This is a genomic window from Hymenobacter sp. H14-R3 (assembly GCF_030063445.1).
Taxonomy (GTDB): Bacteria; Bacteroidota; Bacteroidia; order Cytophagales; family Hymenobacteraceae; genus Hymenobacter.
Genome location: NZ_JASITD010000008.1, coordinates 57,672 through 115,342, shown reverse-complemented (window position 1 = coordinate 115,342; position 57,671 = coordinate 57,672). Strand labels below are relative to the sequence as shown.

Below are 57,671 nucleotides of genomic sequence, written 5' to 3'. Positions count from 1 at the left end.
CCTGGGCCAGCAGCTGCCGGGCGGCCGGCGCGTAGTGCCCTGGGTAACCCCCAATGTGCGTCATGAGCACCGGCAAGCCCTCCACGCTGAAGGTTTGCACCAGCGGCTCGGTGCAGCGAATATCGGTGCCGTCGATGTTGCCATACACGCCCCGAAAAACCGGGGCCAGGGCCGCCAGCCGCAGTACCAGCTCCGAGGAGCCAAAGTCGCCCGCGTGCCAAATCTCGTCGGCGCCGCGCAGGTGGTGCGCGATGCGGGCATCAAAATAACTGTGGGTATCGGAGAGGAGAGCAATGCGCGTCATAGGTAGCAAAGATGCAGCTTAAGCGCGGCGCGCGCCAAAAAACTGGCTAGCCCGTATCTTGTGGCGCGCTCCACCGTATGGGGCATCCTATTGGTTTGGGCAGTTGCCCAGTTGCGCCGCTTCTTTTTTGACTTACTTCCGATGAACGTCTTCATCAACGATGTGCCGCTGATTATTAAAAAGGTCAGTGACAAGGTGTACAAGCACAAATACGACCTCGTGCTCGGGGCCGATGACGAGTTTACGAGCAAAGACCTCGTGGGCGATGTGCTGGTACGCGACGCTACGGCTGCTTTTCTCGACCGCCTGCTCCGCCTGATGGAGGTGAAAAAGCTGAAGAAGCTGAAAACACTCACCATGATGGCCCGCAAAAAGAAAAATCTTATTCTGCACCTAAAAGACCAGTTTAAGATTGCGAAAGCGGCCGGCGGCCTGGTAGTAAAGGATGGCCAAGTGCTCATGATTTACCGCCTTGGCAAGTGGGACCTGCCCAAGGGCAAGCTCAAGAGCGACGAAGATGTGGCCCTCGGAGCCATTCGGGAGGTCGAGGAAGAGTGCAATATCAAGGTGGTGCTGGGCGAGGAGCTGCCCAGCACGTGGCACTCCTACGCCTACAAAGGCAACAAGATGCTGAAGAAAACCAGCTGGTACGTAATGCAGTGCCTCGACGACTCCGTTATGCGCCCGCAAACCGAAGAATACATCGAAGAAGTGCGCTGGATGTCGCCCCAGGATGCCTTGGCTCGTTTGGAAGAATCCTACGCATCCATTACCTTAGTGGTGCGCCATTACCTGAGTGAAATGGCTGGCAAGCCGGCTAAGGCTACCACCGATTAATGCAAAACAGGCCCTCGTCTCCTACGCTGGTTAACTACCTGGCCGGGCTGCTCCTGGCGGGTAGCAGCTGGCTGATTGGCTGTTCGGGCACCCACGAGTCGGGGCAGGCCATTGCTACGCCCGCGCCGCACTTGGTGAACATTGCGCCAGTTGCCAACGTGCCTGCCCTGCTGGGGGTATCTATTGATGGGCTGTCCAGGCGCCTGGGTCCCGCCCGGTCCCTCCCACCTGGTTTCGCCAACCCCCTGCAAGTGCTGGCGGGTACGCCTGGTTCGGACCGGCAGGATTCCCTGACGTCCTTTCGCACGGGTGGCCTCACCGTATTGGCTAGCTACGATGCGCGCACCCGGCGGGTAAGCGACTTGCTGCTGCTCGGCCACCGCGAGGACAGCCTCATGGCCCAGGGTACCCTCCGGACCAATGCCCGCAATTACCTCGTGATGCCAGTTTTTCGGGCTAATAAGCCGGGCCACCTCATTGGCCTGCGCATTGTGGCAGTGAACTAACGTAGTAAAGCACAATACATTGATTATCAACACGTTGTGAAAAAGCCTCTTTCATTGCCATCAAGGCAATGAAAGAGGCTTTTTCAGTCTGGGTGCTACCGGCGTCGCGGTAGGCTTAGGCTTCTACCGCCACCGTGGGGGCTCCGGCCATTATTTCGGCGCTGGCCGAGTTGGCGTACTTCTCAAAGTTGCGTACGAACTTTTCGGCTAGCTCGGTGGCCGTTTGGTCGTAGGCGGCTTTGTCGGCCCAGGTGTTGCGCGGGTCCAGGATTTCGCTGGGCACGCCCGGTACGGCCCCCGGTACGGCCACGCCAAAAACGGGGTGCTGCTTGAAATTCACCTCGTTGAGCACGCCTGAGAGGGCAGCCGTAATCATGGTGCGGGTGTAGGCGAGCTTCATGCGCGAGCCAGTGCCATAGGCGCCACCCGTCCAGCCCGTGTTGATGAGCCACACGTTGATGTCGGGGTTTTCGTCCATCTTCTGGCCCAGCATCTCGGCGTAGCGGGTGGGGTGCAACGGCAGGAAAACCTGCCCGAAGCACGCCGAAAACGTGGTTTGCGGCTCCGTAATGCCCATTTCGGTACCCGCTACCTTCGCCGTGTAGCCCGACATGAAGTGGTACATGGCGCGGCTCTTATCGAGCCGGCTGATGGGTGGCAGTACCCCAAAGGCATCGGCGGTGAGGAAGAAAATATTCTTCGGCGTGCCGGCCACTGAGGGCTCTATCGCATTGGGGATGTAGTTGATAGGGTAGGCGGTGCGCGTGTTTTCGGTTACGCTCTTGTTGGCGTAGTCCACGGTGTGGGTGCCGGGCACGAAGCGCGTATTCTCCACGATAGACCCAAAGCGAATGGCATCCCAGATTTCGGGCTCCTTCTGCTGACTCAGGTCGATAACCTTGGCGTAGCAGCCGCCCTCAAAGTTGAAGATGTTGCCCTCGGGCGTCCAGCCGTGTTCGTCGTCGCCCACGAGGCCGCGGTTGGGGTCGGTCGAGAGCGTGGTTTTGCCCGTGCCCGAAAGGCCGAAGAAAATGGCAGTGTCGCCGTCCGCGCCCACGTTGGCCGAGCAGTGCATGGGCAGCGTGTGGTGCTGGTGGGGCAGCAGGTAGTTGAGCACGCCAAAGATGCCCTTCTTCATCTCGCCCGCGTAGCCCGTGCCGCCAATCAGAATCAGCTTGCGGGTGAAGTCGATGATGGCGAAGTTCTTCTGGCGGGTGCCGTCTACGGCTGGGTCGGCCTCAAAGCCGGGTGCGCAAATGATGCTGAAATCGGGTGCCCAGGACGTGTCGGCCCCGGCCGCCGGGCGCAGGAACATGTTGTAGCAGAACAAGTTGTGCCACGCCAGCTCATTCACCATGCGCAGCTTAAGCTGGTACTCGGGGTTGGCCCCGGCGTAGCCTTCGCGCACAAATACTTCTTTATCAGCCAGGTAGGCCACCATCTTCTGGTGCAGCTGCTCAAACTTGGCCGGCTCGAAGGGAATGTTGATATCACCCCACCACACACTCTCGGCCGTGCCAGCATCTTTCACCAGGAAGCGGTCCTTGGGCGAGCGGCCCGTGAACTGGCCGGTGTCGGCCATAAGCGCGCCCGTGTCGGTGAGGGTGCCTTCCTGGCGGCGCAAAGCGTGCTCAACCAGCGCGGCGGGCGTGAGATTGAGGTGGGCCCGAGCTGGGGCCTGCGCAAAGCCCAAGGGTGCTAAACGAACGGCGAGAGCTTGTAGGTCAGCCATATAAAGAAGCAAAAAGGAATGAAAAGCGAGTAGAAAAGTAGCTGAAAATCGGGCGGACTGCGGGTGTAGCTAGCCGGTTTTGGCGGTGCCAACAAGCTGCGGGCCCCGCGCAGTACAATGGGCTTTGTGACCTTGCTTGACCATTGCCTGCGCAAGGTACGGATGGAAATTTAATTCTAGCGAAAATTCGCTGGAATATACTATTCGCTGGTGGATAAGTGCTTCCATTTAGTTAGCTGGAAAGCGCGTTAGCCCGGCATTACCCCAAAGTTTTCTTAGCTTTACCCACCCCCAGCCCGTCGCGGCGGGGGGCATTTCCTTTTCTTTTCCCTTTACTCCTTCGTTTACTGCATGCAACCTGCTACCGCCAGCCTGCACCCGCATCCGCCTACGCCGGCCTCGGGCAGCCACCCGCGCGGCCTCTACCTCCTGTTTGCCACCGAAATGTGGGAGCGCTTCAGTTACTACGGCATGCGCGCCGTGCTGGTGCTGTTTCTCATCGACGCAATGCGGATGGACAAGGCCTTCGCATCAAAGTTTTACGGTGGTTACACTAGCCTCATCTACTTAACGCCCCTTATTGGGGCATACATCTCGGACCGGTACTGGGGCAACCGGCGCTCTATCCTCACCGGTGGCTTGCTCATGGCTCTGGGGCAACTCACGCTCTTTGCAGCAGCCAGCAGCTACGGCGGTGTTCAGGACCACCCCCTTAGCCACTGGCTGCTGTACCTGGGCCTGGGGGCTATGATTGTAGGCAACGGGTTTTTCAAACCCAATATTTCCTCGATGGTGGGCTCGCTCTATGCGCCGGGCGACAAGCGCAAGGATGCGGCCTACACCATCTTCTACATGGGTATCAACCTGGGCTCACTCATCGGTAACACCATTACCAGCCTCTTGGGCGATACCGGCCGCTCCCAGGATTTTCGCTGGGCTTTCCTGGCCTGCGGCATTGCCATGACGTTCGGCACACTTGTTTTCAATTGGGGTAAAGGCAAATACCTGCATACCCCGGAGGGCCAGCAGGTAGGCCTCACGCCCACTCATTCTACCACGGTTAAAGGTATTTTTGCCCTTTTGCCGGTGTTGCTGGTGTTGGTACTGGGTATCCTGTACCTCGACTCGGCCAAGTTCCCCACCATTGCCCCGCTGCTGCTCGTTGCGGTGATAGGCATCGCCATTATGATTTTCAGCGACAAGTCGTTGTCAAAAGCGGATATTCAAGGGGTAATCGTCATTTTCGTAGTATCGTTCTTCGTGGTGTTTTTCTGGGCTGCCTTCGAGCAGGCTCCGGCCTCGCTCACCTTCTTCGCCAAAGAGAATATGGACCGCACGCTGTTTGGCATTACCCTGCCACCCAGCATCTTCCAAAACCTGAATGCCTTTTTCGTTATTGCCGGAGCCCCCGTCATGGCCTTGCTTTGGACGGCCCTTGGCCGGCGTGGCAACGAGCCCCCTTCCCCCGTAAAAATGGCTATTGGCTTGGTGCTACTAGCCTTGGGCTATCTGGTTATGTGCTTCGGAGTGAAGGACTTGCAGCCGGGTGTTAAGGTCAGCATGTTCTTCTTGGTAGCACTTTATTTCTTTCACTCCATTGGCGAGCTCTGCCTGTCGCCCATTGGCTTGTCGTTGGTTAATAAGCTTGCCCCGGTCAAGTTCGCCTCGCTGCTAATGGGCGTGTGGTTTTTGGCCAATGCCGCTGCCAACTACCTGGCGGGCTACATGAGCAGCCTCTATCCCGACCCCCAGTCGAAAGCTCCGGCCCCGGTGTTGTTCGGCTACCAAATCAGCAACCTTTACGACTTCTTCATGGTCTTCGTCGTGTCGGCCTCAGTAGCCGCCGCTATCTTACTCGTTATCAGCCCAAAACTGGTAAATATCATGAAGGCCCGCGAAGCCGAAGCCGTCGTCTAACGCCAGCCATCACCCCACAAAAAAGCCCCGTAGCGCAACGCGCTGCGGGGCTTTTCTTAATTATTCAATCCAACCAAACCTAAACAAAAGTCGCTAATCAGCCGTGTGAGCGGCGTATCTGCGAAATCAGTTAAATCCGTTTGAATCTGCGGTCTACATCATGCCGCCCATGCCACCCATACCGCCCATGCCACCATCACCGTGGCCGGCACCGCCGTCCTTAGGCTCAGGCTCATCCGAAATAACGGCTTCGGTCGTCAGCAGCAAGCCAGCGATAGAAGCAGCGTTCTCCAGGGCCAAACGGGTTACTTTGGTCGGGTCGATGATACCAGCGGCCGTCAGGTTCTCGTAGCGGTCCTCGCGGGCGTTGTAGCCAAAGTCGCCTTTGCCATCGCGCACCTTCTGCACTACTACCGAGCCTTCGCCACCAGCGTTCTGCACGATGGTGCGCAGGGGAGCCTCCAAGGCCGTACGGATGATGTTCACACCGGTCCGCTCGTCGCCGTTTAGGGTAGTAACAGCATCGAGAGCTTCAATAGCGCGCACCAGGGCTACGCCACCGCCGGGTACCACGCCTTCCTCAACGGCGGCGCGGGTAGCGTGCAGGGCATCGTCAACGCGGTCTTTTTTCTCCTTCATTTCTACCTCGGTGCTGGCACCAATGTAGAGGATGGCTACGCCACCGCTCAGCTTAGCCAAGCGCTCCTGTAGCTTCTCCTTGTCGTAGTCGGAGGTAGTGGTTTCCATCTGCGCCTTAATCTGGTTAATGCGCGAGGTAATGTCCTCTTTCTGGCCCTTGCCATTGACAATCGTGGTGTTGTCTTTGTCAATGATGATTTTCTCAGCCGTGCCGAGGTAATCCAAGGTAGCGTTCTCCAACTTGTAGCCGCGCTCTTCCGAAATCACCGTACCGCCCGTGAGGGTGGCAATGTCTTCCAGCATGGCCTTGCGACGGTCGCCGAAGCCAGGAGCCTTTACAGCCGCAATTTTCAGCGAGCCGCGCAGCTTGTTTACTACCAGGGTAGCAAGTGCCTCGCCATCAACATCTTCCGAGATAATAAGTAGGGGCTTGCCAGTCTGAAGCACTTGCTCCAACACGGGCAGCAGCTCCTTCATGGTGCTTACTTTCTTGTCGTAGATGAGGATATAAGGGTTCTCGAACTCCGTCTCCATCTTCTCGGGGTTGGTCACGAAGTAGGGCGACAGGTAGCCGCGGTCAAACTGCATGCCTTCTACCGTTTTCACTTCGGTTTCGGTGCCACGAGCTTCTTCCACCGTGATAACACCTTCTTTACCAACTTTATCCATGGCATCGGCAATCATTTTTCCGATTTCCGCGTCGTTGTTGGCCGAGATGGTGCCAACCTGCGCAATCTCCGCGCTGTTGGCAATCGGCTTCGACTGGGCCTTCAGGTTGGCCACCACGGCGATTACCGCCTTGTCGATGCCGCGCTTCAAATCCATCGGGTTAGCGCCAGCGGCTACGTTCTTCGAGCCAGCGGTGTAGATGGCCTGGGCCAATACCGTAGCCGTAGTAGTGCCGTCGCCAGCCTGGTCGGCTGTTTTCGAAGCTACTTCTTTCACTAGCTGAGCACCCATGTTCTCGATGGGGTCGCGCAGCTCGATTTCTTTGGCAACCGTTACGCCGTCCTTCGTGATAGAAGGAGCACCGAACTTCTTGTCAATGATGACGTTACGGCCTTTAGGTCCGAGGGTTACTTTAACGGCATTCGCCAGTTTATCCACGCCGCGCTTCAAGCGGTCGCGGCCTTCGGTATCAAATTGAATGTTCTTAGCCATTGTGGTGGGCAAGTTATAATAGTAGGAAGATGGGGCGCCGGGAGGGCGGTAGGCTAAAGAACGGCCAGAATGTCTTTCTCCTGCATGATGAGGTAGTCCTCGCCGTCCAGGGTGATTTCGGTGCCAGTCCACTTGCCGTACAACACTTGGTCGCCGGTCTTTACCTGGGGTTTGATGAGGCTGCCGCTATCAGCGGTGCGGCCTTCGCCTACGGCTACTACTTCGCCACGCTGGGGCTTCTCCTTGGCAGTGTCGGGGATGATAATGCCAGACTTGGTGGTGGCTTCGGCGGCGGCGGCTTTGATGACCACGCGGTCGGCCAGCGGTTTAATGCTCAGTGCCATTGGTTGAAATGGGAAAATGGATGTTTTGGGTAATACGAAGTAAGGAACTCCTGCCGCGGCGATGGACACGAAATGTGCCAACCCCCTAAACCTGACAGAATGTGCGCCCGCACTAGCCGGATTGGCAGACGAGGTTACTGGTCGCTGTCGAATAAGGGCAGGCTAGCTACAAAGCAAAAAAGCCAGTGGCCCCGCTCAAAGAGGAGGCAACTGGCTTTAGATCTAGCTTGAACGGACGCTAAATTACTTGGCAGGCTGGGGAGCCGGAGCTGGCACAGCAGAAGGCTGCGTAGCCGGGGCAGCCGGGGCCGTGCTGGCACCAGCTTTCTGCGCGGCTTGCTGGTTGACGCTGCGCACGGGGCCGTTGCTGCCGCCGCCAATCATGTGGGTAGCTAGGGTCAAAACAATGACACCCACGGCAAGGCCCCAGGTGAGCTTTTCGAGCAGGTCGCCGGTGCGCTTTACGCCCATGAGGTTGGCAGCGCCACCCGCGCCAAACTGGCTGCTGAGGCCGCCCCCCTTGGGGTTTTGGGCGAGCACAACAATGGCCAGGAAGAAACAAACAACCAGGATGATGGCAACTAAGGCGATGTACATGTAAAAAAGTAAAAGCTACGCCGACGGGCGCAAAGATTCAATTTGGGCTGCAAAGTACGCCATTTTTTCTGGGTGTTTCACCATAAGACGCTCATAAACTGCGATGGCGCGGTCAGTTTTGCCCTGGCGGACCAATATTTTGGCCAGGCTCTCGGAGGCCAAGTCGGATTCGGCGCGGGTACTGCGTACCGAAAGGTCGGCCTGGGCCTCGGGCTCGGGGGCGGTAAGTGAGGGTGGCTGGCGGCGGCGGGTAGTGGCCGGGGCGCGTTGCAAAAAACTGTCAATCAGACTGATAGTGTTGGGCTTGGGCTCACTGGCTCGCTGGTGCGTGGCTAGGTGGGCCAGCAATAGTGCATCGGGCGCAAAAAACTCGCCGGCCGGGGGCAGGCTGGTGCCGGGCAGCAGCTCGGCACCAGCGGTGGCTACCAGGCAAAAACCCAGGCGGCTACCTTCTTCGGGCGCGTAGCTCACCTCCTTTAGCCCCCGAAAAACGGGCAACTGGGGGGTAACGGGCGCGGCCGTCTTATCAGTAGGCGCAATAATTTCCGCCAGTTCCGGCAGGCGGTAGGCCGTGATTTCGGCGGGTTCCTGCTCGGCCAGGCCAAACTCGAAGCGGGCCGCCGCCGCCCCGGCCGGCGGCCGGATCGGCGGGGCCTGCACGGGCAGCTCTTCTTCTGGCTCTGGCGCTTCTTTGGCCGCCGCAACTTTCTCGGCGGGCACTTCGGCCGCGAGCAGTGGAGGCAGCTCGGGCTGCTCGGCTGCGGTAGGCAACTCGGCCTCTGGGAGAGAAGTTGACGCGGGCAACTCGGTTGCAGTGGCTACTTCGGGCTGGGGCTCGGGCAAAGAATCGGGCTCGGGCAGCGCAGTGGCGGCTGGTAGCTCAACCTGATGACCGGTTACTGACTCGGATAGCTCGGCTGCGGTAAGTAGCTCAGCCTCAAGAGCAGCAACGGGTTCGGTTAGCTTGGGTGCGGCTGGTGATTCAACCTCAAGGGCAGCAACGGGCCCGGGCAGCTCCGTTGCAGCTGAAGCCTCGGCCTCGGGAAGAACGGCGGTGGGCTCTACCTGGCCCATAACCTGGCCGGGTTTGTCTTCTAGAGGAGCTACTGTTTGCCGCTCAGCTTTATATGTCTCAGCTAATGCAGCGGGCCCTACTTCATCGGCTACGAAAGCCGGCGTGGGGAAGGGAGCCGGAACCGCCACGTTGGTCTCGGCGGCTACCAGTGCAACGGGCGCGGCAGCCAGCACAGGCAGCTCGATGAGCTGGCGCAGCTGCGACCGGTCGGCGGCGTAGGTGGCGGCGCGGCGCAGGCGCTGGCCGGCCAGCATGGAGCCCTGGTCGTGGGCCGCTTTGGCCAGCAGCAAGTGGGCGGTTTGGCAGTAGGGGAAGGCCTCGGCCAGCTGCTCCAGCGCGCGCACGTCGGCCCCATTGAGGGCCGTGGGGTGGGCTAAGAGTTGCAGGAGGGTGGCACGCGTCACGGTGGGGCGGTAGGAGGTAAGCGGGAAGAAGTAGGAGCCGGGCAAGTTACACAGGATAGCGAAAGCGCCGAAAGGCAAGCTAACCAGCAAAAAGCCGGCGCACGCTGAGTAAGGTGTAAATCAGGCGTTTCCCTTCTCCATAATTTAGTGTGCGGCTTGCCGGCTAGCTGCGTTACCAGTTAGCAACCGATTTGTTGAACATGTCGCTGATGATGTTGCGCGTGATTTCGCGCACCGAAGCGAGGTCGTTGTTCACGGCCGCAATGTCCTGGGTCGAGGCAAAATCCTTCTGGCTCTGGAAGGTTTGCTCAAAATCCTGCTTGTTATCCTTGGTGTTGGTGAAGCGCAGTTGCACCTGAATGGTGAGGCGGTTGGCCCCGGCCGATGGCACGCCGCCGGCCTGCTGAATGGCGGCCGGTGCAAAATCGTAGGCCACAATGGTGCCGTCAAATTGCAGGTCGCCATCGCGCGGCACCAGCTTGAGGGTGGTATTGCGCTGGAAATAGTCCTTGATATCCTCCGTAAAGCGCTGCGCCAGGTAGGCGGGGGCGTTGGGCGCGGTGTTCTGGAAGGTTTGGATGGAAATTGTCTTGACCGTGGGGTCGATGTTGGTGCCGTTGAACGAGTAGATGCCGCAGCTGCCCAGCAGCAGCACGGGGAGCGCCAGCAGTGCCAGCGCCCGGCGGCGCGGCACCTTAAGCCGATTCGAGGTCATATTGCTTGAGCTTGCGGTAGAGGGTGCGCTCCGAGATGCCCAGGTCCTGGGCGGCGTACTTGCGCTTGTTGTGGTGTTTCTTCAACGCCTTGAGAATCATCTCTTTCTCCACGGCATCGAGCGAAAGCGTTTCCTCCTCCGTTTCATGCGAGATGTCCTCCGTCTGGTCAACGTCCTCTTCGTCGGCATAATTGCCTGGGCCCATATCTACGCGCAGCGGCGCAGTGGGGCTGGCGGGCAGGTAGTAGCCATTGGGGGCTTCGGGCGCGCCGTCGGGGTTGGGGTAGGGCGCCGACTCGCTTAAGTTATTGAACAAGTGGCTGTTCTGGCGCAGCAGCTCCTGGGTGTCGGCGGCGGCGGCGGGGCGGTTGCCGGTGGCCAGCTCCAGCACCACCTTCTTGAGGTCGGTCATGTCGCGGCGCATGTCGAATAGCAGCCGGTATAGGATGTCGCGCTCCGAGTACGAGCCGAAATCGCCGCCCGCGCCGTGGCCGGGTACCAGCGCCGGCAGCAGCGAGGTTTGGGCGGCGGGCAGGTAGGTGGTAAGGCGCGCGGCATCAACCTCGCGCTCCATCTCCAACACCGAAATTTGCTCGGCTAAGTTCTTGAGCTGGCGGATGTTACCCGGGAAGCGAAACCGCGTGAGCAGCCGTACCGCATCGGGCGTAAGGCTGATGGGCTTCACGCGGTGCTTCTCCGAAAAATCGGCTGTGAACTTTCTGAACAGCAAGTAGATATCGTCGCCCCGGTCGCGCAGCGGCGGCACCGTAATGGGCACCGTGTTGAGGCGGTAATACAGGTCCTCCCGAAACTTGCCAGCCTGCACGCGGTCGAGCAGGTTCACGTTGGTGGCGGCCACTACGCGCACGTCGGTTTTCTGCACCTTGCTGCTGCCCACGCGAATAAACTCGCCGTTTTCGAGCACGCGCAGCAGGCGGGCCTGGGTGCCAAGCGGCATTTCGGCAATCTCATCCAGGAAGATGGTGCCGCCATCGGTGACCTCAAAGTAGCCTTTGCGCGCCTCGTTGGCCCCCGTGAAAGCGCCTTTTTCGTGGCCGAACAGCTCCGAATCAATGGTGCCCTCCGGGATGGCGCCGCAGTTGATGGCAATGAACTGCCCATGCTTGCGAGGCGAAAGGGCGTGGATAATCTTGGAAAAAGACTCCTTGCCCGACCCGCTTTCGCCGGTGATGAGCACAGTCATGTCCGTAGGCGCAACCTGCGTGGCCACCTGAATGGCGTAGTTCAGCGCTGGCGCATTGCCAATAATGGCAAAACGCTGCTTGATGGATTGGATTTCTTGGTTTGTCATTGGTTAGACCAAGCCTAATTGGCTCGGTCCGAAGAGGTTATTTTTTAGGAAAGTTCATGCGCCACAACAAGCAAACAACCAGAAACGCGACGAAACCACCCCCCAGCAGCAGGAGGAATTATCAGATAAGCAGACCAGATTCAGGAGCCATCTTGATGATTTGTGTTTAACTGATTTATACGGCGTTGCCAATCAAGGAGCCACCCGTATTGGTATGTACCAATACGTTAACGTAATCGCCCTTCTGGAAATTACCCTTTGGAAAAATGACCACCTGGCTCTGACTGTTGCGGCCGCTGAGGTCGTCTTTCGAGCGCTTTGAGAAGTTCTCGACCAGCACTTGGTGCACGCGGCCCACGCCGCGCTCAAGGCGGGCGCGGCTGTGCGCCTGTTGGCGGTCGATTATTTCCTGGAGGCGGCGCTTCTTAGTTTCCAGCGGGATATCGTCTTCGAGCTTGCGGGCGGCCAGGGTGCCGGGGCGCTCCGAGTAGAAGAACATGTAGGCCATGTCGTACTGCACGTGGTCGATGAGGCTGAGCGTGTCCTGGTGTTCCTCCTCGGTTTCGGAGCAGAAGCCGGCAATCATGTCGGTCGAGATGGCGCAATCGTCGCCGAGGATACGGCGTACGGCAGCCACGCGGTCCTCGTACCAGGCGCGGTCGTAGGTGCGGTTCATAAGCTCCAGCACGCGCGAATTGCCGCTTTGGGCGGGCAGGTGCAGATACTTGCAGATGTTGTCGTAGCGCGCCATGGTGTGCAGCACTTCGTCGGTAATATCCTTGGGGTGCGAGGTAGAGAAGCGCACCCGCAACGCGGGGCTGATGAGCGCCACGCGCTCCAGCAGCTGGGCAAAGTTGACGCGCTCAGTGCCGTCTTCGCTGGCCCATTTGTAGCTGTCCACGTTCTGGCCGAGGAGAGTAACTTCCTTGTAGCCAGCGGCTATTAGGTCGCGGGCTTCCTGCACAATGCTCATAGCATCGCGGCTGCGCTCGCGGCCGCGGGTGAAGGGTACCACGCAGAATGAGCACATGTTGTCGCAGCCGCGCATGATGCTGATGAAGGCCGACACGCCGTTGGAGTTCAGGCGCACGGGCGTGATGTCGGCGTAGGTTTCCTCGCGGCTCAGCAGCACGTTCACCGCCTTTTGGCCACTATCGACCTGGGCGATGAGCTGCGGCAGGTCGCGGTAGGCGTCGGGGCCGACCACGAGGTCCACGATTTTTTCTTCTTCTAAGAATTTGCTTTTCAGGCGCTCGGCCATGCAGCCGAGCACGCCCACCAGCATGCCAGGGCGGCGCTTTTTGTGCGAGTTGATTTGCCGCAGGCGCATGCGCACCGTCTGCTCGGCCTTCTCGCGGATGGAGCAGGTGTTGAGCAGTACGAGGTCGGCGGTGGCCAAGTCCTCGGTGGTGTCGAAGCCCTCACCGGCCAGAATACTGGATACGATTTCGGAGTCCGAGAAATTCATTTGGCAGCCGTAGCTCTCGATGTAAAGCTTGCGCGCGCCGCCGGTGCCGGTGGCGGCACTCACGCGCACATCAAAGGGCAGGGCGGCCGCTTCGGTGGCGGGCGCTTTATCGAGAAAATCTAACGTAATGAGCGGTTGGGACATAGCAGGCAAGGAGCCGCGGCTTACCACCGGGCAGGTAACAAATATACTGATGGAGTCCGGAAAATGACAGAATGGCAGTTTTCAATAAGTAATTTGAATATTACGCAAAAACGTCCGTCATTGCGAGCGTAACGAAGTGGAGCGTGGCAATCGCACCTGCACGACGACGTTGTAGTGCGATTGCTTCGCGCTGCTCGCAATGACGGACGTTTCTATAATTGTTTACTGCTCCTTGATAACTGTAGCAAGCGCCTCCAGCATGCCTTGGGCTTTGAGCAGGCACTCGGCGTACTCCTGCTCGGGCACCGAGTCATAGGTGATGGCCGAGCCGACTTGCAGGCTGAGGTAGCCGGTATCGGCGCGATATTGGAGGCTGCGAATCACGACGTTAAACTCGAACTCACCGCCCGGCTCGGGCCACACGAAGCCAAAGCTGCCGCTGTAAAGGCCGCGCCGGCTAACCTCGTACTGCTCAATAAGTTGCATAGCCCTGATTTTGGGCGCGCCCGTCATGGAGCCCATTGGGAAGGTGGCGCGCAGGATATCGGCCAGGTTTACATTGGGCCGCAGTTCGGCTTCTACAGTCGAAATTAATTGCCAGACGTGCTTAAAGCCGTAGGTGCCGAATAGCTCAGGTACTGCTACCGTGCCGGGTAACGCAATGCGGGCCAGGTCGTTGCGCACGAGGTCCACTATCATCAGGTTTTCGGCGCGCTCCTTTTCGTCGTACAGCAGGGCCAGGCGCTGGGCTTCGTCCTCGGCCGGCGTAGCGCCGCGCCGCCGGGTGCCTTTAATAGGCTGCGACATGATAACTGGCTCGTAATGCTCCAAGAACAGCTCGGGCGAGGCGCACAGCAAATAGTGGTCGTGGTAGCGCAAGAAACCCGCATAAGGTGCGGGCGAGGCCTCATTGAGCCGCCAAAACGTGGCTACGGGGTCCAGCGCGACACCTTCGGCGTAAAACTCCTGGCAGAGGTTCAGTTCATACACCTCGCCGTTGAGAATGTCCTCGCGCACATCGGCCACGGCTTGCAAATAGTCAGCGCGGGGCATACGAGCGCGCAGCGGCGGCACGGCAGGCGGCGGCAGCGCGGGTACTTCGGTTGCCAGGATGGCGGCCAGCACGTCGGTTACGGCCCCCTGAATTACCACCGCGTCGTGCTGCCAGTATAGGCACGTTTCGGGCAGGAAGAAATGCAGAGCGGGCCAGGCCAGCCCCGAGAAGTTGGCGCTGCTTAGTACTTCTATCTCATTCTTAACATCATACGTGATGAAGCCGCAGCGCGGGGGCTGGTGGGGTGGGCCGTTCAGGTAGGCCGGCAGCGCGGCCAGCGTGCCGGGCGCATCCAGCGCGGCCGAGGCCACGGCCAGTAGCCGCGAAAAGGTGCCGGCGGCCGACTGCTGCAAGTCGTTCGGCTCAAAATAGGCGCAGTGCACAAAGCCGGCGGCCCACTGCAAGGCGCGGGCGCGGAAGTTGGCGGGGAGGTCGGCGAGCGGGATGGTCAGCATAAAAGTGCTGCTACAACCCGCGCAGGGCCAACTTGGCTTTTTGGTCGGTGCTGTTTTTGTATTCGTGCTCCGGAAAGGCCATGGCTTGCTCAAAATAGGCTTTGGCCGCCGGGCGCTGGCCAGCAGCTAGCGCTAGGTAGCCCAGCTGCAAGGCAGCCTGCGGGGCAAAGTAGTAGGCCGGCTGGCCCAGCGCCGCCGCGCGCCGCAGCGTGCGCAGGTAGTCGGCGCGGGCCGAGTCGGGGCGGGCGAGGCCTTGCCACACGCGGGCGCGGCGGTAGGGAGCTTCAAGCTGGTCGCGCACGGGCATGGCGGTGGTGAGCCGAAATTGCTGCAACGTGCTCAGTGCCTGTACATAATAGCCGCCATCGGTGAGCAGGCGGGCGCGGGTGAGGGTAGCATTAAGCGGCTGCGCGTCGTGGTAAAAGCGTTGGGCGTACTTATCCTCCTCGATGGTGAGCGGGCCGGCCCAGTTGATTTGCTGGCGGCAGGCCTCGGTGGTGGCGACCGGCGCGCCGCCCAGCCAGGCGGCCAGGTAGAGCTTAAAGGCGGCATCCTTGCGGTAGTATTCGCCCTGAAAATCGCGTAGGAACTGCTGGTTTTCGGCGGTAGAACCAGCATAGTCACCGCGGTAGAGTAATAAGTCGGCCACCAGGTGGTGCAGGTAGGCCAGGGGCAGGTAGGCCGGGCCAGTGGGCCGGGCGCGGTAGGCGGCCAGGGCCTCGTCGCCGTGGTGCTGGCGCTTATACAGGCTGATAACCAGGTAGCTAAAGAGCAGGTTGTCGGGCTGCTCGCGGGCCAGCTGGCTGGCTACGGCTAGGCTTTCCTCCCCCTTCTTATAATACGCCTCCCGGATGAGGGCCAGCAGAATCCGGCTTTCGGGCTGAAAGTCGTGGGCCTGGGCGGCGGCCAAACTCAGGTTGCGCAGGCCTTCTTCCACGCTGCCGCGCAGGCCCAGTAGCCGCAAAAACCAGTGGTAGCCCTCGGGCAGCGAGCCAATGCCGAACTGACACAGCCCCAGCGTTTTACGAATAGGTAAATACGCTGGGTAGCGCTGGGCGGCGGCTTGCGCCAGCAGGACCGTTTGGCGCAGGTTCCAGGCCCCACGCACCTCGTGGTGAAATACGAGTTGCGCCAGCGCTTGGTGCAGGCGGATTTCCACCAGAGTGTAGTCGCGCAGCGCGCCGGGCGGGGCGGCATCCAGGGCGGCCAGCCGCGCACTCTGGGCGGCTACGGTGGGCTCGTAGCGGCGGGCATCCTGGCTAATGAGCAGTTCCACAAAATCGGCACAGTCGGCCACCAGCAGGGTGCTGGGGGCGCGGGCGGGCTCGGCGGCCAGCAGCTGGCGGCAGGTTCCCACTTTGAGCTTCAGCAGCTCGGCGTAGGCGCGGCTGGCGGCGGCGGAGAGGGCAGGCGTGGCGTCGGGAAGCTCCCGCTGAGGTGCACTCAGGGAAGCGCCGCGTGCCGCTGCCGTGGCCAGCAGCCCCACTACCGCGCTCAGCGTACCTCGGCGAATTCTTCTGCGCACCTCTGCGGTAACTTCCAGCACGACCTAAAAAGCTATAAAAAAAAGGAACGACCGCAGCCGTTCCTTTCTCTCAAATTCAAAACTAACGGGATTAAACGTTCACCGCGGCGCGGCCTTCCACATCGGCCAAAATACGGCCGCAGTGCTCGCACACGATGATTTTCTTGTGCGAAATAATGTCGGCCTGGCGTTGCGGGGGCACCGTGTTGAAGCAGCCACCGCAGGCGTCGCGGCGCACCAGCACTACCGCCAGGCGGTTGCGCATGTTGCCCCGAATGCGGTCGTAGGCCGTCAGCAGGCGGGCTTCCACCGGCTGCACGGCGCTCTCGCGCTCCGTTACGAGCTGCTTTTCCTCGGCTTCATTCTCGGCCACGATGGTGTCGAGCTCGCTTTTCTTGGTGTCGAGGTCTTTGCGACGCTCGTCGAGGCGCAGGCGCGTTACGTTGGCTTCGGTGTTGCGCTGGTCGATGAGGTACTGGGCCTCCTTGATTTTCTTGTCCGAAATCTGAATTTCGAGGCGTTGCAGCTCCACTTCCTTGGCAATTGCCTCGTACTCGCGGTTGTTGCGCACGTTGGTTTGCTGCTCTTCGTAGCGCTTGATGAGGCCTTCGGCCTCTTTGGTAGCGGCTTTGCGCTGCTTGATTTGGTCTTGCAGGCCGCCGATTTCCTCGTCAAAACGCTTCACGCGGGCTTCGTAGCCAGCGATTTCATCTTCGAGGTCGCGCACTTCCTCTGGCAGGTCACCGCGCACGCGGCGAATTTCATCTAGTTGTGAATCAATGCGTTGCAGGTTGAGCAAAGCCTCAAGCTTGGCGGAAATGGGCGCGTCGGCCGGATTTGCCACGGCGGCAGAATTAGCAGTCATACTGAACGGGATTCGTGGGGGTTTCAGCGAATAAGACCGCAAAAGTACGACCGAACGCCGCCAGCAGCAAATCTCGGAAAATCTCACCCGTAAATTGCTCGCTCTCAAAGTGGCCCACATCGCAGAGTAGCAGCCGGCCCTCGGGCGCAAAAAACTCGTGGTACTTCACGTCGCCCGTCACGTAGGCGTCGGCCCCGGCGGCCACGGCCGCGCCGGTGAGGAAGCTGCCCGCGCCGCCGCACAGCGCCACCTTTTTAATATCCTGCTCGAAGGCCGTGTGGCGCACCACGGGCACGCCCAGCGCCGTTTTGAGCAGTTGGCGAAAGGCGGCCGGACTGAGGGCCTCGGGCAACTCGCCCACCATGCCCGCGCCCACGTCCTGGTGCTGGTTTTGGAGGGTAACCAGCTCATAGGCAACTTCTTCGTAAGGGTGCGCCTGACGCAGCGCCGCCAGCACGGCGGCCTGCCGGTGCAGTGGCAGCAGTACGTCAAGGCGGGTTTCGGCCACGGTTTCGGGCTGGTGAGCCGCGCCGATGGCGGGCCGGGTGCCCGCGCCCGGCGTGAAGGTGCCCAGGCCATCTTGGCGGAAGCTGCACTCCTTATAGTCGCCCACCTGGCCCGCGCCAGCGGCGTACAAGGCTTGCAACACCTTGTCGGTAAGCTGGTTAGCCTGGTCCTCGGGCCGGTTAGGCACGTAGGTGGTGAGGCGGGCCAGGGTGCCGGTTTTGGGAGCCAGAATGCGCGTGTTCACGAGGCCCAGCTTCTCGGCCAGCTTGGCGTTCACGCCCTGGCGCACGTTGTCGAGGTTGGTGTGGGCGGCGTAGATGGCCACGTCGGCCTTGAGGGCCGCCATGATGGTTTGCTCTACCAAACCCTTGCCCGTGAGGCGCTTGAGGGGCTTGAAAATAACCGGGTGGTGGCACAGCACCACGTTGCAGCCGCGCCGGGCGGCCTCGGCCACCACGGCGGGCGTGCAGTCGAGGGCGATGAGCACGCCGGTTATTGCGGCTTCGGGCAGGCCGCATTGCAGGCCGGCATTGTCATAGCTTTCCTGGTAGGCGAGGGGCGCGGCGGCTTCGATGAGCTGGGCCAGGTCTTTTACAGTTATCATTTATCGGTTAGCAATTATCAATTGGGAGGGGGTAAGTTGTTGAAAAACAGCGTGGTATGTCATGATGAATGTAGGGAAGCATCTCGCGTAGCATGGTAGCCTACTCGTTCAGCAATGCGAGCGAGATGCTTCCCTGCGTTCAGTATGACGTTCAGATAATGCTGACTGTTAAGTACTAACTGATAAGCCCGCCCAGCACCTCCACGTACTTCGCTACGTTCTCAGCCAGCGCCTTGCGGCGGTATTGCATGAGGTAGCGCGGGTGGTCGAGGATTTCGAGGTGGTCGAAAAGGCCCAGCTCGTCGTTGAGCTTGCGCAGGAATTCGCCGTTGCGGCGGCCCAGGCTCACGGCTACGTCGCGGCGCAGGTCGAGCTGCGTTACCTGCTCGGTGAGCGACAGGCGCATGTCGGCCCACAGGGATTTGGTGAGGGCTGGCGCGTCGTAGTAATTGTAGTTTTTGCCGGCGTGCGTGAGTTCCAGCGGATAAACCGAGCTGAGGAAAAAATGCTGGTAAAACTCGGCGGGGCCGCCCAGCGCCGTAATAAATTCATAGACGAACTCGCTCGACAGCTCGCGGCGCTGCTTGGGCAGGCTGTGGGCGATGCCGCAGATGCTGGTGAGCGCCACCGGGTCAGTGAAGGCCACGCCGGTGCGGCCCCCGCCAAAGCGGCCGGGATTGATGCCGAAGATGCCCACCCGCTGGTTACTACCTGAATAATAGCGGTTTGCAAATTCGCTGAGGATGGTGCGCACGGCTGGGTCGTGGAACGCGTTGCGCACTTCGACCGCGCCCGGCAGCGGCGCGGTGGGCACTGGAAACGTGGAAAGTACTTGAAGCAGGCGGGTAGGAAAGTGGGGCATGGCGCAAAGGTGGGGGCCGCGGCCGACCTTTGCCGGATGCTTCCTCCCTGGCCGGCCTGGCTGCTGCTCCCGTTTTCGTGGCTCTACGCCGCCGTGCTGGCGGTGCGCAACTGGCTCTACGACCGCGGCTGGAAGCAGTCGGCCGCTGGCTGGGTGCCCCTACTCAACGTGGGCAACCTGCGGGTGGGTGGCACCGGCAAAACGCCCCATGTGGCCTGGCTCGTGGAAGAGCTGTTGCGCCAGGGCCAACGCCCGGCCATCCTGAGCCGCGGCTACGGCCGCCAAACTACCGGCCCGCGCCTAGCCACGCGTACCGACTCGGCGGCCACCGTGGGCGACGAGTCGTGGCAGTATTTTGGGCAGTTTGGCCCGCTGGGCGTGCCGGTGGCCGTGGCCGAAAACCGCCAGCTGGGCCTCGATTTACTGCGTCGGCAGCACCCCGCCCTCACGTGCGTGGTCCTCGACGATGCCTACCAGCACCGGCGTGTGCGCCCCGCGCTCAACATCCTGCTCACCGAGCTGGCCCGGCCGTTTTACCACGACTTTGTGCTGCCCGCCGGCCGCCTGCGCGAAGCCCGCGCCGGGGCCGCCCGCGCCGACGTGATTATCGTGACTAAGTGCCCGCCCGACCTATCGGCCGCGGCGCAGGCCGCCGCCGCCGCGCAGGTGCGGCGCTACGCCCGGGCCGGGGTGCCGGTGCTGTTTTCGGCCTATGCGTATGGGGAGGCAGAAAACTTGAAAATAAATAACTTATTGACTGATAATAGGTTAGAAAGTAAGCCGATGCTGCGGCCCGGGCCAGGGCCGGCGCTGCTGCTCACGGGCATTGCGCAGCCTGGCCCGCTGCGCGAGTACCTGGAGGGCCTGGGCTACCGCATCCGGCACCACGCGGCGCTGCCCGACCACCACGCCTTTCGGCCCGCCGACCTGGCGGCGCTGGCGGCGCACTGGCAGCCGGGCTGGCCTATTTTTACGACTGAAAAGGATGCTACCCGCCTGGCCGACCCGGCGCTGTGGGCCGGGCAGGCCGGCTTGGCCCGACATAGCTATACCATTCCGGTGCGCGTGGCGTTGCTGGGGAGTGGGGCGGCGCGGCTGGCCGCGGCGGTGGCGGCCGCTACCGGCCCGGCCGGGCGCTAGTACCTTTAAGGGATGAAAAGGGCGCCCCCTTTTCAAAATGAGCGTTTTTATCCTGCATGGTTTCTCCTACACACGCGGCGGCCCGCCGGCTTCTTTTCCTGCTGACGCTGCTGCTGGGCGGCACCCTGGCCAGCCACGCGCAGATTGTCGATGACTCGACCAAGGTGCTTTACGGCCCCAAAACTACCCGCGTTATTTACGAGGCCGAGATACTGCGCGACTCGGTGAGCGGCACGCCCATCGACACGGCGCTCACGCACTGGCCGCAGGCGCGGTTTTGGGCCCACGACACCACGTTTCAGCAAGACCTGGGCATTATGGCCTCGGCCTCGCGCCCGCTGCTTTATCAGCCTAATTACCAGCTGGGTACGCGTTTCGGGCGCAATGCCTTCGACCGCAACACCCGCGAGGGCAGCGAGGTGCCATACTACGACAGCCGCTCGCCGTACTCGTTTTTTCGCTACATACAGGGCTCTTCGGGCGAGCAGGTGTTTGAAATCAGCTATTCGCGCTCGCTGAAGAAAAATTTCAGCATTGGTATTGATTATGAGCGCATTGCCGGCAACCAGGTGCTGGCCGTGAACACCACCCAGTGGCAGACGGAGCACAACAACTTTACGGTGTATGGCCGCTATCAGAATGACGATGGCCGCTACCACCTGCTGGCCAACTACACCGCCAGCCGGCAGCGCACCCGCGAGCTGGGCGGCATCTGGCCCACCAGCACCGAGAGTCTAAGTGAGTTAAAAGGGGATAATAGCTTTTTCAAATACGACCGCGAGCGGGTGTACCTCTCGCCGGGCGTCAACATCGACGACCGCGACCAGTTTCACCTGTTGCAGACCTACCGGCTGCTGCAAAAGGGCTTCACGGCTTACCACGTGCTCGATGTTCGGCGGCAGTATAACGGCTACACTGACAATGCGTTACCTCGCGAAGCCAACACGGGCCTGCTACTGTTCTACCCCCGCGCCAGCTCCTTCCCCAACACGGGTACGCTGCGCAATACCGTGGCCACCGACGACCGCGCGCTGTACCGGCAAATCGAGAATACCTTCGGCCTGCTGGGGCGCACCGCCCGCATCGAGTACAATGTGTATGCGCGCTACCGCAACGCCTGGTTTTCGCAGCTTACCACGCCGCTCGGGCTCTCGGGCGCGGGGCTGCGGCTGGTGTCGGTGGGCAGCGCCCCGGCCGATACGACGGTGGAAGCGCATTACTTTGGGCAGCTCTTTGTGGGCGGCACGGCCTCGTTTAATTACCGCAGCATCTACGCCGTGGAGGTGGCCGGCGAGTATTTGCCTTATGACAATGGCACGGTGAAAGTGCTGGGCGTGAGCGCCGAATACTGGCTGCGCGGCCGCATTCGCACCGGCCCGCTTTCGGCCGAACTGCTGCTGAACTCGTATTCGCCCACGCTCACGCAGCGCGTATTCAACGGCAACAACTACGCTTGGAGCAACCTCGCTGACCGCAACCAGAAGGAGTGGAAGAGTAGCTTCGGCAATACTACTACCCAGCAGCTTACCGTGCGCCTCAAGCAGCGCCTGCCGCTGCTCGCCGACCACTCCATTGAGCTAAGCGGCGCGGGCACGCGCATTGCGGGGCTCGTGTTCTACAACCAGCAAGGCGTGCCGGAACAGCTTTCTGGCGCTACTACCAAGCTGCTGCTCATTGGCTTTGCCCGCCACCGCTTCCGGGTGGGCAGCGTATATTTTGACAACCAGGGCACCTATACGCAGGGCGGCAACGACGCGGGCCTGCGCATTCCGGCGCTCGTAACCGAGTCGCGGGTGTATTACCAGCGGCGGGTTTTTGGCCGCGCGCTGTTTGCGCAGGTGGGGGCTGAGCTCTACTACCAGTCGAAGTTCCGGGCCTACGACTACGCCCCCAGCACCCAGCAGTTTTACGTGCAGGACGGCTTTACCATCGGCAACTATGCAGTGGCCAACGCCTTCGTGGCGGCCGATATCAGCTCGGCCTCCATCTTCCTGAAAGTGGCCTACCTCAACCAGGGCCTGGGCCGCGACGGCTACTTCACCACGCCCTACTACACCGGCTACGCCCGCCGCTTCCAGTTTGGCGTGCGCTGGCGCTTCTTCAGCTAGTAGCACCGCAGATTTAACGGATTTCGCAGATACGCCGCTAAAGCGCCTGACTACGCTAGATTAACCCAATGCCCGTAAGAAGGGTTAATTATATGATTACCATAACCTAACTAGTAGAAGTAGGTTGCTCTAAAAAACAGGGCCAACCAGTACCCACAAGCGCAATCAGCCGCTTTAGCGGCGTATCTGCGAAATCCGTTAAATCTGTTTGAATCTGCGGTGAAAACTATATTGAAACTCAAGCTTAATTCCGACCCGCGCTGGGCGGACCTGGCCAGCAAGAACCTCGAAGAAATCCTGGTAGACCATGCTTACTGTGAGCAAAAAGCCGCCAGTACCGGCATCTCGCTCATCGTGCACTACCCCGAAAAAGACCGCCTGGTAGATGAGCTCACCGCCCTGGTGGCCGAGGAATGGGAGCACTTCGACCGCGTGGTAAAAGAGCTGCGCAAGCGAGGGTTGGCCCTGGGCCGCCCGCGGCGCGACGAGTACGTGGTGCAGCTTATGGCGCACGTGCGCAAGGGCGGCCCCCGCGAGCGCCAGCTCATGGACCAGCTCTTGGTGTCGTCGCTGATAGAGGCGCGCTCCTGCGAGCGCTTCAAGCTGCTGTGGCTGCATTTGCAGGACCGCGACCCCGAGCTCAGCCAGTTTTACTACGAGCTGATGGCCAGCGAGGCCGGCCACTTCGTGAGCTACGTGGACCTGGCCAAGGAATACTGCAACCACGCCGAGGTCGACGCCCGCCTGCAGGAGCTGCTGCTGCTGGAAGGCGAAATTGTGGTGAACCTGCCCGTGCGCAACGACCGCATGCACTAGTAGGGGCGCGTCGCACGCGCCCGTCGTTGAACGGCCGCCCGCATCGCCCACGCCCACCGCCAAACGGCCGCCGGCATCGCCCGCGCCCTTCAGTAAAACGATAACTTACGTAACCGGGGAACTCCCGAAGCCGGGCGCGTGCGACGCGCCCCTACGACATGACAATCTTTGAAATACCTGGCCTGGCGGCCCTGCCCACCGTGGCGCAGCAGCTCGCCACGGCCCTTGCCGAGTCGGGCCAAACGGTGGTGGCTTTTGAGGGCGAGATGGGGGCCGGCAAAACCACGTTTATTCGGGCCCTGTGCGCCGAATTGGGGGTGGAGGACGACGTGAGCAGCCCCACGTTCGCCCTGGTCAATGAGTACCGCGACGGCCGGGGGCAGCCCATTTACCACTTCGATTTTTACCGCATCGATTCGGAAGACGAAGCGGCCCGCATGGGGGTAGCTGAGTACTTCGATTCGGGGTATCTTTGCTTAGTCGAGTGGCCGGGCCGCGTGGCCGGCCTGCTACCCTCGCAGCGACTGCTGGTGGAGCTGACCGTAACCGGCTCAGAATCAAGAGAAATTCAATTATCAATTATCAATTAACAAGTATCAGATGGTTAGTGAGCAAGTAGTCAGTGGGGGAGTATTATTCTGTAATGCGCTCACCAGCTGATAGTTGTTTATTAATAACTGATAATTGAAAAAATTATGGCTGAACAGCTACCCTCCGGCTTTGGTGCGCTGGCCACGAGCCGCGCCTACTTCACCCAGGAGTCGATGCTGGCCGTGGAAACGCGCAAGCGCAAACTTTTCATCGGCCTGCCCAAGGAAACGTCGCTTCAGGAAAACCGGCTGGGCCTCACGCCCGAGGCCGTGCTGCACCTCGTAAACGAGGGCCACGAAGTGATGCTGGAAAGTGGGGCCGGCGAGCCCAGCAAGTACTCCGACCACGACTATTCGGAGGCCGGCGCCACCATCGCCTACTCCACGGAGGAGGTGTACAAAGCCGATATCATCCTGAAAGTGGCCCCGCCCACGCTGGACGAAATTGAGCTGATGCGCCCCGGCCAAACGCTCATCTCGGCCCTGCAAATGGGCACCATGACGCCCGAGTTTCTCAACGCCCTTGCTCGCAAGAAGGTGAATGCCATTGGCTTCGAGCTGATAAAGGACCCCAGCGGGGCCCGCCCGGTGGTGCGCGCCATGAGCGAAATTGCGGGCTCCACCGTGATGCTGGTGGCGGCCGAGTACCTGGCCCGCTCCAACGAAGGCAAGGGCATTATTCTGGGTGGTATTACGGGCGTGCCGCCGTCGCAGGTCGTCATTTTGGGGGCGGGCACGGTGGCTGAGTACGCCGCCCGCGCCGCGCTGGGCCTGGGTGCCGAGGTGAAAGTATTTGATAATCACCTCTATAAGCTGCGCCGCCTCAAACACAACCTGGGCGCGCAGCTTTACACCAGCACCCTCGATACGTTTGCCCTGAGCCAGCAGATTCGGCGGGCCGACGTGGTTATTGGCGCGCTGGCCGTAGAGGAGGGGCGCATCCCGTTTATGGTGCCCGAGCAGATGGTGGCCAGCATGGCGGCCGGCTCCATCATCATCGACATCAGCATTGACCAGGGCGGCTGCTTCGAAACCAGCGAGCTGACCAGCCACAGCAAGCCCGTGTTTCGCAAGTACGACGTAGTGCACTACTGCGTGCCCAACATCGCCTCGCGGGTGCCCCGCACGGCCACCAATGCCCTCAGCAACATCTTCACGCCCATTCTGCAAGACATTAGCCAGCAGGGCGGTATCAACGAAGCGCTGTTTACGAATGAGCACTTCCGTAGCGGCGTGTACATCTACAAAGGCTCGCTCACGAATGCGGCCATTGCCAAGAAATTCAACATGCGCTACAAGGAGCTGGGCCTGCTCATTGCGGTGCGCAACTAGGTTTTTCGCACTGAGTTAAAGAGAGGAAAGGGGAGTTTTACGGAAGAAATACCTCCGTGAAACTCCCCTTTCCTCTCTTTAACTCAGTGCGAAAACTATTCTACCAGCAGCACGCGCCACGCCTCGGCCACGCGGCCTTCGGCCAGCCACTGGCGGGCCAACAGCGTGAGTTGCTGCTGCTGCTCGGTGGCATCGTCGCGGTGCTTATTGAGCAGGTAGGCCACCATGGGTTCGGCTTTGGCTTCTTTAATTTGGGCGGGGGTGGGCAGGGCGGCGCGCTCCACGTTGGCGAGCTTGGCCAGGTCGTTGCCGGTGAGGATGCTGCTTTCGCGGATGTGGGCGGGCAGCTCGTCGAAGCCGATGCCCAACTGGCGGTTGGGGCGGCCCACGGTGAAGAGGTTCTCGGGGCGCAGGCGGCTGTACCAGTCGCCACCCAGGCGCGATACGGCCTCGAACTTGAGCGGGTCGATGCCGGGCTTGCCTTCCAGCAAAACAGCCTCTCGAAAGTGGGCCTGCACCACGCGGCACAGCACCAGGTTGCCGTGGCCCGGGCCATCGCCGAGGGCGATAATCTGCTCGACCACGCACTCGAAGGCGGCCGGGCACTCGGCCACCCGCGACGGCCGCACCTGGTTTGACTTAGCCTCGGTAAGGCCGGCCTTGGTGAACTCATTGACGCCGGCCGGGTACTCGGCGCTGGCCAGCGAAAGCTGCTCTACCAGCGCGTAATCGCAGATGTTGATGACGACTTCGGGTACCTCGCGCACGTTGCGCAGGGTATCTTTTTCGGAGTTGTCGCGGCCCCGGCTGGTGGGCGAAAACGCCAGCATGGGCGGGTCCATGCTCACGATGGTGAAGAAGCTGTACGGGCTTAGGTTCACCTTGCCCGCAGCCGAGATGGTGCTGGCAAACGCGATGGGCCGCGGGGCCACCGCGCCGATGAGGTACTGGTAAAAATCGGCGGGTGAAAGGTCGGCAGGGGAGATGGCGCGGGGGGTAGGGGTGGGCATGGGGCAGGGTTTTGGTGGGCCAAAGCTACGGCCGGGGCCTAGGTGGTGGGCACCCGGCCGACCCACACCCAGCCCACCTGCACCACCAAGCAGTCGTTGCCATCGGTAAACTTGGCTCGCCAGTGGTTCCGGCGCGAATCCCATTTGCCCAACTCGGCAAACTCATCCGGCGTGAATACATCTACTTCCGCGTGGGCGGTCCAGGTTAAGTCAGCTACGCCGGGTAAGTCTTGATATTCAATGGGTAAGGGAATGGGTTGGGCTTCTTTGAAGCAATGCGCATAGTATAGTCTGCGCTCCTCAATCGCCGTCACTACCTGCGACAGTCCAAAGCGAATATCATACAACCAAATGGCGAGATATAAGTCAGGATAAAGTGGCACAAGCTGCTCCCGCCACTGCTGCAAATCGGTGAGTAGCCGGGTGGCCCACAGGCGGCGAAAAGCCAGCGGCGGCCGGCCATGTACCGTCCAGGGAGCCAGGCCAAGCTGGTCGTAGTCGTAGTTATACTCCGCCAGATAGGCTAAATCGGGGGCTGTTGGTACGGTGGCCCGCTGCTGGTGCCGCCGCCAGTGGCGGCGTAGGCCACGAACGCGTTTCTTGCTCACGGTCAAAAGTAGGTAATTGCCTGGGTCAAAGATGGCAAGGAGACTGTTTCTTGCTAAACCGCTATACATTTGCCCGTTACCCGCTGCCTCGCCCTCACCGCCCATTCCCACCCGTGCCATGTCTGCTCCTGCCTGCCCCAAATGCGACTCGAAGGAAGCCACCAAGAGCGGCGTAATCAATGAGCGTCAGCGCTTTCGCTGCAAGGCGTGCGGCTACCACTACACGGTGGCCAAGGTGGGCCGCGAGGTAAACCCGTACTACGTGGTGAAGGCCTTGCAGCTCTACATTGAGGGCGTGAGCTACCGCGAAATTGAGCGGTTGCTGGGCGTGAGCCACGTATCGGTGATGAACTGGGTGAAGAAATACGGCGTGAAGGCCCCGCGCCAAACCGATTACCACCCTACGTATAAGATACTCAACCAAAAGGAGTTAGCTGAGTTCTTTCAGAAGCCGGAAAACCTCAAAAGCGCCGGCCTGGTGGTAACCGAGTTGGGCGATAAGTACATGATGATACGCTGGGAGCGGTTCCGGGCCGGGTAGGACGGCCCAGCTATAGCCCGGTTTGCGCTTGTTTTTTACCTTTTACTTCGCTTGTATGCACGCTCCTGATTCCTTGCCCACGCCGGCTGGCCGGCCCACGGCGGGCCTGCTCAGCGCCGTCGTCATCGTGGCGTCGCTGGGTTATTTTGTCGATATCTACGACCTGGTGCTGTTCAGCATTATTCGGGTTAAAAGCCTGAATGGCTTAGGGATAACCGACCCCGCCGCCGTAACCGACCAGGGCCTGTACCTGCTGAGTATGCAGATGTGGGGCATGCTGCTGGGCGGCATTTTGTGGGGCGTACTGGGCGATAAGCGCGGGCGGCTGTCGGTGCTGTTTGGCTCCATTCTGCTCTATTCGCTGGCCAATATTGCCAACGGCTTCGTGCAAACGGTGCCGCAGTATGCCTGGCTGCGCCTGATTGCGGGCGTGGGCCTGGCCGGCGAGCTGGGCGCGGGCATCACGCTGGTGGCCGAGAGCCTGCCCAAGGAAAAGCGCGGCTACGGCACCATGATTGTGGCCTCGGTGGGCGTGAGCGGGGCCATGGTGGCCTACCTGGTGGGGCAGCAGTTTGGCTGGCGCAATGCCTATTTTATCGGTGGCGGGCTGGGCCTGGGGCTGCTGGCGCTGCGGGCCAGCGTGTTCGAGTCGGGCATGTTTGAGCAAACCAAGCGCGCCGACGTGGCCCGCGGCAACTTCCTGAGCCTATTCACCAACGGCCCCCGGTTTTATAAGTACCTGCGCTGCCTGCTGGTGGGCGCGCCGTTCTGGTACCTGGTGGGCATTCTGATTACGCTGGCGCCCGAGTTTGGCCAGCAGTTTGGCCTGCAAGGGCCGGTAACGGGCGGGCTGAGCATTTTTTGGTGCTACTTCGGCCTCACGCTCGGCGACATTACCAGCGGTAGCGTGAGCCAGCTCATCAAGAGCCGCAACCGCACGCTGCAAATTTTTATTGCCGCCACGGCCCTCATGGTGGGCGTGTACCTGTTTGGGCTGCACGGGGCCACGCCCACGGCGTTTTATACGGTGTGCTTTTTGGTGGGCTTCGCCGGGGGTTTCTGGGCGCTGTTTGTGACGGTGGCGGCCGAGCAGTTTGGCACCAACCTGCGCTCCACGGTGGCCACCACGGCCCCCAATTTTGCGCGCGGAGCCACGGTGCTCATCGCGCCCACCTACCAGGCCCTCAAGGCGCAGCCGGCGCTGGGCATGGTGGGGGCCGCCGCCCTCATTGGGGCGGTGCTGCTGGGCCTGGCCTTTTTCAGCGCCAGCACCCTGCCCGAAACCTACGCCAAGGACCTCGACTACGTGGAGTAGCCCGGCCCGCCGCCCGCTTGCCCAGGGGCAACCTCCGTTGGGGGCTGCCCCTTTTTATGCGCCTAACTGGGGATGAGTAGGTTAGGAAAAAGGATTTATCGCTAAACTGATATAGGTTTGCTCATTTACTATCGTTGGGCTGGCCGTGTTTTTGAAACGAGGCTGGCGGAGCACAAAACGACTAAAATCATTGAGTTGGCTTTGTAGTGAATAGTATCTGCTGTAGCAAGGGGCCAGCTAGTGGTTGAAAAACTTTGGCCCGTACTTCCACTTTTTTGTGGTTAGCTAGCTGATTATCAGTTTTAAACACTATAAATAGCTCGCAGGCCCGAAAGCTATAAAAAGTTAGCAAAACGACCACGCCCCCACACCAACTACCCGCCCGGCAATGCTACTTAGCCGAACCAAACTGCGGCGAGGTGCTCTTTGCCGCGCACTACTCGCCACCTCTTCCCACCATTCCTTTCTTCTTTATGCGAACTAATCGCTACACGTTGGCCCTCAGTGGGTTGTTGCTGGCCGGCGCGGGGTCGGCGTTTGGGCAGGTAGCCCCGCCCGCCACGGGCACGTCGCCGCCGCCGGCTGCGCCGGCCGCGCCGCCTACCCCGGTAGCCCCCGCCAAATCGGCCGCCTACGGGCCGGGCATGAAGGTCAACCTCTCGCCCGACGGCTCCAAGTACCTGCGCTTCCTGCTCTGGACGCAGGTATACGCCCGCTACAACGAGAACAACACCAACACGCTACGCGGTCCCAACAACCCCAAATCGAGCCAGCTCGACTTTGGCCTGCGCCGCTCGCGCATGGTGATAATGGCTCAGCTCAGCCCCCGGTTTCTGGTGTACACGCACCTGGGCATCAATAACCAGAACGCGGTGAGCGGCGGCGTATCGCCGGGAGTTGATGGCAAGAAGCCGCAGTTCTTCATTCACGAAGCCGTGACGGAGTACAAGGTCAACAAATACCTCAACCTGGGGGCGGGCCTGCACTACTACAACGGCATTTCGCGCCTCACCAACGCCAGCACTACGAGCATCCTGACGATGGATTTGCCGCTCACCAACTTCCCCACCATCGACGCCATCGACCAGTTTGCGCGCTGGATTGGGGTGTATGCCAAGGGCCGGGTTGGTAAGTTCGACTACCGCTTGTCGATGAGCGACCCCTTTCTCACCAACCTGCCCACCAACCCCAACTACGTGGTGGGCGGCGTGCAAACCGGCAACCCGCTGGGCTTGGGCGTGAACTCGACTGTGGGCGGCGTAACCACCAACCGCGGTACCAACGCCGCGCAGTACAACCCCCAAAACGACGGGCACGTGTACCAGGGCTACTTCACCTACAACTTCCTGGAGCCCGAGGCCAACCTGCTGCCCTACACGCAAGGTACTTACTTGGGTACCAAGCGGGTATTGAGCATTGGGGCGGGCTTTATGTACAATCAGAACGGTATGTACTCGCGCGCTACCAATAGCGCGGTGAACTTGGCCAGCCTCACGCCGGGCTCCGACCTCTACGCCGCCGTGCCCACCGATAAGCACGATATCAAGCTCTTCGGGGCCGATGTGTTCTACGATGCGCCGCTCGACACGGCCTCGCGCACGGCCCTCACCTTCTACGGCGTGTACTATAACTACAACTTCGGGCCAAACTACGTGCGCTTTGTGGGGGCCGAAAACCCCGGCTACGGCGGCGTGGCCACCCGCGGCAACGCCGTGCCGCAGTCGGGCACCGGCGGGTCGGTGTATGGGCAGCTGGGCTTCCTTATGCCGAAGAACACGCTGGGCAAAAAGGTGCGCCTCCAGCCCTACGTGGCCTACCTGCACAGCAACTACGAGGGCCTGCGCACCTCCGATGGCAACATCAAGGGGGTGAACGTGTACGACCTCGGAGCCAACGTGCTCATCGACGGCCACAACGCCAAGGTGACGCTCAACTACCGCGCCCGCCCCGATTTCACCAGCATCAACGACGTGAAATACCGCCCCGAAGTGACGCTGCAAACGCAGGTGTTCTTGTAAGGATTGTCACTGCTATTACGCAGCTGAGCCGTTCTGCCGGGCGCCTCATCCCCTAGCCCCCTCTCCGAAAAGGAGAGGGGGAACCACTACTGATTTTTAGATAGTTAAGATTAGAAGCTAGTTCTTTCTCTCTTTTTCGGAGAGGGGGCTAGGGGGTGAGGCGCCCGGCAGAACGACCCGACTGCGTAACAGCAGTTAGTTACAGAACACCACTCATTGAGCGAACTAAATTCTATTTCCCACCCATCCCTTATGAATCCAACCCCCACCTCCGCCTACGCGGCCGACCTGGATGCGCCGGCCGAGCACGACAACAACCAGGTCGATTCCAAAACCATCTGGCAGGTCATCACGGCCTCCTCGGTGGGCACGGTCATCGAGTGGTACGACTTCTACATTTTTGGCTCGCTGGCGGCCATTATCGGGCCGGTGCTGTTTGGGCAGTCCGGCGACCTTACCAAGTCGTTGCTGGGGGCGCTGGCCATCTTTGGGGCGGGCTTCGTGGTGCGGCCGTTCGGGGCCGTGTTCTTCGGCCGCATCGGCGACATGGTGGGGCGCAAGTACACGTTTCTGGTTACGCTGCTCATCATGGGCGGGGCCACGTTCCTGACGGGCCTCGTGCCGAGCTACGATACCATCGGCGTCGCCGCCCCCATTATCGTCGTGATTCTGCGCTTGTTGCAGGGCCTGGCGCTGGGCGGCGAGTACGGCGGCGCGGCCACCTACGTGGCCGAGTATGCCCCCGATGCCAAGCGCGGCTACTACACCAGCTTTATCCAGATTACGGCCACGGGCGGCCTCATCCTCAGTATTCTGGTGATTGTGATAACCCGCAAAACGATGGGCGAAGTCGCCTTCAAGGAGTGGGGCTGGCGCTTGCCGTTCCTGCTCTCGGGCCTGCTGGTTATTGCCTCGTACTACATCCGCAAGAAGCTGCACGAGTCGCCGCTGTTTGCCAAGGCCAAGGCCAGCGGCACCACCAGCAAAAGCCCGCTGCGCGACTCGTTTGTGAACCCCGTGAACCGCCGCCTGGTGCTCATCGCTTTGTTTGGCGTGACGATGGGCCAGGGGGTTATCTTCTACACCTCGCAGTTTCAGGCGTATTCCTTCATGAATAGTACGCTCAAGCTGGATATTGTGGATTCGAGCACCATTCTGGTCATCGCCATGGTGCTGGCCACGCCGCTGTTCATCTACTTTGGCTCGCTTTCCGACCGCATCGGGCGCAAGCGCATCATTATGACGGGTATGATTTGCGGGGCGCTCTTCACCATTCCGCTCTTCTACGGCATCAAGGCCTACGCCGGGCCGCTCAGCGAAATCACGCCCGCCACCGTGGATGCCGCCGGCAAGGCCGTGCCCGCCGTGATGAAGGCCCTGGCCCCCAACGTGCCCATGATGACGCTGCTCACCTTCCTGCTGGTGCTGTTCGTGACGATGGTGTACGGCCCCATTGCCGCCTACCTCGTCGAGCTGTTCCCGACCAGCGTGCGCTATACGTCGCTTTCGGTGCCGTATCATATTGGTAATGGGGTGTTTGGCGGCTTCGTGCCGCTCATTGCCACCTCCATTGGCGTGTGGGCGGCGGCCGAGCCGGCGGGGTCCTTCGCCAAAGAGCACAGCAGTCTGCTGGGCCTAGTTTACCCGGTGGTCATCGCCCTCATCTGCTTCTTCGTGGGCATGGCGTTGGTGAAAGACAACCGCAACGTGAAGCTGATGGATAGCTAATAACTACTTGAACGCCAGCTAAAAACCCGTCAGGCAGCCCGCCGGGCGGGTTTTTATGTTAGCGCCCCCAGCGCTCATTGCCGCTCCATGAAGCCAAACCCTTCCCCCCCCAACAGCCAGCAGCGGGGCCCGCGCCTACTCTTCGTGGCGGTGCTCTTCGCGGTGCTGCTCAATTACCCGCTGCTGGCCGCGTTTGACCACGACGGCCGCGTGGCCGGCGTGCCAGTGCTCTACCTCTACGTGCTCGTAACATGGCTGCTGCTGATAGCGATAACGGCCTGGCTGGCAAGGTCATCAAGGAGTGAATGAATCAGTTGCGAATGAATCAGTTGCGAACGAGTGATTCTTTGCTTTCGCGCTCAATGTCACGTAGCTGCTCTTATTCGTTCGCAATTGATTCGTTTATTCATAACTAACTCATTGATAAATAATTAACTTCTTAGTAATTCATTCATTCACTCACTCACAATTGAATAAGCTGCTCGTCATCACGTTCTCGTTTGGCTACCTGGCCCTGCTTTTCGGCGTTGCGACGGCCGCCGAGCGGCGGTCGGCGGCGCGCAAGAGCCTGGTGGCCAACCCCTATGTGTATGCCCTGAGCATGGCTGTGTACTGCACGGCCTGGGCGTATTATGGGTCGGTGGGGCGGGCAGCGCACCAGGGGCTGAGTTTCGTGGGTATTTACCTGGGGCCGGGGCTGCTGGCCCCGGCGTGGTGGCTGGTGCTGCGCAAGATAATCAGGGTGTGCCGGCAGCAGCGGCTCACCTCCATTGCCGATTTTATTTCGGCCCGCTACGGCAAAAGTGCTTCGCTGGGCGCGCTGGTTACGGGCGTGTGCGTGCTGGGTGTGGTGCCCTATATTTCGTTGCAAATCAAGGCGATAGCAACGTCGTTTGTGATTCTGACGGGCGGCAGCCAGGGCAGCGGCCCTACGGGGCCGGCGCTGTTTACGGCTGGCATATTGGCGGTGTTCACCATCCTGTTTGGGGTGCGCTCGGTGGAGGCTACCGAGCGCCACGAGGGCGTGGTGCTGGCCGTGGCCCTGGAGAGCCTGGTGAAGCTGCTGGCGTTTTTGCTGCTGGGTGGCTTCGTCACGTTCGGGCTGTTTGGGGGTTTCGCCGACTTGTTCAACCAGGCGGCGGCGGTGCCGGCGCTGCGGCAGCTGTTCACCTTTCGGGGGGCGGGCACCAGCGGGGCCGAGTGGCTCACGCTGCTGGTGCTCAGCATGTCGGCGGTGCTGCTGCTGCCGCGCCAGTTTCAGGTGGCGGTGGTCGAGAACGTGGATGAGAACCACCTGCGCAAGGCCATGTGGCTATTTCCACTCTACCTGCTCATTATCAACGTGTTTGTGTTGCCCATTGCCTTCGGCGGCCTGCTAAAGCTGGGCGGCCGGGGCCTCGACGCCGACACCTTCGTGCTGGCGTTGCCGCTGGCCACCGGGCACTCGTGGCTGGCGCTGCTCACCTACCTGGGCGGGCTCTCGGCGGCCAGCAGCATGATTATTGTCGAAACCATTGCCCTAAGCGTGATGATGAGCAACCACCTGCTCATGCCCGTGCTGGTGCGCCTGCCCACCGCCCGGCCCGAGGCCCAGCGGCGCTGGTTTGCCTACCTGGGCCGGGTGGCCCTCACCAGCCGCCGGCTGGCCGTGCTGCTGGTGCTGGCCCTGGCTTACGGCTACTACGCGGGGGTGGGCCGGCAGCTGCCGCTGGTGAACACCGGCCTGGTGTCGTTTGCGGCGGTGGCGCAGTTTCTGCCCGCCGTGCTGGGCGGCCTCTACTGGAAGGGCGGCACCCGGCGCGGGGCCACGCTGGGCCTGCTGGCGGGGTTCGGCATCTGGTTTTTTACGCTGGTGCTGCCTACGCTAGTGGGGCCGGGCCGCCTGCCCGAAACTATTCTGACCCACGGGGTAGGGGGCTTGGCCTGGCTGCGGCCGGGCGCGCTGCTGGGCCTCGACGGGCTCGACTACCTCTCGCACGGCTTGTTTTGGAGCTGGTTTTTCAACATCGGCCTCTATCTGGGGCTGTCGCTGGCCATGCCACCCACCGCCCTGGAGCTGCGCCAGGCCGATGTATTCGTGGATGTGTTTCGTCGCCGCAGCTTGGCCGAGGAAATTGCCGGCTGGCAGGGCCGCACCCCCCTGCCCGACGTGCGCGCCCTGCTGCTCGGCTTCCTGGGAAAAAAGCGCACCAACCAGGCCCTACGCGCCTTCGCCGAACGCTTCCCCGACGCCTTGCCCGCTGGCAACCACCAGTCAGTAAGTAGCAAGGACCCCGAAAATTCACCCCTTCACTCCTTCACTCCCTCCCCAATTCACCAACTCACTCCTTCACCCCTTCACTCCCTGCCCACCGCCGACCCGCGCCTGCTCACCTACGCCGAAAAGCTGCTGGCCGGCAGCCTCGGCCCGGCCAGTGCGCGGCTGCTGCTGGCGTCGGTGGCGGGGGCCGAAAAAATCAGCTACGACAACGTGGTGGGTATTCTCAAGGAGAGCCAGCAGCTGCTGGAAGCCAACCGCCAGCTGCAAAAGCAGAGCCGCCAGCTGCAACGCCTCACCGACGAGCTGCGCCAAGCCTACCAGCAGCTGCAAGCTCTTGACCAGCAGAAGGATGAGTTTCTCTACACCGTAACGCACGAGCTGCGCACGCCGCTCACCAGCATCCGGGCCTTGGCCGAGATTTTGGCCGATAACCCCGAGCTGGAGGTGGAGGAGCGCGAGCGCTTTCAGCTCACCATTGGCCGCGAGGCCGAGCGCCTTACGCGTCTTATTTCGTTAGTGCTTGATTTAGAGCAGTTTGAAAGTGGGCAGGCCAGCCTCGACCGCACGCCCCTGGTGCTGGCCGACGTGGTGCACGAAGCCGCCGAGGCCGTGGCCCAGCTGGCCCGCGAGCGCGGCACCGAGCTGCGCGTGGAGGTGCCGCCCAACCTGCCACTGCTGCCCGCCGACCGCGACCGCCTCATGCAGGTGCTCATCAACCTGCTCTCCAACGCCATAAAGGCCACGCTGCCCGGCCGCCCCGGCCGCATTGCGGTGCTGGCCTGGCCCGCCGCCGACGCCCTGCTGCTGTGCGTGGAAGACAATGGCAAGGGCATTGCCCTGGCCGAGCAGCACCAGATATTCGACAAGTTTTTTCAGGCCCGCAACCAGCACATGCGCAAGCCCGAAGGCTCGGGCCTGGGCCTGGCCATTACCAAAAAAATAGTGGAGCTGCACCAGGGCCGCATCTGGGTCGAAAGCGCCCCCGAGCAGGGCGCTCGTTTCTTTATCGAGCTGCCGCTAACGGTGCCCGCGCGGGCGGCAGCTCCCTTTATTTCTTCCTTTTCGCTATGAGTGCGCCGGCTATCTTACTGGTTGATGATGAGCCTAATATCGTCATGTCTTTGGAGTTCTTAATGCGCAAGAACGGCTACCAGGTCGGCATTGCCCGCAACGGCACCGAGGCCCTGGCCGCCCTGGCCGAAACGCCCTACGACCTGGTGCTGCTCGACGTGATGATGCCCGACGTGGATGGCTACCAGGTGTGCCGCCAGCTGCGCCTGAACCCAGCCCGCGCCGCCACCAAAGTCATCTTCCTCTCGGCCAAAAGCCAACCCGCCGACGTGCAAAAAGGCTACGAAGCCGGTGCCGACCTCTACGTGCCCAAGCCCTTCAGCACCCGCCAGCTTATGCAAAAAGTGCGCGAGCTTTTGGGAAATGGTGAATGAATGAGTTGTGAATGAGTGAATTGTAAGCAAAATAAAGAATCGCTATTAATTCACTTCACCTCTTACAACTAATAATTCACTCACTCACAACTCACTCATTCACAACTAATAATTCACTCACTTTCTCATTTACCGTATGTCCGCCATTCGCACCCGTAATCTCGAAGAATACCAGGCTGATTACCAGCATTCTGTGGATGACCCCGATGCTTTTTGGGCCGCCGTGGCCGAGCCCTTCACCTGGCGCAAGAAGTGGGATACCGTGCGCGGCGGCGAGTTTTCGCCGGCCGGCACCAGCACCTGGTACGCCGGGGCCACGCTCAACGTCACCGAGAATTGCCTCGACCGCCACCTGGAGCAGCGGGCCAACAAGCTGGCCATCATCTTTGAGCCCAACGACCCCAAAACCCGCCACCTGCGCCTCACCTACCGCGAGCTGCACGTGCAGGTGTGCCAGTTTGCCAACGTGCTGAAAAAGAACGGGGTGCAGAAGGGCGACCGCGTGGTGCTCTACCTGCCCATGATACCGCTGCTGGCCATTGCGGTGCTGGCCTGCGCCCGCATCGGGGCCGTGCACGGGGTCATATTTGCCGGTTTTTCGGCCATCGCCATCGCCGACCGCGTCAACGACGCCCAGGCTACCTGCGTGCTTACCTCCGACGGCCTCAACCGCGGGGCCAAGCAGATTCCGGTCAAAAGCGTGGTGGACGAAGCCCTGGTCAACTGCCCCAGCGTGCAGCGCGTGCTTGTGGTGGAGCATACTGGCTGGCCCGTCGATATGCAGGATGGCCGCGACGTGTGGTACCACGACGAAGTGAAGGACGTGGAAAAGGACTGCCCCGCCGAGCCCATGGCCGCCGAAGACCCCCTTTTCATCCTCTACACCAGCGGCAGCACCGGCAAGCCCAAGGGCGTGGTGCACAGCCAGGCCGGCTACATGGTGTGGGCCGATTACACATTCCGCAACGTGTTTCAGATAGAGGAAAACGATGTGTTCTGGTGCACCGCCGACATTGGCTGGGTTACGGGCCACACCTACGGCCTCTATGGCCCGCTGCTGGCCGGCGGCACCACGCTGCTGTTTGAGGGCGTGCCCACGTTCCCATCGGCTGGCCGATTTTGGGAAGTAATTGATAAGCATCACGTTACGGTTTTTTATACCGCGCCCACGGCTATCCGTTCGCTCATGGCCACGCCGCTGGATAACGTGCTGAGCTACTCGCTCAGCAGCCTGCGCGTGCTGGGCTCGGTGGGTGAGCCCATCAACGAGGAGGCCTGGCACTGGTACCACCAGCACGTGGGCAAGGGCCGCTGCCCCCTGGTAGACACCTGGTGGCAAACCGAAACCGGCGGCATCATGCTTTCGGCCATGGCCGGCATCACGCCCAGCGTGCCCGCCCGCGCCGGCCTGCCGCTGCCCGGTGTGCAGCCCGTGCTGCTCAATCAGGACGGCACCGAGATTGAGGGCAACAACCAGGAGGGCTACTTGGCCATTAAGGCCAGCTGGCCCGGGGTAATCCGCACTACCTGGGGCGACCACGAGCGCGCCCAACAAACGTATTTTCAGCCCTATCCCGGCTACTATTTCACCGGCGACGGCGCCCGGCGCGACGAAAACGGCCTCTACCGCATTATTGGCCGCGTCGATGACGTGATTAACGTGAGTGGCCACCGCTTCGGCACCGCCGAAATCGAAAACGCCATCAACCAGAGCGACTACGTGGTGGAAAGCGCCGTGGTGGGCTACCCCCACGATGTAAAAGGCCAGGGCATCTACGCCTACGTCATCTGCCGCGCCGGCGTGCCCACCACCGACCTCGAAGTGCAAGTGGCCGAAGCCAGCATCATTGAAGCCGTGGTAGCCGCCATTGGCCGCATTGCCAAGCCCGATAAAATACAGCTGGTGAGCGGCTTACCTAAAACCCGCTCGGGCAAAATCATGCGCCGTATTCTGCGTAAAGTAGCCGAGGGCGAAACCACCAACCTCGGCGACGTAACTACCCTGCTCGACCCGCTCATCGTGGACGAGATTTTGGTGGGGCGGAAGTAAGTCAGCAATTTAAATTATGTTATATTTGGATAAAAGCCCCGCGCCAGCAATGGCGTGGGGCTTTTAAGTGGTAAAGAAGTTCGTCCTGCTGCCGTTGCTGGCGTTATCTCCGCCCATTAGTTAAGCCATGACAGCCAACGCATTACTTGCTGAGCTTACAGAAAGCTTTCAACACGAGCTTTTTCCCGGCGATAAGCACATCGTTGCTAATAATGAGCCGGGCTACGATTTTGAGTCGCTGCAAATCAGGGATTCTTTCAAGGAGTATACCTGGCAAACATTACCCGCCGCTTTGATGCGCTATGAGCAAGATAGCTTTTTCTTGCTCAGCCCCGCCGGCTTTAAGTACTACCTGCCGGCTTATCTGTGCTATGCCGTGCGCGCATACACTGAGGCCACCAGCATTCCCGACAGCCTCATCTTCGCCCTCACGCTGCCCGCCGAAGTAGCGGAAGTGCTGGCGGCGCACCCAGGCACACCCCCGCAGCTAGGCGAAGGTGTGCCTGAGATTAAGTGGGAAAATTACCCGGCCGCACTGCAGCGCCAAGCGCACTACCACCTCAGCCGCTACCAACAGTTTAATGCCACGCAGGGCCGCGCCCTCTATCACTTCCTGGCCTACATGCGGGCCGAGCACGGCAGCGAATACTGGCGAGATGAGCCGGAAATAGCCATTGCGCGGTACTGGGGCCGGTTTGCCTAGCGAAGATGGAGGCAGGTAGCCGCCGGGTACCCAGCGCTATTCCGCCGCGGGCAGCACCGTGCCGCGCACCTCGCCCAGCCCAATGCGCACGCCCTCCCGCTCGGCATAGCCGCGCAAAATCACCGTGTCGCCGTCGCGCAGGAAGCCCAGCTGTAAGCCGCCGGGCAGGTTGAGCGGCTGGGTACCGCGCTGCGTCATTTCCAGCAGCGAGCCCAGTGCGCCGGGCGTGGGGCCGCTGATGGTGCCCGAGGCGTAGATATCGCCTGCGTCGAGGGGGCAGCCGTTGCTGGCGTGGTGGGTCAGCTGCTGGGCCATGCTCCAGTAGAGGTGGCGCGTGTTGGAATGGCTGATTACCAGCGGCTCCGTCGTGGCCCCGGCCGGCTGAATCAATACGTCGAGCTGAATATCAAAGTGCTGATTATCAGTATTTTGCAAATAGGTGAGGGGCTGCGGCGCCTGCGCCGGGCCAGCCACCCGGAAAGGTTCCAGCGCGTCGAGCGTCACCACCCAGGGCGACACGCTGCTGGCGAAGTTCTTGCCCAAAAATGGCCCCAGCGGCTGGTATTCCCAGCTTTGAATATCGCGGGCGCTCCAGTCATTGAACAGCACGAGCCCGAAAATGTGGTCCTCGGCCTGCGCCAGCGGTACGGTATTGCCCTGCGCCGTGCCCTGGCCCACAATAAAGGCCATTTCCAGCTCAAAATCAAGCTGTTGGGTGGGGCCAAAAACCGGCTCGTCCTGGCCGGCGGGCCGGTACTGGCCCTGCGGCCGCTTAATGCTGGTGCCACTCACCACGATGGAATTGGCGCGGCCGTGGTAGGCAATTGGCAGGTGCCGCCAGTTGGGCAGCAGCGGGTTATCGGGCCGAAACATAACGCCCACATTCATAGCGTGTTCCAGGCTGCTGTAAAAATCGACGTAGCTGGTGGGCTTCACGGGGCGTAGCAGGGTCACGTCGCGCTGGCGCAGCAGGCAAGTGCTGATGGCCAGCTCGTTGTCGCGCAGGGAGGGGTTGTCGTGGCGCAGCAGCTCGCTCACGCGCTCGCGCACGGCCTGCCACGCCGGCCGGCCCAACCGCAAAAACGCGTTGAGCGAGCGCCGCCGAAACACCTTGGGCATGGCCGCGCCCAGCGCCGGCACGTCGTCGCCAATGGCCTCAAAGTAGCCCAGCTGCGCGCAAGCGTACAGGTCGAGGGCGTAGCCACCGATGGCCACTGCCAAGCGCGGCCCCCACTCGGGCACCTCCATCACCCCAAACGGCAGGTTCTGAATCGGAAAATCGTCGGTGGGCCGGATATCAATCCAAGAGCGCAGGCTGGGGTCGTTGGCGGGCGAGGCGGGCATAGGTCGGAAAGGCGGGGTATGGGAAGGCAAAAATAAAAATCGTCTGTCGAGCTGGATTTACGAAACAGCTTATCGCGTCAGAACGGGTCGTTCGGCGGGGATAAGCTGCTTCGTAAACTCAGCATAACAGACGATTACGCAAGTACTTGCTACGGAATGGGCGCGCCTAGCGGGCCTCCACGGCCGTGATTTCGGGCACGGCTTTGCGCACCGAGTCTTCGAGGCCGGCGCGCGTCATCGGCGACATGGGGCAGGCGCCGCAGGCACCTTCCCACTCCAGCTTCAGCACGCCTTCGGGGGTGATTTCGGCCACGCGCACGTTGCCGCCATCGGTGGCCAGGTAGGGCCGCAGGGTGTCAAGAGCTTGCTCAACGCGGGACAAAACAGAATCCATAGTTTTGATAATGAGGAATGAAGAAGGAGGGGCTAGGAAGTAGGGGGGAAGCAGTTGCAACAGCAATTCTTCCTTTCTCCTTCCTAACGCTTCATTTCAACGATAGTAGTCTTGGGCGCAACGTTGTTGCGGATACTTATCTGGCGGGCCAGGTTCTCGGCCAGCTGGCGGAATGTGTCAGCTGCTGGCGAATTTACGTCGGCCAGCACGGCGGGGAGGCCGGCGTCGCCGGCTTCGCGCACGGCCTGAATCAGCGGCAGCTGCCCTAGCAAGGGCACCTCGTGCTTATCAGCTAAACGCTGCCCACCACCTTCACCAAATATAAAGTACTTGCTGTCAGGTAGTTCGGCGGGCGTAAACCAAGCCATATTTTCGATAATACCCAGCACCGGCACGTTGATTTGGGGCTGGCGAAACATTTGCAGGCCCTTCTGCGCATCCATGAGCGCTACCGGCTGCGGAGTGGTCACGATGATGGCCCCGGTCACGGGTACGGTCTGCACCATGGTGAGGTGAATGTCGGAAGTGCCGGGCGGCAGGTCGAGCAGCAGGTAGTCCAGGTCGCCCCATTCTACTTCCGTAATAAATTGCTTGAGCGCCGACGAGGCCATGGGCCCGCGCCACACAATGGCGTTTTCGCCGGGGGCCAGGAAGCCAATGCTCATCAGCTTCACCCCGTACTGCACGATGGGCTGAATAAAGTTCTTGCCGTTTTCGCCCTGAAACACGTGCGGCCGGGCGTCTTCCACGCCGAACATAGTGGGCATGCTGGGCCCCGAAATATCGGCGTCGATGAGGCCCACCTTGGCCCCCGTGGCAGCCAGGGCCACGGCCAGGTTGGCGGCCACCGTGCTCTTGCCCACGCCACCCTTGCCCGAGGCAATGGCGATGATATTCTTCACGCCGGGCAAAATAGTGTTGTTGCTGCGCATGGTAGTCACGCGCGAAGTCATCATGATAACTACCTCAGCCTCTTTGTCAACCATCGTGTGCACGGCCCGCTCGCAGGCATCGTGGATGAGCTGCTTGAGCGGGCAGGCGGGCGTAGTGAGCACCACCGTGAACGACACCACGCGGCCTTCGACCCGGATGTCTTCCACCATGTTGAGGGTAATCAAATCCTGGCCCAGGTCGGGCTCTTCCACGAAGCTCAAAGCGTGGCGAACGGCGTCTATTGTTATCTCAGGCATAGGCAAATGCGCCGCAACGGGCGTAGCTGCAAAGATAACCCGCCGGGCGGGGTGGGGGTTTCAAATGGGGCAGGCTCCGTAATCAGGGCGATTGTCGCCAGTGCCTCTTTTCAAGATTCCGAACGTTCTCAGCGTTTTTTAAAAGTAGTAAATAATCAGCTAGTGCAGGCAGCTCATTATCAGTAAGTTCACCCAGATAAGGCTTGATATAAATAGCGTTGCCATAGTTCTGGCTCACCTTCTCGGGGGTATCGTCCACGATGAGGGTTCTCTTTAAATCGTACCCCCGCCGCGCGACCTTCTTGAGTCGCTTCGCAAATTCGTACTTGCGGCTGTAGTCCAAGCTATAAAAGCCCTCCTCCTCTACTTCAGCCACGGTAAACCGTGTGCAACGAGAGCGACCCCAGACGAAAGCCGGCGTTAGACTGCCCGGAAACAGCTGCTTTACAACTGCTTGCACATAGTCGTCACTGGCAGACGACCACACGGCCAGCGTGAAGTGAACGGCGCACTGCGTCAAAAATTCCGTTAGGCCGGGGCGCTTATAAACGAAGTACTGATAAACCTGGAAATCAAAATCAGCCCGGATTTTCTCAGCCGTCGCGTGAATCAACGTTTCATCGAGGTCCAGGATGAGTAAGGGTTTATCTGGCATAAGCTCTAGGATATAGCTGCTACCCCAACTCCTCCAGCACCTTCTCTACCCAGCCTTTACCCCACTCGGCCAGCTCGGTTTCGCTCCACAGCTGCGGGTAAAAAATGCGGCGCTGGAACTTGGGCGGCAGGTAGTTGCGCCAGTTGGTGCCACCGGTGGCGGGCACGTCGGTGGGGTCGCGCTGCAGGTAGCGCACCGCCGACTTGTAGTGCATGAGCGGCCAGTTGACGTTCACGTTCACGTCGAGCTGCTTGAGGGCGCGCAACAGGCGCGGGTGGGTGCGGTCGGGCGCGGGTAGGCGCTGCACCACGGCCCAGGCGTTGCGGTGCTGGTAGTGGCGGGCGTGGGCCACGAGCTGGCCGGTATACTTGCGCTCAAACTCCAACAGGGTCAAGGCTTTAGCCCCGGTTTCTTCCACGGTAGCGCCGGCCTGCCAGTAGATGCAGCCCATAAACTCCTCGTGAGTGGGCGCGTCGCCGAGCAGGCGGCGCTTCTCGGCGGGTACCAGGTTTTCGAGGGCGGTACTGGCAATTTCGATGAAGCGGTACTGCACGCTCTGGAAGCCCGAGGCGGGCATCAGGCTCATCCGAAATTGCAGAAACTGCTCCTTCTCCATGCCGTCCACCATCACGCTAAACGAGTCGATGAGGTTTTCGAAGTAGCGGTTCACGCGGCCCAGGCGCAGCACCACTTCGCCCAGCGTGGGCGCCTGCAACTCGCCCAGCTGCTCGTACTCCTGCAGGCAGAGCTTAAAGTATAACTCCGTGATTTGGTGATAGATAATAAATATCTTCTCGTCCGGAAACTTGGTGAGTGGGCGTTGCAGGCTCAGCAGCGTGTCCAGCTCAATGTAGTCCCAGTAGTTGATGTAGTCGGCGTGGTAGAGGCCTTCGAGGTAGGCGGCCAGGTCCTGGCCATCGGGGGCGTAGCGGGCCTGCAGGCGGCGCAGCTGGGCCAGCACGGCGGGCGAAAACTCGGCCTCGGGAGGGAGTGGAGATACAGGCAAAGGAGCCATCGGCAGGGGAGTGGTGAGGAGCGCAAATATCGGCAGCGCCCGGCGGGGGTGGGCAATGGCCCCTTGCCCGCTACTTTTGGGGAGCAATCTATCCTTGCGAGCGCAACGCAGTGGAGCGCGGCAATCTTTCCTTCCCGCAAGGATTACTAACTCAAGTGAAGCGAACGACAAGGAAGGATTGCCGCGCTCCACCGCGTTGCGCTCGCAAGGACAACCGGCTTTTAGTGTATTAATTAAGTAAAAACAAGTGGCCGAAAAATCCAGTATTTTTGATATGATTGGGCCCGTGATGATTGGGCCCAGCTCGTCGCACACTGCCGGGGTGGTGCGCATTGCGCGGGCGGCCATCCGCATCTTGGGTGCGGTGCCTACCGAGGCAGTTATCACGTTCTACAATTCGTTTGCCCGCACCTACGAGGGGCACGGCTCCGACCGCGCCATTGTGGCCGGGCTGCTGGGCTACGCCCCCGATGATACCCGCATTCGCACCGCTTTCGAGCACGCCGCCGAGGCCGGGCTGCGCTACACGTTTCAGAGCGTGGGCAACGCCTCCACGCTGCACCCCAACACCATTAAGGTTAACCTAACCGGCCCCGATGGCTACCAGGTAGAGGTAATCGGCCAGAGCCGGGGCGGCGGCGTTATTCGCATTGTGGAGGTCGATGGCTTTGGCTGCGACTTCTCGGGCGGCCTGCACACGCTCATCGTCGATGCCAAGGATGTGCCGGGCTCCATTGCGTTCATCGCCTCCGTTATTGCCCACGACGATTGCAACATTGCCACCATGTTTGTGTCGCGCAAGGGCCGCAACGAGGCCGCCCGGCAATTTATTGAGATGGATAGCCCAATTAAAGACCTGACTTTGGCGTACTTGCGGCACCTAAGCTGGGTGCAGCGCATCACGTACATTCCAACCCTTGAATAGTAAGGAGCTGTTTCTGCCTGATAATCAAGGTGAAAAAAGAATGAGAGCGCGTAATGTTGTGGGCCGGTCTGCGATGCACCCCGCACTGCTACCGCCCGCCGCCGCCGCGCGCGACCTAAAAATATCTGCCGGGCCGCCACATTTCTTTGCCGGGCGGCATCCACTACGAAAATCCTAGCCCTTTCCCAACCTATGACTGCACCAAGTACTCACCGGCTGTGCGCGGCCCTGGGGCTGGCGGGTTTGCTGGCCGCCGGGCCCCTGGCGGCCCAAACCACCCAGCCCGAGCGCCCGGCCTCGCCTCCGGCGGCGGCGCTGCCCTCGGCAGCGGCGGCCACCGGCCCCTGGACCTTGCAACGCGCCATCGACTATGCCCTGGCGCATAACCTGAGCGTGCGCCTCAACCAGCTCACGGCCCAGAGCAACGCCCAGGTGCTGCGCCAAAGCAAGGCTGCGCTGCTGCCCACCGTGAACCTGAACGCCACCCAAGGCTGGAACTACGGCACCTACGTGAACCCGGTAACCTCGCAGTTTCAGAACGCTACCACGCGCTCCAATAACTTTGCGGCGCAAGGCCAACTGGTTATTTTTCAGGGTTTTGTGCTGCGTAATACGATTAAGCGCAACGACCTCGACTACGAGGCCAGCATGCAGGATATTGAGAAGGCGCGCAACGACCTGAGCCTTAACGTGGCCTCGCAGTTTTTGCAGTTGGTGCTGGCCCAGGAGCTGGTACGGGCCAATACCTTCTACGTGGAGCGCGACCAGCAGCAGATTGCCCGCACCAAGCTGCTGCTCAAAGCTGGCAGCATCCCTGAAAGCACCCTGCTCGACAGCCAAAGCCAGCTTGCTACCGACGAGCTGAACGTGATAACGTCGCAAAACCAGGTCAGCCTGGCCCGCCTGGCGCTGCTCCAGTTGCTAAATATTGACCCCGCTACGGCCCAGGGCTTCGAGATTAACGTGCCCCCGCTGCCCGACCCCGACCAGGAAGACCCCTTGCAGCTGGACCTGAACGCGGTGTACCAGACGGCCGCCAGCACCAGGCCCGAAATTCAGGCCGCCGACCTGCGCGTGCGCAGCGCCCGCCGTAGCGTAGACATTGCCCGCGGTAGTTACTATCCGCGCCTGTTTCTCAACGGCTCGCTGTCTACGCTCTACTCATCGGCCGGTGTGTCGCGCAAGCTTACTGGTGACTCCACAACCAGATATTTGCCAGTGTTGCAGCGGGCCGCCGATGGCACTATTAATCCCGCGCCCTTTGTAGCTTTTGCGGGCAAGCAGCCCAATTTTGAAGAACTGCCACCGCGCTTTTTCGGCCAGCTGGGCAGCAACTACGGCAAGGCCATTCAGTTTGTCCTCTCGGTGCCCATTCTCAACGGCTTGCAGGTGCGCACCAACGTGCAGCGCGCTATCATCAACGAGCAGTCCAACGCCGTGCGCGCCGAGCAGGCCCGCCTCACGCTGCGCCAAAGCATTGAGCAGGCCTACGCCGACGCCCGCGCCGCCCAGCTGCAATACGCGGCAGCCACGCGCCAGGTCACGGCCCTCACGCTCACGCAGCGCAACTCGGAAATTCGTTTCAACAACGGCCTGCTCAACGGCACGGAGTTTAACATTGCCAAAAACAACCTGAATTTCGCCGTTTCCAACCAGCTTCAGGCCAAGTACACCTTCATTTTCCGCCGCAAGGTGCTCGACTTTTACCAAGGCAAGCCGCTGGCGCTGTGAGTTGTAGGTAAGTGAGTAAATGGGTAAGTGGGTAGACGAGTTTGTGCCTGATTGGCTTGCTCGTTTGCCCATCCGCCACGTTGCTCACCTACTCATCTGCTCACTTACTCACTTACCTATTGAACTAAATGAAAAACAACCGATTACTCATTATTCTGGCGGTTCTGGTGGTTGTGCTCATCGGCGGCTATACGGTAGCAAAAAAACAGGGTTGGATTGGCAAGCCCACCGGTATGGAGGTAACGGCCGCCACCGCCGGCCCGGCCACTATTGTGGAGAAAGTCAGCGCCTCGGGCAAGGTGCAGCCTGAAACGGAGGTCAAAATTTCGCCCGATGTATCGGGCGAAATCATCGAGCTGTATGTGCACGAGGGCGACTCGGTGAAGAAAGGCCAGCTGCTGCTGCGCATCCGGCCCGATAATTACGTGGCCATGGTGAGCCAGCAATCGGCTGCCGTAGGCACCCAGCGCGCCAACGTGGGCCAAGCCGAGGCCCAGCTGCAACAGCAAACCGCCAATGCCAAGCAAACCGAGCTCACCTACCGCCGCCAGGCCTCGCTGTTTAAGCAGAAGGTGATTTCGCAGTCGGACTATGAAGCCGCGCAGGCCGCCTACAACGCCTCGCAGGAGCAGCTAAAAGCCATTCGGGCGCAGATTACGGCCGCCCAGAGCACCGTGCGCAGCGCCCAGGCCGGCTTGCAGGAAGCCCAGAAAAACCTCAACAAAACCACCATCTACGCCCCCGTGAGCGGCACCGTGAGCAAGCTCAACGTGAAGAAGGGCGAGCGCGTGGTGGGCACCACCCAAATGGCGGGCACCGAAATCATGCGCATTGCCAACCTCAACAATATGGAGGTGCGGGTAAGTGTAAATGAGAACGATATCATCCGGGTGCAACTCGGCGACTCGGCCGAGGTGGAGGTCGATTCCTACACCACTCAGAACGAGAAGTTCCGCGGCATCGTAACGGCCATTGCCAACACGGCCAAGGACGCCCTCACGGCCGAAGCCGTCACCGAGTTTGAGGTGCGCGTGCGCCTGCTGCCCGATAGCTACCGCCACCTCGTCAAAATTGGCCCCAAGGGCCGCGCCACCGTGCCGTTCCGGCCCGGCATGACGGCCTCGGTCGACATCATTGCCGAGCGCAAAAGCGGCGTGCTGAGCGTGCCGCTGGCCGCCGTAACCACCCGCTCTGACTCGGCCGCCACCAAAGCGGCCCAAGATGGCGCCGGTGGTAACGACCAGGGCAAAGCCGCCGCCGTAGACCAGACCAAGATTGCCCCCAAGGCGGAAATCAAAGAAGTGGTGTTCGTGATAAAAGACGGTAAGGCCGTGCTCACGCCCGTAAAAACCGGCATCAGCGACTTCCAGAACATTGAAATCGTGAGTGGCCTTGCGGCCGGCACTCAGGTAGCCAGCGGCCCCTTCCGCGCCGTGTCGAAGACGCTGAAAGACGGGGCCATGGTGGTGGTGAAAGACGCGGGCAGCCTCAGCAAGGAGGCGCTGGCCGACCCTAAATAAAATGCTGTTTCAGGTAACTTACTGTTAAAGTGAGTATTACATGAATTATTGCTGGCTTACCCAACGGGCGAACGCAAGTTCGCCCGTTTTCTTTGTGGGCTATGGCATCATTTACGCACCCTTGGCGCACTGCACTATTAGCTACGGGCCTGCTGGCGGGGGCTGGCTCAGCGGCCCACGCGCAGCAAACCGCCCCCCCCGCCGACACGGCAACGCACAAGTACCAAACGATTCCTGACGCGCCGCGCGCGCCCTGGTATCGCAGCAAGGTGGTGCGCGCCAGCGTAGTGCCGGCCGCGCTCATCGGCTACGGCATCAGCGTAGTTGATAACCACGGGTTTTATTCGTCCTATGATGCCCGGCGCGATATTCAGCGCAATTTCCCGAACTTCAACAACCACCTCGATGACTACTTGCAGTGGGCACCCTACCTGGAGCTTGGCGCGGTGCTGGCCTTTGGCGTGGAGGGCCGCAACGACCGCAAAAACCTGGCCCTCATCCTGGCCAAGTCGGAAGCCCTGATGCTGGGCTCGGTGTATATTATTAAGGTCAGCACCAACCATTTGCGGCCTGATGGGTCGGATTTTCGCTCGTTTCCGTCGGGCCACACGGCGCAGGCGTTTTTGGCGGCCAGCATCGTGCACACCGAGCTGCGCGACAAAAGCCAGTGGTACGGCGTGGGTGCTTATGCCCTGGCCACCAGCGTGGGCGCGTTCCGCATGCTGAATAACAAGCACTGGGAGGCCGACGTGTTTACCGGCGCGGGCGTAGGTATTCTCTCCGCCCACCTGGCCTACCTCTCGCACCGCCACCGCTGGGGCCGCCACCCCGCCGACCGGCCAGGCGTGGGTATGCACCTGCCCCCACCCGCCAAGAGCGAGTGGCAGTTCAGCCCCACCATGCTGCCCGGCGGCGCGCTGGGGGCGTATGTGAGCTGGCGGGCTAAGTAGCGCGAAGCTTCCGCTTCGTGCGCGAGCGCAGCGAGCAGGCGGGGCCGGGCCGGGCGGTGCGAATGACGATGCTCGCGCACGAAGCGGAGGCTTCGCGCTACTTTCTACCCGAACACCTTGACTTTCTCGCCTTTATGCTTGGTGCGCACGTACTGCCGGATAATCTGCTGCACATCTTTGTTATCGGCATAGTGCTTCACTGCGTCGCGGAAATCGGCTAGCTTGCGCGCCGTGAACGTTTCATCGACGTAGCCGAAGCCCACGTAGCGGCCGTTTTCAATCACTACCAGCGACTGCTCAGTGGCGCGGCGGCCGGTGCCGATGACCACGAACGACTCGTGCTCGTAGGTGATGCTGTCGATGGCCGCGTCTACGCGCTGGTTATAGCTTTCGGGTGGCTCCTGGCCCACGCAGGCCCCCTGGCACTGGTGCACCTGGTAGGCAAAGCACGAGCTTTCGGTTTTGTACAGGCCGCATAGCTTTTGGCAGAGGTTGTATTTTGCAACCTTGTGATACAGAAAGCCTTGCGCCTTGTACTGATTGCCAAGCGCGATAATGGGAATCTCCAAGTTGCGGGCATCGGCGCGGCCGTAGTAGAGGCGCTTGTAGCCGTCGTCGTCGGTTTTGAGGTAGATGCCCGCCGGAAATACCGAGCGTCGCTGGGCCCGGTTGTAGGCCGGCTTCAGCTGCTTGATGAGGTGCGACTCGTATAGCAGCGCCACCAGTTCCGAGCCGGTGAGCTCGTAGGTGATATCGGCGATGGAGTTCTTGAAATCCAGGCTCTTGCGCGATTTTACATCTACCGCAAAGTGCTGCTGAATGCGCTTGTAGATGTTGATGCTCTTGCCCACGTAAATAACCTCGCCGGCCTCGTTGTGGAAGTAGTACACGCCCGTTTCCTGGGGCAGCGCGGCCACTTTCTCGGGCGTGATGAGCGGGGGCAGCAAGGCCGTTTTAATAGCCTGGGCCATGGCGGCCACGCGGCGGGGGCTGGGCTTTTTGGAGGTTACGCCCTCGGTCGTAACGGGGGCGCGGCCAGCGGGGGCCAGGGCATCTACCTGCGCCAGGGCGTCGGCGGCGTTGGCCTCGGCGTCACTTTCCTGGGTGATGCGCAGCAGGCGGTCGAAGAGGATAGCCGTCGCCTCAGCGTCGCCGGCGGCGCGGTGCCGGCCTTCGAGCGGAATGCCGATATTCTGGCACAGCTTACCCAGGCTGTAGCTCGGCTGGCCGGGTATCAGCGAGCGGCTGAGGCGCACGGTGCACAGCGTTTTGCGCGAGTAGTTATAGCCCAGGTCAGCAAATTCTTTCTTGAGAAAGGAGTAGTCGAACCGCACGTTGTGCGCGACAAACACGCAGCCTTCGGTCATCTCCACCACCTTGCGGGCCACTTCGTGGAAGCGCGGCGCATCGGCCACCATGTCGTTGGTGATGCCCGTGAGCTGGGTGATGAAGGGCGGAATGGCCCGGCCGGGGTTTACGAGCGTGGTATAAGAGTCAACCACCCGCTGGCCGTCGTGCACAAAGATGGCCAGTTCCGTAATGCGGTCGTTGGCAGGCTGGCCGCCGGTGGTTTCAAGGTCAATGATGGCGTACAAAGGCGCGGGAGTAGAAGGGCGAGCAGTGCTAACAAAGTTAGGGCCACCGTTAGTTGCCCAGCGAACATGAAAAAGCCCGTCGGAATGCTCCGGCGGGCTTTCTCTACCAGTTTATGTTTGGTGCTCAACGAGTAATCACTAACCGCTAAGCACTAAAAACTACCTACTTGGCCTTGTTCATTGCCAGCCAGTTCTTGGCTTGCAGAATGGCATCGTGCTGCTGCTGGAATACCGACTTGGCCCCGGCTGGTACGTCGGCCGAGCCCAGTACGGTTTCGTAGGCTTTGAGGGCGGTAGCCTCGCCGGTTTCGGCAGCGTCGAGCACGGCCGAGTCGCTTTGGCCCGTAATGACCGATTTGATGTTAATCCAACCACGATGCACGGCGGCGGCGGCATCGGTGGCTACGCTTTCAATGGTGTTTTCTTCTTTAGCCTCAATGCCATACTGCTTGGCAAAGCCTTCGAGGTCGGCTACAAAGCCGGCGCGCTGCTGCGAGAACTCGCTCAGCTTGGCTTTGGTGGTAGCGTCTTTTACTTCTTCGGCGGCCTCCTGGTAGCCTTTCACCGAGGTGCGGTTGAGGTTGATGATATCGGTGAGGGCGCGGGAGATGGTTTCGTTAGCCATGGTTTTTTGTAGAATGTGGAGTAGAATGGAAGGCCGTAGCGCAGTGGCTGCGGCTGCTTCCTTTTACGGGAGCAAGTAGGGGCAGGGTTACACTGGCCCAGCCCGGCTCCACTTACCGGTAGCGGGTGCTGGGCACGGGCGGCAGCTGCGGCTCGGGGGCCAGCGGGGGGCGCTTGCCGCGCACCTTGTCCAGCAGCTTGGTTAGGAAGCCGCGGTCGTCGCTGGGGTCTTTTTTCGATGCCTCGCCGTCGCCCACGTCGCCGAGCAGGAAGCCCCAGGGCTCGGTTTCTTTGTTGGCATCGAGCACCACTTTGATAACCGCCGACAGCGGCACGCTCAGAATCATGCCCGGTGTGCCCCAAAGCTGGGCCCCCAGGATAAGGGCAATAATAGCCGTGAGCGGGTTGAGGCTCACCTTGGAAGCCGTAATGAGCGGAGCCAGAATGTTATCCGAGATAAACTGCACCAGCATAAACACGCCCACCACCAGCAGCCCGTGCGTGAGCGAGCCCGTTTCCACGTACGTAATCAGGGCCGGAATAATGGACCCCACAATGATGCCAACGTAGGGCACCACGGCCAGCACCGAGGCAAAAATGGCGAAGAAAATGGCGTACTTCACGCCCAGGGCCAGCAGGCCGACGGCATTCATAATAGACACCACCACGATAACCGTGAACAGGCCCGACATGTAGCCCTGCACCACGTTCTGGATATTATCGACGGTGTGCAGCACCACCGTGCGCTTGTCGGGCTCCACGAAGCGAAACATGAACTGCCGCAGGTGGTCGCGGTAATAGAGGAAGCAGAAAATGTAGATGGGCACCAGCGTGACGGTGCTTAGCACGCCCAGCGTGGTGTTGAGCGTCGAGCCCAGGTACTTGCTCGATTGCGCCTGAATGGCCGTCAGCGACGAGTCAATTACCTGGTCGTGGCTCATGGGCTGAAAATGAAACCGCTGGCTCAGAGCCTGCTGCTGCTGGTCGAAGAGCACCACCAGCTTGCTCTGAATGAGGGGCAGCTCACCCCGCAGCCCGATTATCTGCGAGCCGAAAAACGTAAATAGGCCCGCCAGCGCCAGCGCTACCAGCAGAATGGCCGTCGCAATGGCCAGCATACGCGGCCAGCGCCATTTTTCGAGCCGCGTCACGAGCGGCATCAGCAGCAGCGACAGTAGGATGGCGTAGATGAGCGGTAGCAGCAGGTCGTCGAGCTTATGCAGCACGAATACCAGCAGCGACAGCCCGATGAGCAGGAAGGTGTAGTGCACCACCGCCGATTGCTTCACCTGGGCCGGGGCATGATTAGCCGTGGCGGAAGGGATATTGCGCGGGGCATTGAATTGATTAGCAGGGGGAAGCATTGGGTAGAGTTGGGGAGAATGAAGCAGGGAATGGGAGTTGAGCCGGCGCGCTGAACCCCGGTTGGGGAGTGGCTGTTAGCTAATAAAGTTGGCGAAAAAAGCTAAGCTAGCTGGCGGGCCGATAGTGACCCGACGCTATTTCTGCCGTTATTTTACTGGCTTAATGCGCCTTCTACGGAAACTAATCATATGAGTGCTACCCAACCTGCCGCCCCCGCCCATAATTACAACGAAGACAGTATTCGCTCGCTCGACTGGCGCGAGCACATTCGCCTGCGGCCGGGTATGTACATCGGTAAGCTGGGCGACGGCTCGGCCTACGACGACGGCATCTATGTGCTCGTTAAAGAGGTGATTGACAACTGTATAGATGAGCACGTGATGGGCTACGGCCGCACCATCGAAATCAAGATTTCGGAGAGCCGGGTGCAGGTGCGTGACTACGGCCGGGGTATTCCGCTGGGCAAAGTGGTGGACGTGGTGAGCAAAATCAACACCGGCGGCAAGTACGACAGCAAGGTTTTTCAGAAGTCGGTGGGTCTCAACGGCGTGGGTACCAAGGCCGTTAATGCCCTCAGCAGCAGCTTTGTAGTGCAGAGCGTGCGCGAGGGCACCATGAAGGCGGCGGAGTTTTCGCAGGGGCAGCTGGTGAATGACCCGGCCCCCACCAAAACCAGCCAGCGCAACGGCACGCTCATCACCTTCCAGCCCGACGAGACCATTTTCAAGAATTACCGCTTCATCCCGGAGTACCTCGAAAACCAGATTCGCTACTACTGCTACCTCAACGCTGGCCTGGCCATCTACTTCAACGGCCAGAAGTTCGTGTCAGATAACGGCTTACGTGACCTGCTGGAGCATAAAACCGACCCCGACAGCCTGCGCTACCCCATTATTCAGCTGAAGGGCGAGGACATCGAAATTGCCCTCACCCACGGCAACGACTACGGTGAGGAGTACTATTCGTTTGTGAACGGCCAGTATACCACGCAGGGTGGCACGCACTTAGCCGCGTTCCGCGAAGCCGTGGTGAAGACCGTGCGCGAATTTTATAAGAAGGAATTTGACGCGGCCGACATCCGGGGCTCCATCATCGGGGCCATTTCCATCCGGGTGCAGGAGCCCGTGTTTGAGAGCCAGACCAAGACCAAGCTGGGTAGCATCAACATGGGCCCCGACGGCCCCACGGTGCGCGGCTTCATCCTCGATTTTGTCAAGGAAAACCTCGATAACTATCTGCACAAGAACCCTTTGGTGGCCGAGGGTCTGCTCAAGCGCATTATGCAGAGCGAGCGGGAGCGCAAGGACATGGCCGGCGTGAAAAAGCTGGCCAACCAGCGCGCCAAAAAGGCCAACCTGCACAATCGTAAACTACGGGATTGCCGCTTCCACCTGGGCGAAAATGCCAAGGACGGGGCCGAAAAGGAGCCCCTCACCACGCTCTTCATCACGGAGGGCGACTCGGCCAGCGGCAGCATCACCAAGAGCCGCAACGTGGAGCTGGAAGCCGTGTTTAGCCTGCGCGGCAAGCCACTCAACTGCTTCGGCCTCAAGAAGAAGATTGTGTACGAGAACGAGGAGTTTAACCTGCTTCAGCACGCGCTCAACATTGAGGAAGGCCTCGAAGGCCTGCGCTACAACCGCGTGGTAGTGGCCACCGACGCCGACGTGGACGGCATGCACATTCGGCTGCTGCTGCTCACGTTCTTCCTCCAGTTTTTCCCCGACCTAGTGCGCAACGGCCACGTGTACATCCTGGAAACGCCGCTGTTTCGGGTGCGCAACAAGAAGGAAACCATTTACTGCTACAACGAGAGCGAAAAGCAGGACGCCATGCGCAAACTGGGCCGCAACCCCGAGGTGACGCGCTTTAAGGGCCTGGGCGAAATCTCGCCCGACGAGTTTGGCAAGTTCATCGGCGAAAACATCAAGCTGGAGCCGGTCATTCTGCAATCGGACCGCAGCATTCAGCAGGTGCTGGCCTATTACATGGGTAAGAATACGCCCGCCCGCCAGGAGTTTATCATTGATAACCTGCGCCTGGAAAAAGACCTGGTGACCAGCGACGTGCTGCCGGTACCCGAGATTGCCTTGGCGTAGTCGACGAGTAAACAAAAGACCCGGCTGAGCTAGTTCAGCCGGGTCTTTTGTTTGGTTAATATCCGGCTAGTGGTTCACCACGTCGTTTCTCATGGCGTCAACCAGAATCGCAAATTCCTTTTTCTCAGTAGCCCCAATCTTATTGGTAGCCAATGAGTTATCTAGTAATGCGCGCCAGGCATTGTACTCAGCATTGGTTACCTTCATGTTGGTATGGGCTACCAGCATCGATTGGCCCTTGTACTTGATGGGGCCGCCGGTAATATCCGTAAACTGGTCTACCACGTTGTTGCGCAGGCGCTGCAAGCGGGTGGGGTCGGTGGCTGGCTGCCCGTTCTGGCTGCCAATGGCATCGAGCATTGGCTTGTGCGAGCGCACCATAACCGAAGACGCCTGACCGGCTTCGGCCCCTACGTTGGCCACCAGCTGGTCGGTCACGCTTTCGATGCCGGTTTTGCCGCCCATGCGGTCGTAGAGGGAAGTTGGCGCGGCGGAGTCTTTTGAGCCGCAGGCTGTGGTGAGCAAAGCAAGGCCCAGCACGAAAGCGCTGGCAACAGGGAGTTGAGGTTTGAACATAAAAAAAGGTGAAGGGGGAAAGGGGGTAAAAAAGCAGGACGTGGCCACTACCGGCCAGCCCGGCCCGGCCGGTAGTGGAAATGTCCCTGGCTGATAGATGGGTGGTAGTGCGGCTAGCCAGCGCTAAGCCGATACAAAAAACCGGCGCAGATTGAGCGTAAACCGAACCTGGTCCAGCAAGGCGATGTAGCCGGCCGGCACCGGGCACTGGCGCACGGCGGGGGCCGCCGCCGGGGCGGGCGGGTTGGTTATTACGCGGGCCCCGTGGCGGCCCACAGCCTGGTAAAGGGCTGGCAGGGAAGCCTCGCCGGGGTGGTAGACAAAGGCCACGCAATTGGTGCGGGGGCTCACGGAACAGGCCGATACGCCCGGCTCGGTGGCCAGCTGGATAGCCAGTGCCTGGGCCGCAGCCGGGCCGGCCAGCGGGGCCAATTGCCAAACCGTCATTTCAACGGGCCGCACGAAGTGGTGCATCTCAGGTGCTTCCCAATTGGCCCACAGTAGAATGGCTACGAAGGGCAAAGCCCAACTGTAGCGGAGAAAGCGAATGCGCAAAGTAGGCAGGTTTTTCGGGGGCAAAACGGCATAGCGTTGGGCATGATATACTAATTATCAGCTGCTGCCTAATACGCCGCAAGATATGGGCGAGCAGGAGGCAGGCGCAACAGCCAAGCACCACAAACTAGCCGAGTGGTTATTATTCCTCGCTCAATTCCGGTATCGACTGAGTTAATCTAGTGGGGCGCAGTGGCCGCATCCGGCATAAATTACCAAAGGCCTTAGCCTGGCAGACAACTAGGGTAGCAGCAGCTTAACCTTACAGGCTAATGAAATTAGCCAGGTCGGCGGGGCTGCTGGCTAAAAACGCTGGGAACTTTTGGCCGTGCACAAAGCTTGCAGAAATGGTGCTTTGCCCCAATTTTTACGGTACTTTTGACGGCAATTCGCCGGTTTTAAGATTCTTTTCTGTGGCTATTTCTGATACTCCTTCCTTCGACGACCCCAAACCTGACTACCTGACACCGGGTGATTCGCTGGATTTTGACCTGAGTGCCGCCCGCCCGGGCCTGGGCGCGGCCGATGCAACCCCGGCCGCCGACGCAACGCACTCGCTGCCTGGGGAAACCAGCGAGCAGGCCGCCGCCGCCGCAGTGGTGGCTGATGAAGCCGAGCCCAACTCGCCCGGCGAAGCGGCCGAAGAGGAAATGGCAGCAACGGTAGAGGAAGAAGCCAAATTTGCCCCCGGCGAGGTGATTCACGACGTGAACAACGTGCGCGGCATGTACCAGAACTGGTTTCTGGACTACGCCAGCTACGTGATTCTGGAACGCGCCGTGCCCGCCGTGGAAGACGGCCTCAAGCCCGTGCAGCGCCGCATCTTGCACGCGATGAACGAGATGGACGATGGCCGCTTCAACAAGGTGGCCAACGTGATTGGGCAAACCATGCAGTACCACCCCCACGGCGACGCCAGCATCGGCGACGCCATGGTGAACCTGGGCCAGAAGGATTTGCTGATTGAAACCCAGGGCAACTGGGGCAACGTGGCCACCGGCGACTCGGCCGCCGCGCCGCGCTACATCGAGGCCCGCCTCAGCAAGTTTGCCCTCGAAGTGGTGTTCAACCCCGACATCACCGACTGGCAGATGAGCTACGACGGCCGCAAGCGCGAGCCCACTACGCTGCCCGTGAAGTTCCCGCTGCTGCTGGCGCAAGGCGTGGAAGGCATTGCCGTGGGCCTGAGCACCAAGATTATGCCCCACAACTTCCGCGAGCTGTGCCAGGCCAGCATTGCGGTGCTGAAAGGACGTGATTTTCAGCTGTTTCCCGACTTCCCGACCGGCGGCCTGGCCGACATCAGCAACTACCAGAACGGGCAGCGGGGCGGCAAAATCCGGCTGCGGGCCACCATCGAGAAGATTGATAAGACGCTGCTCATCATCCGCGATATTCCGTACGGTACCACCACTACGGCGCTGATGGAGAGCATTGTGAAGGCCAGCGAAGCCAACAAAATCAAGATTAAGAAGGTGGTGGACAACACCGCCGCCGAGGTCGAGATTCAGGTGCAGCTGCCGCCCGGCATCAGCCCCGACCTCACCATCGACGCGCTCTACGCCTTCACGGACTGCGAAATCTCGATTTCGCCCAACACCTGCGTCATTATTGACGACAAGCCGCGCTTCGTGGGTGTGGAGGACATGCTGCGCCTGAGCACCGGCAAAACCGCCCGCCTGCTGGAGCGCGAGCTCGAAATCAGGCAGCGGGAGCTGCAAGAGAAGTGGCACTCGGCCTCGCTGGAAAAGATTTTTATCGAGAACCGCATCTACCGCAAAATTGAGGAGTGCGAAACCTGGGAGCAGATTCTGGAAACCATCGACGCGGGCCTCAAGAAATTTGTGCGCGTAGAAGGCGAGCGCCTGAAAACCAACGATGTACGCTTGGTGCTGCGCCGCCCCATCAGTGAGGACGACGTGACGCGCCTCACCGAAATCCGCATCAAGCGCATCTCGAAATATGATGGCTTCAAGGCCGAGGAGTACATTCAGAAGCTCGACGTGGAGCTGGCCGAAGTGGCTGACCACCTGGCGCACCTCACGCGCTACGCGGTGGCCTACTTCGAAAACCTGCTGAAAAAATACGGGACCACCCGCGAGCGCAAAACGCAGCTGCGTACCTTCGATATCGTGACGGCTCAGAAGGTTGCGGTGGCCAACCAAAAGCTTTACGTGAATCGCCAGGACGGCTTCGTGGGCTACGGCCTGAAGAAAGACGAGTTTGTGTGCGACTGCTCGGACCTGGACGACATCATCGCCATTCGGCGCGATGGCACGTTTGTGGTGACGCGCATTGCCGAGAAAACCTTCGTGGGCAAGGACATTCTGCAAGTCGGCGTGTACAACAAGAACGACGACCGGCTGGTGTACAACATGGTGTACGTGGACGGCGCGAGCGGCATCAGCTTTGCCAAGCGCTTCCTGGTGTCGGGCATCACGC

49 protein-coding genes (2 of these 49 cut by a window edge) are annotated in these 57,671 nt (G+C 60.6%); 23 read left to right on the top strand and 26 right to left on the bottom strand.

Features of this window, described 5'->3' with window-relative positions; genetic code table 11:
• Positions 1-304, bottom strand: the 5' portion of a protein-coding gene (locus QMK33_RS09675) for a metallophosphoesterase family protein (RefSeq protein ID WP_283564376.1). It extends 221 nt beyond the left edge of the window; the window shows 304 of its 525 coding nt (coding positions 1-304); the start codon lies at positions 302-304; its stop codon lies beyond the left edge, outside the window.
• A 141-nt stretch (positions 305-445) separates the two neighbouring features.
• Here QMK33_RS09675 and QMK33_RS09670 point away from each other — a divergent pair, with 141 nt between their 5' ends.
• Both QMK33_RS09670 and QMK33_RS09665 read left to right on the top strand, forming a co-directional pair.
• Positions 446-1,141 (top strand): NUDIX hydrolase, encoded by a 696-nt coding sequence (locus tag QMK33_RS09670; RefSeq protein WP_283564375.1) that lies wholly within the window; start codon positions 446-448, stop codon positions 1,139-1,141.
• Positions 1,141-1,647, top strand: a complete 507-nt coding sequence (locus QMK33_RS09665; protein ID WP_283564374.1) for a hypothetical protein — start codon at positions 1,141-1,143, stop codon at positions 1,645-1,647. Before QMK33_RS09670 ends, QMK33_RS09665 begins: the two co-directional genes overlap by 1 nt.
• Positions 1,648-1,762: 115 nt before the next feature.
• Here QMK33_RS09665 and pckA read toward each other — a convergent pair whose 3' ends face one another.
• Positions 1,763-3,379 carry a phosphoenolpyruvate carboxykinase (ATP) gene (gene pckA / locus QMK33_RS09660; RefSeq protein ID WP_283564373.1) on the bottom strand — a complete coding sequence of 539 codons (1,617 nt, stop codon included), beginning with the start codon at positions 3,377-3,379 and terminating at the stop codon, positions 1,763-1,765.
• Positions 3,380-3,730: 351 nt separating this feature from the next.
• Between pckA and QMK33_RS09655 the strand changes: the two genes are divergently transcribed.
• Positions 3,731-5,296 carry a peptide MFS transporter gene (locus tag QMK33_RS09655; protein ID WP_283564372.1) on the top strand — a complete coding sequence of 522 codons (1,566 nt, stop codon included), beginning with the start codon at positions 3,731-3,733 and terminating at the stop codon, positions 5,294-5,296.
• A 153-nt stretch (positions 5,297-5,449) separates the two neighbouring features.
• Here the strand turns inward: QMK33_RS09655 and groL are convergent, their stop codons facing one another.
• From groL to QMK33_RS09595, 12 genes are all read right to left on the bottom strand, one after another.
• The gene (gene groL / locus QMK33_RS09650; protein WP_283564371.1) at positions 5,450-7,096 is read right to left on the bottom strand and encodes a chaperonin GroEL; all 1,647 of its coding nucleotides are present in this window, start codon (positions 7,094-7,096) and stop codon (positions 5,450-5,452) included.
• 53 nt (positions 7,097-7,149) lie between these two features.
• A complete protein-coding gene (gene groES / locus QMK33_RS09645; RefSeq protein ID WP_197487401.1) occupies positions 7,150-7,440 on the bottom strand; it encodes a co-chaperone GroES in 291 nt (96 codons plus the stop codon).
• Positions 7,441-7,683: 243 nt separating this feature from the next.
• On the bottom strand, positions 7,684-8,037 hold the full coding sequence (secG, locus tag QMK33_RS09640) for a preprotein translocase subunit SecG (RefSeq protein ID WP_283564370.1): 354 nt from the start codon (positions 8,035-8,037) through the stop codon (positions 7,684-7,686).
• Between the two features lie 15 nt (positions 8,038-8,052).
• The gene (locus tag QMK33_RS09635; RefSeq protein ID WP_283564369.1) at positions 8,053-9,561 is read right to left on the bottom strand and encodes a DUF8458 domain-containing protein; all 1,509 of its coding nucleotides are present in this window, start codon (positions 9,559-9,561) and stop codon (positions 8,053-8,055) included.
• Positions 9,562-9,688: 127 nt separating this feature from the next.
• On the bottom strand, positions 9,689-10,231 hold the full coding sequence (locus tag QMK33_RS09630) for an LptE family protein (protein ID WP_283564368.1): 543 nt from the start codon (positions 10,229-10,231) through the stop codon (positions 9,689-9,691).
• Positions 10,212-11,543: a sigma-54 interaction domain-containing protein gene (locus QMK33_RS09625; protein ID WP_283564367.1), complete on the bottom strand. Its 1,332-nt coding sequence runs from the start codon at positions 11,541-11,543 to the stop codon at positions 10,212-10,214. Before QMK33_RS09625 ends, QMK33_RS09630 begins: the two co-directional genes overlap by 20 nt.
• A gap of 175 nt (positions 11,544-11,718) precedes the next feature.
• Positions 11,719-13,155, bottom strand: a complete 1,437-nt coding sequence (gene miaB, locus QMK33_RS09620; protein ID WP_283564366.1) for a tRNA (N6-isopentenyl adenosine(37)-C2)-methylthiotransferase MiaB — start codon at positions 13,153-13,155, stop codon at positions 11,719-11,721.
• A gap of 222 nt (positions 13,156-13,377) precedes the next feature.
• Positions 13,378-14,664: an anthranilate synthase component I family protein gene (locus QMK33_RS09615; protein ID WP_283564365.1), complete on the bottom strand. Its 1,287-nt coding sequence runs from the start codon at positions 14,662-14,664 to the stop codon at positions 13,378-13,380.
• Between the two features lie 10 nt (positions 14,665-14,674).
• The gene (locus tag QMK33_RS09610) at positions 14,675-16,210 is read right to left on the bottom strand and encodes a tetratricopeptide repeat protein (protein WP_283564364.1); all 1,536 of its coding nucleotides are present in this window, start codon (positions 16,208-16,210) and stop codon (positions 14,675-14,677) included.
• A 70-nt stretch (positions 16,211-16,280) separates the two neighbouring features.
• Positions 16,281-17,054 (bottom strand): zinc ribbon domain-containing protein, encoded by a 774-nt coding sequence (locus tag QMK33_RS09605; RefSeq protein ID WP_283564363.1) that lies wholly within the window; start codon positions 17,052-17,054, stop codon positions 16,281-16,283.
• Positions 17,044-18,165, bottom strand: a complete 1,122-nt coding sequence (locus tag QMK33_RS09600) for a Nif3-like dinuclear metal center hexameric protein (RefSeq protein ID WP_283564362.1) — start codon at positions 18,163-18,165, stop codon at positions 17,044-17,046. Before QMK33_RS09600 ends, QMK33_RS09605 begins: the two co-directional genes overlap by 11 nt.
• Positions 18,166-18,340: 175 nt before the next feature.
• Positions 18,341-19,027 carry a uracil-DNA glycosylase family protein gene (locus QMK33_RS09595; RefSeq protein ID WP_283564361.1) on the bottom strand — a complete coding sequence of 229 codons (687 nt, stop codon included), beginning with the start codon at positions 19,025-19,027 and terminating at the stop codon, positions 18,341-18,343.
• Between the two features lie 36 nt (positions 19,028-19,063).
• Here QMK33_RS09595 and lpxK point away from each other — a divergent pair, with 36 nt between their 5' ends.
• The 5 genes from lpxK to QMK33_RS09570 all read left to right on the top strand — a co-directional run bounded on the left by lpxK (position 19,064) and on the right by QMK33_RS09570 (position 25,013).
• Positions 19,064-20,167, top strand: a complete 1,104-nt coding sequence (gene lpxK / locus QMK33_RS09590) for a tetraacyldisaccharide 4'-kinase (RefSeq protein WP_283564360.1) — start codon at positions 19,064-19,066, stop codon at positions 20,165-20,167.
• A 56-nt stretch (positions 20,168-20,223) separates the two neighbouring features.
• Positions 20,224-22,275, top strand: a complete 2,052-nt coding sequence (locus QMK33_RS09585; protein ID WP_283564359.1) for a putative porin — start codon at positions 20,224-20,226, stop codon at positions 22,273-22,275.
• 219 nt (positions 22,276-22,494) lie between these two features.
• The gene (locus QMK33_RS09580; RefSeq protein WP_283564358.1) at positions 22,495-23,091 is read left to right on the top strand and encodes a MiaE family protein; all 597 of its coding nucleotides are present in this window, start codon (positions 22,495-22,497) and stop codon (positions 23,089-23,091) included.
• Positions 23,092-23,249: 158 nt separating this feature from the next.
• Entirely contained in the window at positions 23,250-23,681 is a 432-nt protein-coding gene (tsaE, locus tag QMK33_RS09575; RefSeq protein ID WP_283564357.1) for a tRNA (adenosine(37)-N6)-threonylcarbamoyltransferase complex ATPase subunit type 1 TsaE, read from the top strand.
• A 105-nt stretch (positions 23,682-23,786) separates the two neighbouring features.
• Positions 23,787-25,013: an alanine dehydrogenase gene (locus QMK33_RS09570; protein ID WP_283564356.1), complete on the top strand. Its 1,227-nt coding sequence runs from the start codon at positions 23,787-23,789 to the stop codon at positions 25,011-25,013.
• A gap of 95 nt (positions 25,014-25,108) precedes the next feature.
• Here QMK33_RS09570 and QMK33_RS09565 read toward each other — a convergent pair whose 3' ends face one another.
• Together QMK33_RS09565 and QMK33_RS09560 are read right to left on the bottom strand one after the other, a co-directional pair.
• Positions 25,109-26,023, bottom strand: coding sequence for a flavin reductase family protein (locus QMK33_RS09565; RefSeq protein WP_283564355.1), 915 nt, complete (start codon positions 26,021-26,023; stop codon positions 25,109-25,111).
• A 38-nt stretch (positions 26,024-26,061) separates the two neighbouring features.
• Complete coding sequence (locus QMK33_RS09560; RefSeq protein ID WP_283564354.1) at positions 26,062-26,631, bottom strand: hypothetical protein; 570 nt, start codon at positions 26,629-26,631, stop codon at positions 26,062-26,064.
• Between the two features lie 118 nt (positions 26,632-26,749).
• Here QMK33_RS09560 and QMK33_RS09555 point away from each other — a divergent pair, with 118 nt between their 5' ends.
• From QMK33_RS09555 to QMK33_RS09515, 9 genes are all read left to right on the top strand, one after another.
• Positions 26,750-27,172, top strand: coding sequence for an IS1/IS1595 family N-terminal zinc-binding domain-containing protein (locus tag QMK33_RS09555; protein ID WP_283564353.1), 423 nt, complete (start codon positions 26,750-26,752; stop codon positions 27,170-27,172).
• 55 nt (positions 27,173-27,227) lie between these two features.
• Positions 27,228-28,487: an MFS transporter gene (locus QMK33_RS09550; RefSeq protein ID WP_283564352.1), complete on the top strand. Its 1,260-nt coding sequence runs from the start codon at positions 27,228-27,230 to the stop codon at positions 28,485-28,487.
• Between the two features lie 473 nt (positions 28,488-28,960).
• The gene (locus QMK33_RS09545) at positions 28,961-30,505 is read left to right on the top strand and encodes a hypothetical protein (RefSeq protein WP_283564351.1); all 1,545 of its coding nucleotides are present in this window, start codon (positions 28,961-28,963) and stop codon (positions 30,503-30,505) included.
• Positions 30,506-30,757: 252 nt separating this feature from the next.
• The gene (locus QMK33_RS09540) at positions 30,758-32,233 is read left to right on the top strand and encodes an MFS transporter (RefSeq protein ID WP_283564350.1); all 1,476 of its coding nucleotides are present in this window, start codon (positions 30,758-30,760) and stop codon (positions 32,231-32,233) included.
• Between the two features lie 87 nt (positions 32,234-32,320).
• Positions 32,321-32,542 carry a hypothetical protein gene (locus tag QMK33_RS09535; protein WP_283564349.1) on the top strand — a complete coding sequence of 74 codons (222 nt, stop codon included), beginning with the start codon at positions 32,321-32,323 and terminating at the stop codon, positions 32,540-32,542.
• A gap of 160 nt (positions 32,543-32,702) precedes the next feature.
• Positions 32,703-35,564: a sensor histidine kinase gene (locus QMK33_RS09530; RefSeq protein ID WP_283564348.1), complete on the top strand. Its 2,862-nt coding sequence runs from the start codon at positions 32,703-32,705 to the stop codon at positions 35,562-35,564.
• Complete coding sequence (locus QMK33_RS09525) at positions 35,561-35,938, top strand: response regulator transcription factor (RefSeq protein WP_283564347.1); 378 nt, start codon at positions 35,561-35,563, stop codon at positions 35,936-35,938. Before QMK33_RS09530 ends, QMK33_RS09525 begins: the two co-directional genes overlap by 4 nt.
• Before the next feature lie 136 nt (positions 35,939-36,074).
• Positions 36,075-37,988 (top strand): acetate--CoA ligase, encoded by a 1,914-nt coding sequence (gene acs / locus QMK33_RS09520; protein ID WP_283564346.1) that lies wholly within the window; start codon positions 36,075-36,077, stop codon positions 37,986-37,988.
• Between the two features lie 127 nt (positions 37,989-38,115).
• A complete protein-coding gene (locus QMK33_RS09515; protein ID WP_283564345.1) occupies positions 38,116-38,691 on the top strand; it encodes a DUF6714 family protein in 576 nt (191 codons plus the stop codon).
• A 36-nt stretch (positions 38,692-38,727) separates the two neighbouring features.
• Here QMK33_RS09515 and fahA read toward each other — a convergent pair whose 3' ends face one another.
• The 5 genes from fahA to QMK33_RS09490 all read right to left on the bottom strand — a co-directional run bounded on the left by fahA (position 38,728) and on the right by QMK33_RS09490 (position 43,289).
• Positions 38,728-40,065, bottom strand: a complete 1,338-nt coding sequence (gene fahA / locus QMK33_RS09510; RefSeq protein ID WP_349361718.1) for a fumarylacetoacetase — start codon at positions 40,063-40,065, stop codon at positions 38,728-38,730.
• Between the two features lie 136 nt (positions 40,066-40,201).
• A complete protein-coding gene (locus tag QMK33_RS09505) occupies positions 40,202-40,429 on the bottom strand; it encodes a NifU family protein (RefSeq protein WP_283564344.1) in 228 nt (75 codons plus the stop codon).
• An 83-nt stretch (positions 40,430-40,512) separates the two neighbouring features.
• The gene (locus QMK33_RS09500) at positions 40,513-41,619 is read right to left on the bottom strand and encodes an Mrp/NBP35 family ATP-binding protein (RefSeq protein ID WP_283564343.1); all 1,107 of its coding nucleotides are present in this window, start codon (positions 41,617-41,619) and stop codon (positions 40,513-40,515) included.
• Between the two features lie 82 nt (positions 41,620-41,701).
• On the bottom strand, positions 41,702-42,274 hold the full coding sequence (locus QMK33_RS09495; protein ID WP_283564342.1) for an NIF family HAD-type phosphatase: 573 nt from the start codon (positions 42,272-42,274) through the stop codon (positions 41,702-41,704).
• 19 nt (positions 42,275-42,293) lie between these two features.
• Positions 42,294-43,289 carry a tryptophan 2,3-dioxygenase family protein gene (locus QMK33_RS09490; RefSeq protein ID WP_283564341.1) on the bottom strand — a complete coding sequence of 332 codons (996 nt, stop codon included), beginning with the start codon at positions 43,287-43,289 and terminating at the stop codon, positions 42,294-42,296.
• A 247-nt stretch (positions 43,290-43,536) separates the two neighbouring features.
• On the opposite strand from QMK33_RS09490, the gene sdaAB reads away from it, so the two are divergent.
• The 4 genes from sdaAB (at position 43,537) to QMK33_RS09470 (ending at position 48,415) form a co-directional block, all read left to right on the top strand.
• On the top strand, positions 43,537-44,214 hold the full coding sequence (gene sdaAB / locus QMK33_RS09485) for an L-serine ammonia-lyase, iron-sulfur-dependent subunit beta (RefSeq protein WP_283564340.1): 678 nt from the start codon (positions 43,537-43,539) through the stop codon (positions 44,212-44,214).
• 192 nt (positions 44,215-44,406) lie between these two features.
• A complete protein-coding gene (locus QMK33_RS09480; RefSeq protein WP_283564339.1) occupies positions 44,407-45,945 on the top strand; it encodes a TolC family protein in 1,539 nt (512 codons plus the stop codon).
• Between the two features lie 128 nt (positions 45,946-46,073).
• Positions 46,074-47,465 (top strand): efflux RND transporter periplasmic adaptor subunit, encoded by a 1,392-nt coding sequence (locus QMK33_RS09475; RefSeq protein WP_283564338.1) that lies wholly within the window; start codon positions 46,074-46,076, stop codon positions 47,463-47,465.
• A 101-nt stretch (positions 47,466-47,566) separates the two neighbouring features.
• Complete coding sequence (locus tag QMK33_RS09470) at positions 47,567-48,415, top strand: phosphatase PAP2 family protein (RefSeq protein ID WP_283564337.1); 849 nt, start codon at positions 47,567-47,569, stop codon at positions 48,413-48,415.
• A gap of 104 nt (positions 48,416-48,519) precedes the next feature.
• Here the strand turns inward: QMK33_RS09470 and QMK33_RS09465 are convergent, their stop codons facing one another.
• The 3 genes from QMK33_RS09465 to QMK33_RS09455 form a co-directional block, all read right to left on the bottom strand.
• On the bottom strand, positions 48,520-50,010 hold the full coding sequence (locus QMK33_RS09465; RefSeq protein ID WP_283564336.1) for an exonuclease domain-containing protein: 1,491 nt from the start codon (positions 50,008-50,010) through the stop codon (positions 48,520-48,522).
• A gap of 163 nt (positions 50,011-50,173) precedes the next feature.
• Positions 50,174-50,635 carry a PA2169 family four-helix-bundle protein gene (locus QMK33_RS09460; protein WP_283564335.1) on the bottom strand — a complete coding sequence of 154 codons (462 nt, stop codon included), beginning with the start codon at positions 50,633-50,635 and terminating at the stop codon, positions 50,174-50,176.
• Positions 50,636-50,747: 112 nt separating this feature from the next.
• Positions 50,748-51,998, bottom strand: a complete 1,251-nt coding sequence (locus QMK33_RS09455) for an AI-2E family transporter (protein WP_283564334.1) — start codon at positions 51,996-51,998, stop codon at positions 50,748-50,750.
• A gap of 189 nt (positions 51,999-52,187) precedes the next feature.
• On the opposite strand from QMK33_RS09455, the gene QMK33_RS09450 reads away from it, so the two are divergent.
• The gene (locus QMK33_RS09450) at positions 52,188-54,098 is read left to right on the top strand and encodes a DNA topoisomerase IV subunit B (protein WP_283564333.1); all 1,911 of its coding nucleotides are present in this window, start codon (positions 52,188-52,190) and stop codon (positions 54,096-54,098) included.
• 66 nt (positions 54,099-54,164) lie between these two features.
• Here the strand turns inward: QMK33_RS09450 and QMK33_RS09445 are convergent, their stop codons facing one another.
• Positions 54,165-54,674, bottom strand: a complete 510-nt coding sequence (locus QMK33_RS09445) for a group I truncated hemoglobin (RefSeq protein WP_283564332.1) — start codon at positions 54,672-54,674, stop codon at positions 54,165-54,167.
• A gap of 123 nt (positions 54,675-54,797) precedes the next feature.
• Positions 54,798-55,229, bottom strand: coding sequence for a hypothetical protein (locus tag QMK33_RS09440; protein ID WP_283564331.1), 432 nt, complete (start codon positions 55,227-55,229; stop codon positions 54,798-54,800).
• A 650-nt stretch (positions 55,230-55,879) separates the two neighbouring features.
• Between QMK33_RS09440 and QMK33_RS09435 the strand changes: the two genes are divergently transcribed.
• Positions 55,880-57,671: the 5' portion of a DNA gyrase/topoisomerase IV subunit A gene (locus QMK33_RS09435; protein WP_283564441.1), read on the top strand. Its footprint extends 929 nt past the window's final position; 1,792 of the gene's 2,721 nt are visible here — the first part of the coding sequence; its start codon is at positions 55,880-55,882; the stop codon falls past the right edge of the window.

Excerpts from the sequence above, each read along its gene's own strand:
- QMK33_RS09670 (WP_283564375.1), top strand. The coding sequence starts at position 446 with ATGAACGTCTTCATCAACGATGTGCCGCTGATTATTAAAAAGGTCAGT.
- QMK33_RS09665 (WP_283564374.1), top strand. The coding sequence starts at position 1,141 with ATGCAAAACAGGCCCTCGTCTCCTACGCTGGTTAACTACCTGGCCGGG.
- pckA (WP_283564373.1), bottom strand. The coding sequence starts at position 3,379 with ATGGCTGACCTACAAGCTCTCGCCGTTCGTTTAGCACCCTTGGGCTTT.
- QMK33_RS09655 (WP_283564372.1), top strand. The coding sequence starts at position 3,731 with ATGCAACCTGCTACCGCCAGCCTGCACCCGCATCCGCCTACGCCGGCC.
- groL (WP_283564371.1), bottom strand. The coding sequence starts at position 7,096 with ATGGCTAAGAACATTCAATTTGATACCGAAGGCCGCGACCGCTTGAAG.
- groES (WP_197487401.1), bottom strand. The coding sequence starts at position 7,440 with ATGGCACTGAGCATTAAACCGCTGGCCGACCGCGTGGTCATCAAAGCC.
- secG (WP_283564370.1), bottom strand. The coding sequence starts at position 8,037 with ATGTACATCGCCTTAGTTGCCATCATCCTGGTTGTTTGTTTCTTCCTG.
- QMK33_RS09630 (WP_283564368.1), bottom strand. The coding sequence starts at position 10,231 with ATGACCTCGAATCGGCTTAAGGTGCCGCGCCGCCGGGCGCTGGCACTG.
- QMK33_RS09625 (WP_283564367.1), bottom strand. The coding sequence starts at position 11,543 with ATGACAAACCAAGAAATCCAATCCATCAAGCAGCGTTTTGCCATTATT.
- miaB (WP_283564366.1), bottom strand. The coding sequence starts at position 13,155 with ATGTCCCAACCGCTCATTACGTTAGATTTTCTCGATAAAGCGCCCGCC.
- QMK33_RS09615 (WP_283564365.1), bottom strand. The coding sequence starts at position 14,664 with ATGCTGACCATCCCGCTCGCCGACCTCCCCGCCAACTTCCGCGCCCGC.
- QMK33_RS09605 (WP_283564363.1), bottom strand. The coding sequence starts at position 17,054 with ATGACTGCTAATTCTGCCGCCGTGGCAAATCCGGCCGACGCGCCCATT.
- QMK33_RS09600 (WP_283564362.1), bottom strand. The coding sequence starts at position 18,165 with ATGATAACTGTAAAAGACCTGGCCCAGCTCATCGAAGCCGCCGCGCCC.
- QMK33_RS09595 (WP_283564361.1), bottom strand. The coding sequence starts at position 19,027 with ATGCCCCACTTTCCTACCCGCCTGCTTCAAGTACTTTCCACGTTTCCA.
- lpxK (WP_283564360.1), top strand. The coding sequence starts at position 19,064 with ATGCTTCCTCCCTGGCCGGCCTGGCTGCTGCTCCCGTTTTCGTGGCTC.
- QMK33_RS09585 (WP_283564359.1), top strand. The coding sequence starts at position 20,224 with ATGGTTTCTCCTACACACGCGGCGGCCCGCCGGCTTCTTTTCCTGCTG.
- tsaE (WP_283564357.1), top strand. The coding sequence starts at position 23,250 with ATGACAATCTTTGAAATACCTGGCCTGGCGGCCCTGCCCACCGTGGCG.
- QMK33_RS09570 (WP_283564356.1), top strand. The coding sequence starts at position 23,787 with ATGGCTGAACAGCTACCCTCCGGCTTTGGTGCGCTGGCCACGAGCCGC.
- QMK33_RS09565 (WP_283564355.1), bottom strand. The coding sequence starts at position 26,023 with ATGCCCACCCCTACCCCCCGCGCCATCTCCCCTGCCGACCTTTCACCC.
- QMK33_RS09555 (WP_283564353.1), top strand. The coding sequence starts at position 26,750 with ATGTCTGCTCCTGCCTGCCCCAAATGCGACTCGAAGGAAGCCACCAAG.
- QMK33_RS09550 (WP_283564352.1), top strand. The coding sequence starts at position 27,228 with ATGCACGCTCCTGATTCCTTGCCCACGCCGGCTGGCCGGCCCACGGCG.
- QMK33_RS09545 (WP_283564351.1), top strand. The coding sequence starts at position 28,961 with ATGCGAACTAATCGCTACACGTTGGCCCTCAGTGGGTTGTTGCTGGCC.
- QMK33_RS09540 (WP_283564350.1), top strand. The coding sequence starts at position 30,758 with ATGAATCCAACCCCCACCTCCGCCTACGCGGCCGACCTGGATGCGCCG.
- QMK33_RS09535 (WP_283564349.1), top strand. The coding sequence starts at position 32,321 with ATGAAGCCAAACCCTTCCCCCCCCAACAGCCAGCAGCGGGGCCCGCGC.
- QMK33_RS09525 (WP_283564347.1), top strand. The coding sequence starts at position 35,561 with ATGAGTGCGCCGGCTATCTTACTGGTTGATGATGAGCCTAATATCGTC.
- acs (WP_283564346.1), top strand. The coding sequence starts at position 36,075 with ATGTCCGCCATTCGCACCCGTAATCTCGAAGAATACCAGGCTGATTAC.
- QMK33_RS09515 (WP_283564345.1), top strand. The coding sequence starts at position 38,116 with ATGACAGCCAACGCATTACTTGCTGAGCTTACAGAAAGCTTTCAACAC.
- QMK33_RS09505 (WP_283564344.1), bottom strand. The coding sequence starts at position 40,429 with ATGGATTCTGTTTTGTCCCGCGTTGAGCAAGCTCTTGACACCCTGCGG.
- QMK33_RS09500 (WP_283564343.1), bottom strand. The coding sequence starts at position 41,619 with ATGCCTGAGATAACAATAGACGCCGTTCGCCACGCTTTGAGCTTCGTG.
- QMK33_RS09495 (WP_283564342.1), bottom strand. The coding sequence starts at position 42,274 with ATGCCAGATAAACCCTTACTCATCCTGGACCTCGATGAAACGTTGATT.
- QMK33_RS09490 (WP_283564341.1), bottom strand. The coding sequence starts at position 43,289 with ATGGCTCCTTTGCCTGTATCTCCACTCCCTCCCGAGGCCGAGTTTTCG.
- QMK33_RS09480 (WP_283564339.1), top strand. The coding sequence starts at position 44,407 with ATGACTGCACCAAGTACTCACCGGCTGTGCGCGGCCCTGGGGCTGGCG.
- QMK33_RS09475 (WP_283564338.1), top strand. The coding sequence starts at position 46,074 with ATGAAAAACAACCGATTACTCATTATTCTGGCGGTTCTGGTGGTTGTG.
- QMK33_RS09470 (WP_283564337.1), top strand. The coding sequence starts at position 47,567 with ATGGCATCATTTACGCACCCTTGGCGCACTGCACTATTAGCTACGGGC.
- QMK33_RS09460 (WP_283564335.1), bottom strand. The coding sequence starts at position 50,635 with ATGGCTAACGAAACCATCTCCCGCGCCCTCACCGATATCATCAACCTC.
- QMK33_RS09455 (WP_283564334.1), bottom strand. The coding sequence starts at position 51,998 with ATGCTTCCCCCTGCTAATCAATTCAATGCCCCGCGCAATATCCCTTCC.
- QMK33_RS09450 (WP_283564333.1), top strand. The coding sequence starts at position 52,188 with ATGAGTGCTACCCAACCTGCCGCCCCCGCCCATAATTACAACGAAGAC.
- QMK33_RS09445 (WP_283564332.1), bottom strand. The coding sequence starts at position 54,674 with ATGTTCAAACCTCAACTCCCTGTTGCCAGCGCTTTCGTGCTGGGCCTT.